The 42,778-nt window shown below is 71.3% G+C and carries 35 protein-coding genes, 1 tRNA gene and 1 pseudogene (1 of these 37 running past the window's edge); 9 read left to right on the top strand and 28 right to left on the bottom strand.

Annotation, left to right across the window (positions count from 1 at the left end; genetic code table 11):
* Positions 1-94: 94 nt before the first annotated feature.
* The 3 genes and pseudogenes from ACIBEF_RS08060 to ACIBEF_RS08050 all read right to left on the bottom strand — a co-directional run.
* Positions 95-285: pseudogene (locus ACIBEF_RS08060) on the bottom strand (hypothetical protein); the annotation flags it as partial.
* Between the two features lie 58 nt (positions 286-343).
* Positions 344-3,691 carry an SNF2-related protein gene (locus ACIBEF_RS08055; protein ID WP_396792226.1) on the bottom strand — a complete coding sequence of 1,116 codons (3,348 nt, stop codon included), beginning with the start codon at positions 3,689-3,691 and terminating at the stop codon, positions 344-346.
* Between the two features lie 265 nt (positions 3,692-3,956).
* A tRNA-Thr gene (locus ACIBEF_RS08050) sits at positions 3,957-4,030 on the bottom strand.
* A gap of 12 nt (positions 4,031-4,042) precedes the next feature.
* On the opposite strand from ACIBEF_RS08050, the gene ACIBEF_RS08045 reads away from it, so the two are divergent.
* Complete coding sequence (locus tag ACIBEF_RS08045) at positions 4,043-5,929, top strand: metallophosphoesterase family protein (RefSeq protein WP_396792224.1); 1,887 nt, start codon at positions 4,043-4,045, stop codon at positions 5,927-5,929.
* 129 nt (positions 5,930-6,058) lie between these two features.
* Here ACIBEF_RS08045 and ACIBEF_RS08040 read toward each other — a convergent pair whose 3' ends face one another.
* The 6 genes from ACIBEF_RS08040 to tmk form a co-directional block, all read right to left on the bottom strand.
* Positions 6,059-6,898, bottom strand: coding sequence for a stage 0 sporulation family protein (locus tag ACIBEF_RS08040; protein WP_396792222.1), 840 nt, complete (start codon positions 6,896-6,898; stop codon positions 6,059-6,061).
* A 376-nt stretch (positions 6,899-7,274) separates the two neighbouring features.
* Positions 7,275-7,955, bottom strand: coding sequence for a hypothetical protein (locus tag ACIBEF_RS08035; RefSeq protein ID WP_396792220.1), 681 nt, complete (start codon positions 7,953-7,955; stop codon positions 7,275-7,277).
* Positions 7,955-8,260, bottom strand: a complete 306-nt coding sequence (locus tag ACIBEF_RS08030; protein ID WP_396792218.1) for a hypothetical protein — start codon at positions 8,258-8,260, stop codon at positions 7,955-7,957. The genes ACIBEF_RS08035 and ACIBEF_RS08030 overlap by 1 nt, the downstream gene beginning before the upstream one ends.
* A 1-nt stretch (position 8,261) precedes the next feature.
* Positions 8,262-8,591 carry a YbaB/EbfC family nucleoid-associated protein gene (locus ACIBEF_RS08025; protein WP_053659404.1) on the bottom strand — a complete coding sequence of 110 codons (330 nt, stop codon included), beginning with the start codon at positions 8,589-8,591 and terminating at the stop codon, positions 8,262-8,264.
* Between the two features lie 122 nt (positions 8,592-8,713).
* The gene (locus ACIBEF_RS08020) at positions 8,714-9,973 is read right to left on the bottom strand and encodes a DNA polymerase III subunit delta' (RefSeq protein WP_396792216.1); all 1,260 of its coding nucleotides are present in this window, start codon (positions 9,971-9,973) and stop codon (positions 8,714-8,716) included.
* Positions 9,973-12,072 (bottom strand): dTMP kinase, encoded by a 2,100-nt coding sequence (tmk, locus tag ACIBEF_RS08015; RefSeq protein WP_396792248.1) that lies wholly within the window; start codon positions 12,070-12,072, stop codon positions 9,973-9,975. The genes ACIBEF_RS08020 and tmk overlap by 1 nt, the downstream gene beginning before the upstream one ends.
* A gap of 307 nt (positions 12,073-12,379) precedes the next feature.
* Between tmk and ACIBEF_RS08010 the strand changes: the two genes are divergently transcribed.
* The gene (locus ACIBEF_RS08010) at positions 12,380-13,585 is read left to right on the top strand and encodes an amino acid deaminase/aldolase (RefSeq protein WP_396792214.1); all 1,206 of its coding nucleotides are present in this window, start codon (positions 12,380-12,382) and stop codon (positions 13,583-13,585) included.
* Between the two features lie 50 nt (positions 13,586-13,635).
* Here ACIBEF_RS08010 and ACIBEF_RS08005 read toward each other — a convergent pair whose 3' ends face one another.
* Positions 13,636-14,241 carry a TetR family transcriptional regulator gene (locus tag ACIBEF_RS08005; protein WP_355004910.1) on the bottom strand — a complete coding sequence of 202 codons (606 nt, stop codon included), beginning with the start codon at positions 14,239-14,241 and terminating at the stop codon, positions 13,636-13,638.
* Between the two features lie 226 nt (positions 14,242-14,467).
* Between ACIBEF_RS08005 and ACIBEF_RS08000 the strand changes: the two genes are divergently transcribed.
* On the top strand, positions 14,468-15,784 hold the full coding sequence (locus ACIBEF_RS08000) for a D-arabinono-1,4-lactone oxidase (RefSeq protein WP_396792211.1): 1,317 nt from the start codon (positions 14,468-14,470) through the stop codon (positions 15,782-15,784).
* A 38-nt stretch (positions 15,785-15,822) separates the two neighbouring features.
* Here the strand turns inward: ACIBEF_RS08000 and ACIBEF_RS07995 are convergent, their stop codons facing one another.
* The 9 genes from ACIBEF_RS07995 to ACIBEF_RS07955 all read right to left on the bottom strand — a co-directional run bounded on the left by ACIBEF_RS07995 (position 15,823) and on the right by ACIBEF_RS07955 (position 26,129).
* Positions 15,823-16,923: a GDSL-type esterase/lipase family protein gene (locus tag ACIBEF_RS07995; RefSeq protein ID WP_396792209.1), complete on the bottom strand. Its 1,101-nt coding sequence runs from the start codon at positions 16,921-16,923 to the stop codon at positions 15,823-15,825.
* On the bottom strand, positions 16,920-17,219 hold the full coding sequence (locus tag ACIBEF_RS07990; RefSeq protein ID WP_396792207.1) for an antibiotic biosynthesis monooxygenase family protein: 300 nt from the start codon (positions 17,217-17,219) through the stop codon (positions 16,920-16,922). The genes ACIBEF_RS07995 and ACIBEF_RS07990 overlap by 4 nt, the downstream gene beginning before the upstream one ends.
* Positions 17,216-17,842 carry a TetR/AcrR family transcriptional regulator gene (locus ACIBEF_RS07985; RefSeq protein WP_396792205.1) on the bottom strand — a complete coding sequence of 209 codons (627 nt, stop codon included), beginning with the start codon at positions 17,840-17,842 and terminating at the stop codon, positions 17,216-17,218. The genes ACIBEF_RS07990 and ACIBEF_RS07985 overlap by 4 nt, the downstream gene beginning before the upstream one ends.
* Positions 17,843-18,014: 172 nt before the next feature.
* Positions 18,015-20,855, bottom strand: a complete 2,841-nt coding sequence (topA, locus tag ACIBEF_RS07980; protein ID WP_396792203.1) for a type I DNA topoisomerase — start codon at positions 20,853-20,855, stop codon at positions 18,015-18,017.
* Between the two features lie 426 nt (positions 20,856-21,281).
* Positions 21,282-22,028 carry a hypothetical protein gene (locus ACIBEF_RS07975; RefSeq protein ID WP_396792201.1) on the bottom strand — a complete coding sequence of 249 codons (747 nt, stop codon included), beginning with the start codon at positions 22,026-22,028 and terminating at the stop codon, positions 21,282-21,284.
* A complete protein-coding gene (locus ACIBEF_RS07970; protein WP_396792197.1) occupies positions 22,019-22,558 on the bottom strand; it encodes a hypothetical protein in 540 nt (179 codons plus the stop codon). Before ACIBEF_RS07970 ends, ACIBEF_RS07975 begins: the two co-directional genes overlap by 10 nt.
* 103 nt (positions 22,559-22,661) lie before the next feature.
* Positions 22,662-25,022: a sodium-translocating pyrophosphatase gene (locus ACIBEF_RS07965; RefSeq protein ID WP_396792195.1), complete on the bottom strand. Its 2,361-nt coding sequence runs from the start codon at positions 25,020-25,022 to the stop codon at positions 22,662-22,664.
* Positions 25,023-25,338: 316 nt separating this feature from the next.
* Entirely contained in the window at positions 25,339-25,776 is a 438-nt protein-coding gene (locus ACIBEF_RS07960) for an ATP-binding protein (RefSeq protein ID WP_030334228.1), read from the bottom strand.
* Complete coding sequence (locus ACIBEF_RS07955) at positions 25,773-26,129, bottom strand: STAS domain-containing protein (RefSeq protein WP_355004901.1); 357 nt, start codon at positions 26,127-26,129, stop codon at positions 25,773-25,775. The genes ACIBEF_RS07960 and ACIBEF_RS07955 overlap by 4 nt, the downstream gene beginning before the upstream one ends.
* Positions 26,130-26,317: 188 nt before the next feature.
* Between ACIBEF_RS07955 and ACIBEF_RS07950 the strand changes: the two genes are divergently transcribed.
* The 3 genes from ACIBEF_RS07950 to ACIBEF_RS07940 all read left to right on the top strand — a co-directional run bounded on the left by ACIBEF_RS07950 (position 26,318) and on the right by ACIBEF_RS07940 (position 29,742).
* Positions 26,318-28,690, top strand: a complete 2,373-nt coding sequence (locus ACIBEF_RS07950; RefSeq protein ID WP_396792246.1) for a DEAD/DEAH box helicase — start codon at positions 26,318-26,320, stop codon at positions 28,688-28,690.
* 98 nt (positions 28,691-28,788) lie between these two features.
* Complete coding sequence (locus ACIBEF_RS07945) at positions 28,789-28,998, top strand: hypothetical protein (protein WP_357198402.1); 210 nt, start codon at positions 28,789-28,791, stop codon at positions 28,996-28,998.
* A gap of 165 nt (positions 28,999-29,163) precedes the next feature.
* Positions 29,164-29,742 (top strand): hypothetical protein, encoded by a 579-nt coding sequence (locus ACIBEF_RS07940; protein ID WP_396792192.1) that lies wholly within the window; start codon positions 29,164-29,166, stop codon positions 29,740-29,742.
* Positions 29,743-30,215: 473 nt separating this feature from the next.
* Here ACIBEF_RS07940 and ACIBEF_RS07935 read toward each other — a convergent pair whose 3' ends face one another.
* From ACIBEF_RS07935 to ACIBEF_RS07900, 8 genes are all read right to left on the bottom strand, one after another.
* Positions 30,216-30,629 carry an Rv3654c family TadE-like protein gene (locus ACIBEF_RS07935; protein WP_396792190.1) on the bottom strand — a complete coding sequence of 138 codons (414 nt, stop codon included), beginning with the start codon at positions 30,627-30,629 and terminating at the stop codon, positions 30,216-30,218.
* A complete protein-coding gene (locus tag ACIBEF_RS07930) occupies positions 30,629-31,021 on the bottom strand; it encodes a TadE family type IV pilus minor pilin (protein ID WP_396792188.1) in 393 nt (130 codons plus the stop codon). The genes ACIBEF_RS07935 and ACIBEF_RS07930 overlap by 1 nt, the downstream gene beginning before the upstream one ends.
* A gap of 50 nt (positions 31,022-31,071) precedes the next feature.
* On the bottom strand, positions 31,072-31,239 hold the full coding sequence (locus ACIBEF_RS07925; protein ID WP_081883916.1) for a DUF4244 domain-containing protein: 168 nt from the start codon (positions 31,237-31,239) through the stop codon (positions 31,072-31,074).
* 22 nt (positions 31,240-31,261) lie between these two features.
* Entirely contained in the window at positions 31,262-31,882 is a 621-nt protein-coding gene (locus ACIBEF_RS07920; RefSeq protein ID WP_396792186.1) for a type II secretion system F family protein, read from the bottom strand.
* Complete coding sequence (locus ACIBEF_RS07915) at positions 31,879-33,189, bottom strand: type II secretion system F family protein (RefSeq protein ID WP_396792184.1); 1,311 nt, start codon at positions 33,187-33,189, stop codon at positions 31,879-31,881. The genes ACIBEF_RS07920 and ACIBEF_RS07915 overlap by 4 nt, the downstream gene beginning before the upstream one ends.
* Positions 33,162-34,373, bottom strand: a complete 1,212-nt coding sequence (locus ACIBEF_RS07910) for a TadA family conjugal transfer-associated ATPase (protein WP_396792182.1) — start codon at positions 34,371-34,373, stop codon at positions 33,162-33,164. The genes ACIBEF_RS07915 and ACIBEF_RS07910 overlap by 28 nt, the downstream gene beginning before the upstream one ends.
* Entirely contained in the window at positions 34,370-35,473 is a 1,104-nt protein-coding gene (gene ssd, locus ACIBEF_RS07905; protein ID WP_396792180.1) for a septum site-determining protein Ssd, read from the bottom strand. The genes ACIBEF_RS07910 and ssd overlap by 4 nt, the downstream gene beginning before the upstream one ends.
* Positions 35,474-35,737: 264 nt before the next feature.
* The gene (locus tag ACIBEF_RS07900) at positions 35,738-36,721 is read right to left on the bottom strand and encodes a serine hydrolase domain-containing protein (protein WP_396792178.1); all 984 of its coding nucleotides are present in this window, start codon (positions 36,719-36,721) and stop codon (positions 35,738-35,740) included.
* 318 nt (positions 36,722-37,039) lie between these two features.
* Here ACIBEF_RS07900 and ACIBEF_RS07895 point away from each other — a divergent pair, with 318 nt between their 5' ends.
* Complete coding sequence (locus tag ACIBEF_RS07895; RefSeq protein ID WP_355004872.1) at positions 37,040-37,843, top strand: HAD-IB family hydrolase; 804 nt, start codon at positions 37,040-37,042, stop codon at positions 37,841-37,843.
* A gap of 18 nt (positions 37,844-37,861) precedes the next feature.
* On the opposite strand, the gene ACIBEF_RS07890 is transcribed toward ACIBEF_RS07895, so the two are convergent.
* Positions 37,862-38,608: an oxidoreductase gene (locus tag ACIBEF_RS07890; RefSeq protein ID WP_396792175.1), complete on the bottom strand. Its 747-nt coding sequence runs from the start codon at positions 38,606-38,608 to the stop codon at positions 37,862-37,864.
* Between the two features lie 420 nt (positions 38,609-39,028).
* On the opposite strand from ACIBEF_RS07890, the gene acs reads away from it, so the two are divergent.
* A complete protein-coding gene (gene acs / locus ACIBEF_RS07885) occupies positions 39,029-40,993 on the top strand; it encodes an acetate--CoA ligase (protein ID WP_396792173.1) in 1,965 nt (654 codons plus the stop codon).
* A gap of 266 nt (positions 40,994-41,259) precedes the next feature.
* A protein-coding gene (locus ACIBEF_RS07880; RefSeq protein ID WP_396792171.1) for an immune inhibitor A domain-containing protein crosses the window boundary here: on the top strand, positions 41,260-42,778 show its 5' portion. It continues 1,277 nt past the right edge of the window; only the first 1,519 of its 2,796 coding nucleotides appear in the window; its start codon is at positions 41,260-41,262; its stop codon lies off the right edge, out of view.

The raw sequence follows: 42,778 nt of genomic DNA, 5'->3' as shown, positions 1-42,778 counted from the left end.
TCCCGGTTGACCCCTATCGAGTACGAGACCATCATGACCCCACCGGCCAGTCAGGCCGCGTGACTGAAACTGTCACCTATCGGTGCAGCAGACCCAATCGCAGGCTCTCACCGGGCTGCGCTCCCAGCAGCGCGCCGACCACGGTCAGCAGATCCGAACCACGCCCGGTCGCCACTCGGGCGCGGTGTACCCGGTCTCCTCGTTGACGTACGTCAGCCGCTCCAGCACCGCCTCAACGACATGCGGAGACGGGCGAGAAGAGACAGTTGTGGGCACGCAGAACATCGTGCCGTTGGTGATGCTTGGATACCAATTCCCGGCGTATGGTCGACCTCGTCGAAAGTCAGTCGAGCAGACTGCGGATGTCAGCGGCGGTCAGTTCGGCGGAGGAGAACTCTCCGCCGTCGAGGACGCTGCTGAACAGCTCGGCCTTCCTGGCTTGTAGCGCCATGACCTTCTCTTCGATGGTGTCCTTGGCAACCAGGCGGTACACCATGACCTTGCGGGTCTGACCGATGCGGTGAACACGGTCGACCGCTTGGGCTTCGGTCGCCGGGTTCCACCACGGGTCGAGCAGGATGCAGTAGTCGGCCTCGGTCAGGTTCAGCCCGAAGCCGCCCGACTTGAGGCTGACCAGGAAAGCCGGCGCCGTCCCGTTCTTGAAGTCGGCGATAACCTCCGCCCGCCGCCGTGTCTTGCCGTCGAGGTAGCAGCAGGCGACGCCGGCCTCCTCCAGGCGTTGCCGAGCGGTGGTCAAAAAGCGGGTGAACTGGCTGAAGATGAGTACCCGGTGCCCCTCGGCGGCGAGATTGGTGACCTGGTCGCAGAGCGCATCGAGTTTCGTCGACGCGATGGCGTGGTGTTTCGGGTCGATCAGGGTCAGGTCGAGGCTGGCCTGGCGCAGCAGAGTCAGTGAGCGGAAAATCTCGAAGCGGTTCTTTTGCATGTCGCCGAGCAGGCCGAGGACTTTCTGCCGCTCCCGCTGCAGATAGGTCTGGTACATCCGGCGATGCTTGGGGTTCAGATCCAGTTCGATGATCTGCTCCTGCTTTGCCGGTAGCTCGGTGACCACCTCAGCCTTGCGGCGGCGCAGCATGAGGGGACGGATCCGGCGACGTAGTTGCGCAAGCCGCGCCTCGTCGTTGTCCTTCTCGATCGGCCGCCGGTAATAGTCGGTGAAACGGTCGAGCCGAGATAGCAGGCCCGGGGCGGTGATGGAGAGCAGGGCCCAGAGCTCAGCCAGGTTGTTCTCCATCGGCGTACCGGTGATCGCGAGCTTGAAGGCGGCTGGTAGCTGTTTCGCGCATCGGTACGTCTGCGACTGAGGGTTCTTGACGAACTGCGCCTCGTCCAGAATCAGACCGGTCCACGGCAACGCGGCGTATTCGTCGTACTCAAGCCGAAACAGGGTGTAGGACGTGACCACGATGTGCGATCCGGTGACCGCTTGTTCCAGCGTTCCGGTCCGGCGCGCGCCGGTCTGGACGATGGGGGTGACGGTGAGGTGTGGAGCGAAGCGCGCCGCCTCATGCGCCCAGTTGCTGACGACGCTGGCCGGGGCGACCACCAGGAACGGTGCACCGGCGGACGCCTGTTCGACTGCGTGGCAGATCAGGGCCAGTGCCTGCAGCGTCTTGCCCAGCCCCATGTCGTCGGCCAGCACTCCGCCGAGATTATGCCGGTGCAGGGTGGCGAGCCATTGGAAGCCCTCCATCTGGTAGGGCCGGAGAGTGGCGTCCAGCCCTGTCGGTGGCGGGTCGGCGGACCCGGTCTTGACGTCGCTGAGCGCGCGCACGGGCTGCTGCCAGGCCGCGGCCTGACCGGTGACCTCGCCCAACTCGGACAGCTCCTGCCACAGCCCCGCCTGAAAGCGTCCGACCCGCACGACACCGGGAGGAGTACCCTCCAATTCACGGGACTCCGCTATCAGGTCGCGCAGCTGCCGGAACTCGGGCTGCTCAAGCCGGAAATAGCGACCGCTGGGCAGGATCATGAACTCCTGCTCGGCGGCAAGCGCGAGGAACAGCCCTTCGAAGCCGACTTCCTCACCACCCACGGTGACCCACACGGACAGGTCGAACCAATCCTGCGCGCCGGGACTGCCCTCGGTCGCGCTCGCGAATGAAACGATCGGGGCTTCCTGCGTCTCGACATACTCCGGGGCGTCGTCATGCGGCTTGACGACCACTTCGACGCCGTCCATCCCGACGAGTCGGGGGAGGACGTCCCGTACAAGCCACAGCATGGCGTCACCAGCGACGAAGGCGTGCTCCAGCAGCCGCCGTCCGGCTGGGAACGGCTCGGTCAGCCCGTACGACGGGTCCTCCATCAGAGTGGTGACGCGTTGCAATATCGCGGCCCGGTCGGGACTGTGGTGCACACCGGCGTGCAGCGGCTCCACCTGGTTTTCCAACCCGACGACGGTGACCCAATCCCAGGACAACGACATACGATGTTCCGGTAGCGGCCGCACCGACAGCGTCAGCGTCGCCTTCCCGAGCTCAGGCAGACCCACCGTCTCGTCGACCGGCACTACATCGACCTGACGGACGAGCCCCGGATAGTATTGCCGCAGGAAACGGGACTCTTCGACGGCCGGAACGACGATCGCTGGAGCAGCCAGTGCCTCCGTGACCCGCGCGCTCAACGGTCTCGCCAGGGGCGCGAGCCGCAAAGTACCCGGATCAGTCGAGGAACCTGGCCCCGTCGTACCCCACCAGGCGACGCCGTGCGCCGGCTGCCCGACCACGATCAGCTTCTCGGGATCGATCGTCTCCGTGCCGTCGACCAGCGCCGGACGTAGCCGCAGGCCCGCTGCGACTCGATCGGCCCGCACCGAAAATCGCACCGGACGTGCCGATGCCTGAACCGGTGACGCGGCCCGGCCGCTCTGCACCAGCGGCAGCCCCGCCTCCCGCGCCTCGGCCAGAACGTCCCACACCCGCCGGCCACGGAACTCATCCAGGTAGACGACGCGCTGACCCGAGCCGTAGTAGCGGTAACCGTACGGGTCGCCCCCCTCGTCGTCCGCCAGCGCGAGCAACTCCGCCAAGAGATCCACATGATGCTGCGTGTGCGGTGAATCAGGGACGTACCCGAAGCCGAGGGTCCCCCACGAGACACCGCTACGGATCCAGCCCCTCTTGCCCGGCACTACTGGCCGGAGCCCGATCCGCCACCTCCCACGGCCGTCGCCGTCTTCGAGCTCGAACTGCAACGCCAGCTCCGGGGAACCTGGCACGACGGCCGGGCTGTCGGCGCTGACCAGGTCAGTCAACGCCAACTCCCATGACGACGGCGGCTGCGGCTTGGACGCCTCGGAGGTGCAGGCGATCAACGCCAAGGCAGCCGGATGCGCGCACACCGGAGCTGCCGAGCACGTGCACGCGCCACTGACGCTCTTGAGCGCGCCGTCGACGCCGACGACGACCGACACCGTCACCCAACCAGATCTCTCGCCTTGCACGGCGGCCCGCCCACGGCCGGAACGCGGGTCCCAGCTCACCTTGACCAGAGCGCCGCTCGCCACCAGTGAACGAGCCTGCACAAACGATCTGACCCCGACGGCCTCACACACCGCCGCCTCATCAGACGTCAGCACCAGCCGCCCCACAAGGAACCTCCGCCAGATCGGTGATCGGACATCAACGCTACCGAGCGACCAGGCGCCGCCGATCCGGGCGTCGCCCATCCGAGAAACTGGGACCACAGTCCGGTCTCGGCTGGGGGGAACTTTCGGTCCGGCTGGACGACGTGACCATGGCCTACCCGTAACTGCGTCCGCACCTCACGCCTCGTCCGCGGTGCATCGTCACCGCCGGCCACCCACGCTCGCACAACGTCCCGATCTGACTCCACTCAGCCGACACCAGGGGCGTTTTCGGGGGGCGACTCAAATCTTCATCGATGAAATTGATGCCCTGACCAGCACATCCGCTGGTCAGGGCATCACCCTGAGCCGCCTGACGGAATCGAACCGTCGACCTACGCATTACGAGTGCGTCGCTCTAGCCGACTGAGCTAAGGCGGCAACGATCAGCAAGTGTACGGCACCCCGGCGGCACCGACCGAACGGGATACCCCCGCCGCGCCAGCCAGCACCAACCGGACATCGGCCGCCATCTGGCCGCTTACCGGACAGCGAATGATCGGAGCCGAGACTACGCTGCGGCGGGTGAGCGACGAACGCGACCACCCCGAAGGCCAGGACGAGCCGACCGTACGCCCTGACCGCGCGCCGGCCGGTGAACGCGCCGCCCATCGGCCGCGCAGCACCGACCCGCTGGAGTTGGGCTTCACGCCGCGCAAGCCGGTGCCCTGGCTGGCGCCGTTCCTACTGATCAGCACCGGCATCCGGACGCTGCTGGCGATGCTCTTCGGGGCGTACCTCGACAAGCGCGAGTTGCAGAACGCGTTCGGCGACGACGTCTTCCGCCAGGTCGGGCCGGACGGCGGGCTGTGGCTCGACTACGTGGCCGACCTCGGTGACGGCTTCAACGCCACCTACTCGGTGGCGTACCTGCTGGCGCAGCCCGAGCTGACCGTCGACGGGCACCGCCTGCCCCGGGCGCAGACGCTGGTGATGGGCGGCGACCAGGTGTACCCGTCGGCGGCCTACGCCGCGTACGAGGACCGGTGCAAGGGCCCCTACCAGGCTGCCCTTCCGGTGGCGCCGGCCGAGAAGCCGACGCTCTTCGCGGTGCCGGGCAACCACGACTGGTACGACGGCCTCACCGCGTTCCTGCGGTTGTTCGTCCGCTCCCGGGACCGCAACTTCGCGGGCTGGGGCACCGGGCAGTCCCGGTCGTACTTCGCTGTGGAGTTGCCGGCCGACTGGTGGTTGCTCGGCGTGGACGACCAGTCCGGCTCGTACCTGGACGACCCGCAGCTGGCCTACTTCGACGAGGTGGCCCGCCGGCTCGGGCCGGAGTCCAAGGTGATCATCGCGGCGCCGGCGCCGACCTGGGTCAAGGCCGCCGACGACCCCACGGCGTACGACTCGATCGACTACTTCATCCGCACGATCATCGACCCCACCGGGGCGCGGGTGCGGCTGTTGCTCTCCGGCGACCTGCACCACTACGCCCGCTACTCGGGGGCCGACCGGCAGCTGATCACCTGCGGTGGGGGCGGCGCGTACCTCTACCCCACGCACAAGCTGCCGGAGCGCATCGAGGTGCCACCGCGGGACACGCTGGCTCGCAAGGCCAGCACCGCCCAGCCGTACGACCTGGTGGCCCGTTATCCGGACGCCGCGCGGTCGCGCCGCTACGGCTGGGGCATCTTCCCCCGGTTGCCGTTGCGAAATCCCGGCTTCACCACGTTGCTCGGCACTCTGCACACCCTGTTGATGCTGGCCATGGCCGGTGCGACGGCGAACTGGGCCGACAGCACCGACCAGCGGCTGTTCAGCGTCCCGCTGGTGGTGATGGTGCTCGTGACGGTGATCGCGGCGGCCCTGTTCGCCAAGCCGCCGAGCGCGAGCGGCAAACGCCACGCGCGGCACTGGATCCTCGGCGTCGGCCACGGCGTGGCGCAGGTGGCCCTGGCGGCGGGCGGCACCTGGGTCTGGTTGGCGCTGCCGTTCTACGACTGGCCGTGGCCGCTGCCGGCGGTCGCCGCGGCGGTGCTCTACGGCCCGGTGATCGGCCTGGTCGCAAGCCAACTGGTGGCGGCGTACCTGCTGGTGGCGGGCTCGTTCGGAGTGAACGTCAACGAACTCTTCGCCGGCCAGGGCATCGAGGACTCGAAGTCGTTCCTGCGACTGCGCATCGACCCGGACGGCACGTTGAGCATCTACCCGCTGGGGGTGGACCGGGTCTCCCGCGACTGGCAGGTGAACCCCGACCAGTCCCCCACCCAGAGTTGGCTGACCCCCAAGTCCCCCCTGACCCCCCACCTGACCGAACCCCCCACAGTCCTGCGCTGACCAACCCCTACCCCCACCCCCACCCCTCCGTTGATCATGAAGTTATTGCCCCGCCACGCCGTTCGGGATGGCAATAACTTCATGATCAACGGAGGGGTGGGGGTGGGGGTCCGGGGGTGGGGTGGGGCGTTAGGGGGTGTATTGCTGGTTGTGGGCTTGGCGGGAGCCGCAGACGTCGGCGCGGGAGCACATGGAGCGCGAGCCGTCGGCGTCCAGGCGTACGGTCACCGCGTCACGAGGGACGCTGTGGCCGACGACCCGGCCGTCACCCTCGGGGGTGGAGACCCGACTGCCGACCGCCGGGGCGGTCTCCTGAAAGCGCTGGTACAGCGGGTGCTCGTACTTGAGGCAGCACATCAGCCGCCCGCACGCGCCGGAGATGCGCAGCGGGTTGAGCGGAAGGTCCTGGTCCTTCGCCATCCGGATGGTCACCGGCTCGAAGTCGGTGAGGAACGTGGCGCAGCACAGGTCCCGACCGCAGGAGCCGATGCCGCCCTGCACCCGCGCGGAGTCGCGGGCGGAGAGCTGACGCAGCTCCACCCGACAGTGCAGGGTCGCGCCCAGGTCGCGGACGAGGGACCGGAAGTCCACCCGGTGCGGGGCGGTGAAGTAGACGGTGCTGCGCTCACCGCCGCTCTCGGCGGAACCGAGCACATGGTCGACCGCCACCACCTTCATCGGCAGGCCGTGCGAGCGGATCAGCCGTTTCGCGGCGAACTTGGCCTCGGCCTTGCGGCGACGCAACGCCTCATCCCGGCGGAGGTCGTCGTCGCCGGCCAACCCGACCAGGCGGGGGAAGCCGTCGGTCTCCTCGGTCACCCACTGCGCGGCCCACACGCACTCCGCCACCTCGGGCCCGTCATCGGTGGGCACCAGCACCCGGTCGCCCACCTGCGGACGCAACTCGCCCGGGTCGAGGTAGTAGAGCCGCCCGTACCGGTTGAAGCTGACCGCGCAGAGCATGCCCATCCCCCCACCCTACGACGGGTCGCGGCGCAAGGCGCACCGGCCGGCTACGCCCCGCTGCCATTCATGACCGTCGACTCGACCTATTGCCTGGCGTCCCGTCGTGCCGTTGCTGCTCGCCCGGACGGTTGAATCCGGGGCCGGGCAGGAGACAAGAGGTGCCTCGGCGGCGTTGAGTGGAGGCAGAACTGCGGGGGGTGCAGGGGGAAGACCACGGCGTCGCCGTGAGCGCCGGCTTCAGGTCAGGCGCCCGCGAGCGACGCCGTGGCCTGTCCGAGGCAGAGCGGTCGCGGCCGGAGGCCGAGAGACGGGGCGACGCAGCCACGGCCGAAGACCGAACGGCGGGGCGAAGCGACCACGGCCGGAGGGCCGGGCTCAGCTACCAGCCGACCCGGGTGGGCTGGTCGTAGTGGGGACGCCCGTCCGTTGGCGGACGCCACGCGGTCTCGGCCAGGCTCGGCCCCCACTGACGCAGCAGCGTCTCCGCACCGTCGTACGCGACGCAGAGCACCGCCAGCACCCGTGCGGCGATCTCGGCGGCGTCGGCCACACCGGGCCCGACCGGCCCGGGGCGGGTCGACGCACCGGCGGCGGTGGCGGCGACCACGGCGACCGCTTCGGCCGAGCGGAGCACGTCGGCTAACGTGCGGGCCAGCGCGAGTCGGCTGCCCTCCACCCAGTCGGCGAGGGCGTCGGCGTAACAGGCGGTGGATTCGAGTCGCCCGACCAGGCTGTCCGGCCCCTCGTCGAGGTGGCGCAGCAGCGCCGCCCGCTGTTGCCCGTACGCCGTGGCGGCCGGACCGGACCAGAGCACCGGGTCGGTGAGCGCGGCGGAGACGTCGTCGTACCCCCGGACGAGCCGGCGCACCGCGTGGCCGGCGCTGGCGAGCGGCACGGGGTGCAGGTCGAGGAAGCCGCGGACCGCGTCGCCCGGCAGCACCTGCATGCGGCGCAGTAGCGGCCAGACCCGGTGCCCCTCGGGGACACCGGCCGCGATCAGTCTGTCCACCCGGCGGAGCAGGTCGAGGCCGGGCTCGGCGAGCCGGTCCAGCGCGTCCATCACGGTTCCCCGGTGAGCCGGCGGCGGGCCGCCCGGTCGACCTCGGCGTAGCGATCGGCGGCCTCCCGCACGGCAGCCGCGGCGGCGGACAGTCGACCGGCCGCTGCGCGGGCCTCCCGGGCCCGGTCGTCGGTGGCGGTGGTCCACTGCCGGTGCAGCGCCCGACCGATCTCGCCCGGGCGGCCCGGTGCGTCGGCGCCGAACGCGGCCTGGGCCGGATCGCTGGCGGTGACGGTGTGCGAAACGACGGTGAGCGTGGCGCTCGCCTCGTCCAGTCGGGCGGAGAGCGCGCGCAGTGTGTCCATCTCAGGCCCCCGCGAGCGGTCGGTAGGCGGCGAACGTCTCGTTGTGCAGCTTTTCCCGGGCCCATTCGGCGGCGTCGGCCGCCGCGGTGACCGCAGCCTGCACGGAACCGGCGACGTCGCGTGGGCTGCGGCTGTGCAGCGGCCCGAGGAACCGGACGTCGGTGATCCGTCCACCGGCGGTGACCACCACCTCGACCAGGCCGTCCGGCGAGCGGACGGTCACTTCGACGGTCGACACCGCCTGGTCGAACTCGGCCTGGAGGGACTCGATCCGGCGGTAGCGTCGCACCGCCTCCTCGATCCAGGCCTCGTCGATCTCCCCCCGCGGCATCGGCCGACTCCTCCCGGGTGATTCATCACTCAGTGTGGTGCCACCGTCACCACGGCACAGGGACCGTACCGCACCGCAATCGGGCCTGTCGATGCCTGTGGACAACGGCCGGGAAGTGCGGGTCAGCCCTTCCAGAGAGCGAGCATCATCGCCTCGACCGCGATCCGCGGCTTGACGTTCGCCTCGATCGCGGCACGGCAGGCGAGCACGGCCTCCAACCGGCGCAGCGCCCCCTCGGCGTCCCACTTCTGCGCGCCGGCACCGGCCAGCGTGGCCGTGTCGGTGTGCACCGGGGCGACGGGTGCGCTCAGCGCCATGGTGAGCGCGTCCCGGTAGAAGCCCGCGAGGTCGACCAGCGCCCGGTCCAGTGCGTCCCGCTGGGCCCGGGTGGCCCGGGACTTCTGCCGCTTCTCCAGCTCCTTGAGCTGCCCGGCAGCGCCTCGCAGGGCGCCGGCCGCGCCCCGGCCGGTGCCGCCCGCGCCGAGCGCGGTCTCCAGTGCCGCCCGCTCGGTCGTGTCGGCCTCGGTGACCGACGCCTCGGCCTCCGCCTCGGCCGCCTCGATCAGTGCGGACGCCGCGTCGAACGCCGCGCCGACACCGGTCAACCGGCGGGGCACCGCGAGCACCGCCTCGCGTCGTTTGCGGGCCTCCGGGTCGCGGGCCAGTCGGCGGGCCCGACCCACGTGACCCTGCGCGGCCGACGCCGCCCACTGCGCCACGTCGGGCGCGATGCCGTCCCGACGAACCAGCACCTCGGCCACCGCGGCGGCCGGCGGCTGCCGCAGGGGTACGACCCGGCAGCGCGACCGGATGGTCACCGAGATGTCGTCCGGGTGGGTGGACGGGGCGCAGAGCAGGAAGACCGTCCGCGGCGGTGGTTCCTCGATCGCCTTGAGCAGCGCGTTGCCGGCGGCCTCGGTGAGCCGGTCGGCGTCCTCGATGACCACCACCTGCCAACGCCCGCCGGACGGGGTGCTGGCCGCGCGGAACACCAGGGCGCGCATCTCGCCGACGCCGATGGAGAGCCCTTCCGGAACCACCATCCGCACGTCGGCGTTTGTGGCACCCATTGTGGTGTGGCAGCCGGGGCACTCACCGCAGCCGGTGCCGTGCACGCACTGGAGTGCGGCGGCGAACGCGCGCGCGGCGACCGAGCGGCCGGAACCGGGAGGCCCTGTGAAGATCCACGCGTGCGTCATCCCGGCGGACGGGTCCACGCCGGTCCCAGCCTCGTCGGCCGCGGACCCGTCACCGCCGGCCGGGCCGGCGGTGACCAACGCGGCGGCGCCAGCACGCAGGACGGCGGCGGCCGCCGCGGCGGCGCGCCGCAGCTCGACCACCGCCTCGTCCTGGCCAACCAGGTCGGCGAAGACGTCCGGCATCAGGTCTTGTGCTCCATCGTCACCAGCTCCGCGTCGGATAACTCAGGTTGCACCGAGGTGTCCGGGCCCTGCGCCGGCCGCGGGTGCACGATGCCACCCGGCTTGCCGAGCATCTCCTCGACCCGCCGGACCACCAGCCCGGTGATCTCGTCGGCCGGACGGGACGCGTCGAGCACCAGGTAGCGCTTCGGGTCGGCGGCGGCGAGGTCGAGGAACGCGTACCGGACGCGCTCGTGGAAGGCGACCGACTCCGCCTCCAGCCGGTCGGTGCCGGTGTTGCGCGAGGCCACCCGGGACAGACCGGTGCGCGGTTCGACGTCCAGCAGCACCACCAGGTCGGGCTTGAGCCCACCGGTGGCCCAGGAGGAGAGCCAGGAGACCTCGTCGACGGGCAGTGTCCGGCCGGCGCCCTGGTACGCCAGGGACGAGTCGACGTACCGGTCACTGATCACCACGCCGCCCCGAACCAGCGCGGGCCGGACGACGGTGGCCACGTGGTGCGCCCGGTCGGCGGCGTATAGCAGTGCCTCGGCCCGGGGGGAGGGCGCGTCGTCGCCGGAGGTGTCCAGCACCAGCGACCGGATTCGCCGGCCGACGCCGGTGGCCCCCGGCTCGCGGGTGACCACCACCTCTCGGCCGTGACCGCGCAGCCGCTCGGAGAGCGCGGTGAGCTGGGTGGACTTCCCCGCGCCCTCGCCGCCCTCGAAGACCACGAAGAGACCGGCGGAGACGAACGGCTCGGCGGGCATCAGCGGACGGCCCCGGATGGAGCCCCACAGGTCGGCGAGGACCGGGACGCCCTTCTTGTCGTCCATCTGGCCGAACGCGCTGATCCCGGCGAAGATGCCGGCAGCACCGGCGGCGAGCAGCAGCAGTCGGGTGGAGGAGACGGAGATGCCGAGGTCGGCGATCTCCAGCTTGCGCGAGCCACCAACGCCGACCAACACGCTGCTCAGGCCGATGGCCAGGATCAGCACCAGTCGGGTGCCGATCTGCACCACCGCGAAGACCCGGCCGCGCACCTCGTCGGCCACCTCCCCGCCCAGCAGCGTGGTGCCGGCCAGGAAGGCCATCCCGGCACCGGCGCCGACCAGCACCGCGCCGACGATCGCCATGGACAGGTGGATGGCGAAGGCGAGGGTCATCACCGCGGCGCTGGCCAGCACGATGCTCATGCCGAACCAGCGACGCCGGGACATCTCCTTGACGACCATCGGGCCGAGCCCGATGCCGAGCGCCAGGCCGACGAAGATCGCGCCGAAGAGCAGCGAGAACGCGGCGTCACCGGCACCCAGCGAGTTGGCGAAGAACTTGGCGGTACCGACCACGATGCCGCCGCCGGCGAACGCGCCGAAGATGCCCAGCACCAGGCCGCGAACGAGCGGGGTCTGGCCGATGTACTTCCAGCCCTCGGAGAACTGCCGGAACATGCTCTGCTCGGCACGCTCCGCCTCGCCGCGTTGCGCCTCGCTGATCTCCTTGATCCCGAACGCCACCACCAGCGCGGTGGCGAGCCGGGAGAAGGCGTTGAACCAGAGTGCGAGCTGGGCCGGCTCGGCCCAGGAGGGCAGGTCGCCACCGACGGCACCACGGACGCCACGGTCGAGCACGGCGAGGCCGATGGCGGCGGCGACCGGGGTGAGGCCGTAGGTGGTGATCAGGGTGAGCTGGTTGGCCGCCTCCAGCCGGGCCCGCGGGATCAGGTTCGGGACCGCGGCCTCCTTGGCCGGGATCCAGAGCAGGGTGAGCGACTCGATCAGGAAGGTGGCGATCAGCGCCCAGCCGACCACCAGGCCGCCCGCAGCCCCACTGAGGGCGTAGAGCGGAATGGACGCGAAGAGCACGAAGCGCAGCAGGTCGCAGATGACCATCGTCCAGCGCCGGTCGAACCGGTCGGCGAAGACGCCGGCAACCGGGCCGAGCACCAGCGCGGGCAGCAGCCGGATCGCGGTGACCCCGCCGAACGCGGCGCCCTGGGCGGTGCTGCCCTGCACCTGCGAGGCGGCGAAGAGGGCGGTGGCCAGCAGGCCGAGCCAGTCACCGAAGGAGGCTGCGCCGAGCACGATCCAGAGCCGGCGGAACGGCCGGATGCGCAGCACGGACCGGATAGCGGCATAACCGGACGGATCAACCTGACCGCCGTTGGGCTGCGTGGCGGCGTTGACCGACTGGCCACCCGAGCGCGACACGCCGGGCGACTCGCCGCTGTTCTGGCTTTCGATGGCCGTACCTCCACGTGCCGGCCCATCGCTGGGCACCTCCGGTGCAACACTCTAGACCCGGTGGGGGCCACCCCCCGGGCGACATTCTCCTGCTCGCTGAGCCTAGGCCGCCGGAGGTACCGACCGCAGCCCGGACGTACGCGAGGGTATTTCGCATTCTCCGTCAGACAGTTAGCGTGCACACATGGCCATCGAAAGCGACAAACTTCGCGAGCGCCTGGATCGGGCGACTGCCCACCTCGACCCCCCGTACGCGGTGGTCGACCTCACCGCCTTCGACGCCAATTCGGCCGCCCTGGCCGACCGCGCCGCGGGAAAGCCGGTCCGGATTGCCAGCAAGTCGGTCCGCAGCCGGGAATTGATCAGTCGAGCCCTCGCCCGACCCGGCTGGCAGGGCGTGATGGCCTTCACACTGCCCGAGGCGATCTGGTTGGTCCGCGTCGGCGTCAGCGACGACGTGCTGGTCGCGTACCCGAGCGCCGACCGGGCCGCCCTCGCCGAGCTGGGCGCCGACCAGACACTCGCCGCCGCGATCACCCTGATGATCGACAGCGCCGGCCAACTCGACCTCATCGACGCCATCAAGTCCCCGGGGCAGCGCGCCGAGCTACGGCTCTGCCTCGATCTGGACGCCTCCTGGCGACCGCTGCGCGGGGTGCACGTCGGCGTCCGCCGCTCACCGGTGCACAGCGCCCGGGCAGCCGGCGCGCTCGCCGCCGCCGTCGCCCGTCGGCCCGGCTTCCGGCTGGTCGGGCTGATGTCGTACGAGGCGCAGATCGCCGGCCTGGGCGACGCGCCGCCGGGCAGAACGCTGCTGGCGGGCGCGATCAGGCTGGCCCAGCGCGGGTCGTACCGGGAGTTGCTGGCCCGCCGTGGTGCGGCGGTCGCGGCGGTACGCGAGCACGCCGACCTGGAGTTCGTCAACGGCGGCGGCACCGGCAGCATGGCCGCGACCAGCGCCGATCCCGCGGTAACCGAGATCACCGCGGGATCGGGCCTGTACGGGCCGACGCTGTTCGACGCGTACCGCGCCTGGCGGCCCACCCCGGCGGCGTTCTTCGCCTGCGCGGTGGTCCGCCGACCGACGCCGGAGTTGGCGACGGTGCTCGGCGGTGGCTGGATCGCCTCCGGACCGGCCGCCGACAGTCGACTGCCCCGGCCGTGGCTACCGGCGGGGCTGAAGCTGGTCGGCACCGAGGGCGCCGGCGAGGTGCAGACTCCGCTGTCCGGAGCGGCGGCGGCCGGGCTGCGCGTCGGCGACCGGGTGTGGTTCCGGCACGCCAAGGCGGGTGAGCTGTGTGAACGGGTCAACGAGCTGCACCTGATCGAGGGCGACACGGTCGTGGCTACCGTCCCCACCTACCGGGGTGAGGGGCGGGCCTTCCTCTGAGACCGGACAACCGCCCCCACCGCCGGCCGGGGCCGGCGCCCCACGCCGACTCAGGCGGGTTGGGGCGCCTCGGCCTGCTTGCCGACTGCGGACCGGCCGTTGTCCGGGCCGTCGACCTGGCGGTGCAGGTACTCCCGGATCAACGCCTTCGCCTCCAGCAGCACCCGCTCGTCACCGTCGGACTTTCGACGGAACGCGAGCTTGATCAGCGCGTCCGCCGCCTCGACGGCGATCTCCAGCACGAAGCGCAGCTTGGGCACGTCGGTGAGCCCGAAACGCTCGGTGAGCACCCGGGCCAACTGGTCGGCGATCACGCCGTTGTTGTCCCGCTGCTCGTCGAGCAGGTGCAGGTCGACCACGTCGCCGAAGTGCAGGGTCCGGAACCCGGGGACGGTGCGGTGCATCGTGATGTACTCGTCGATGCCCGCGTCGACGCCGTCCCACCAGTGGGTCATCTCGTCGGAGGCGAACCGCTCGTCGAGGCGCTGGAGGTAGGACTCCATGGTCCGCAGGGTCAACGCCTGCACGATGGCTCGCTTGTCCGGAAAGAACTGGTAGACCGACCCGATCGCCACCTCGGCCCGCTCGGCGAGCAGGGTGGTGGTCAGCCCCTCGTACCCCACCTCGTCGACGAGTTCGGCGCAGGCATCCAACATGCGCTGTACCCGCGCGACACTTCGACCTTGCACCGGTACGCGGCGCAGCGGCCCGGTCGTGGCGGCTGGTGTGGACACTCTGCGCCACCCCCCTTCGACGGATGAACATATCTCCACGTCACGAGTCCGTGACTACCGGTACAACGAGCGGATCGCAATTGCGGTATTTACCAGCTAGAACGTTCCTGATATGAAGTCAGTTCATATTCATGAATGAGGAGCGCGCATGGTCCGCACCGCACCGCTCGGGGCTGGATGGTCCAACTGGGCCGGGAACCAGCGTGGCAGCGCCAGCGCGATCCTGCGCCCCGGCTCGCCGACCGACGTCGCAGAAGCCGTCCGATCCGCCGCCGCCGACGGTGGCCGGATCCGGGTGACGGGCAGCGGCCACTCGTTCACCGCCGTCGCGCTCGCCGACGACCGCCGGATGGACCTGTCCGACCTGGACACCACCGTCAGTGTGGACGTCGCCCATCGACTGGTCACCGTACCGGCGGGAATGACCCTGCACGCGCTCAACGGCCTGCTCGCCCGGCACGGCCTCGCGCTGCCCAACCTCGGCGACATCGACGCGCAGACCGTCGCCGGGGCGATCTCCACCGGCACCCACGGCACCGGAGCCGGCTACGGGTGCCTCTCCACCTTCGTCGAGGCGGTCACCCTGGTCACCGGCACCGGCGAGGTGCTGCGCTGCTCCGCCGACGAGCATCCCGACGTCCTCGCCGCCGCCCGGGTGTCGCTCGGCGCGCTCGGCGTCCTGGTCGAGGTAACTCTGCGTTGCGTGGACGCCTTCATCCTGCGCGCCCACGAACGACCGGCCGAACTGGCCGACGTGCTCGGCGAACTGCCCGAGCTGATCGGCCGGCACGACCATGTCGAGTTCTACTGGTTCCCGTACACGTCCCGAGTCCAGGTCAAGGCCAACGACCGGGTACCCGCCGACGACCGGCCGCTGTCCCGCTGGCGCGGCTGGGTGGACGACGACTTCCTGTCCAACCGGGTCTTCGCCGGCGCCTGCCGACTCGGCCGGGCCATGCCCGCGCTGGCCCCGGGGATCAGCGCGGTGTCCGCCCGCGCCCTCACCGAACGGCAGTACACCGGACGCTCCGACCGGGTCTTCTGCACGCCGCGCCGGGTCCGCTTCGTGGAGATGGAGTACGGCCTGCCCCGGGAGGCGTTGCCCGAGGCGCTCGCCGCGCTCCAGCGGATCGTGGACGGCCTGCCGTTCAAGGTTCTCTTTCCGGTGGAGGTGCGATTCACCGCCGCCGACGACATCTGGCTGTCGCACGGCTACGGCCGGGACAACGCCTACATCGCCGTGCACCAGTACGTCGGCATGCCGTACGAGCCGTACTTCCGGGCCTTCGAGCAGGTGGCCGCCGGGCTGGGCGGTCGCCCGCACTGGGGCAAGCTGCACTACCGCGACGCCGCCTCGCTGGCCACCGCGTACCCCCGCTTCGCGGACTTCCAGGCCGTCCGCGACCGGCTCGACCCCCACCGCGTCTTCACCAACCCCCACCTGTTGCACGTCCTCGGGGTCTGACCCACTCACGTCGGTACGCGCCGTCGCGGTGACCAGCGCTAGAGCACCAGGTCGTCCAGGTTCACCGCGTCGGCCATCGCCTCCGCGCCCCTGTCGTTCAGGTGCATGCCGTCGCCGCTGTCCAGGGCCGGGTGGATGTGGTCGGGGGCGCGCGGATCCGCGACGGCGCTCGCCACATCGAAGACGGCGTCGAAGGCGTCCGTCGTACGGATCCAGTCGTTCACCTCGCGTCGGGTGGCGAGGCCCGCCGGCGTGCTGATCTCCGGGCCGGCGCCCGCGAAGGGGCCGATGGTGGCGACGACGATCCGCAGACCGGCGCCGTGGGCGCGGTCGGCCAGCGCCCGGAAGCCCTCGACGAGAGCGTCGGCGGTGACGGCCGGCTCGCCCAGCATGACCGGGAGACCGAGGTCGTTGATTCCGAAGTGGACCAGGACGTGGGTCAGGGCGGGGATGGAGAGGACGTCAGTGTCGAAACGCGCCAGCGCGTGTTCACCGACGCCGTCGCGCAGGAGACGGTTGCCGGCGATGCCCTGGTTGACCACCCACCCACGCTTCAGACGCCGGTTGAGGACGTCGACCGAGCGACGATTCGCGCTCGTCGTGGTGCCGACGCCTTCGAACCAGGAGTCGCCGAAGGCAACGGCGACAGCGGTGTCCCGGGGGGCGAGCACGTCGACGCCCGCGAGGTGGTACCTGGCCTCGACCTGCTCGGCCCCCACCAGATCGGGAGAGGTGACGTGATTCCCGTCGACTATCCGGGCGACCTCGGCCGGCTTGTGCGAATGGGTGGCCAGACCGGTCCGCTCCGGAAGGTAGAGGCTCAGCACCAGATCCGTGCCGGCCGCGACGGGGATGCCCACCGGGTCGGTGACCGCCTCCTCACCCGCCGGGATGACGTGACGCTCCGCGCCGTCGACGGTGAGAGCGACCCACTGGCCGCCAACGGCGACAGTGGCAGCCCCGATGGTCAACGGGGTGCGGCCGTAGCGGTTCGTCAGCCGTACCCGGAAGGCCTCCCCGCCGCCGGCCAGGTGCAGCACCTGACGGACGGTCTGGTCGGCGAAGCCACGGGGTTCGCTGAACTGGAGCTGCCCGTACGGGCTGAGCAACCCGGTACGGAGCCCGGCGGTCCAGATCATGGCTGGTCCAGGTCGGTGGTGGTGCCCTCCTCCATGCTGATCACTGATTCGATCAGCGAGAAGAAGGTCTGGATGCCGGGCAGGTTGGCGCCCCGGCGGCGGGATTCGGCGTAGTCCTCGGACGAGGCCCAGAAGACGATGTCCAGCCACTCGTCGGCCGCCAGCCGGATCAGTCGCGCACCGAGGAAGCCGTCACGGTCGGCCTGGAAGTCACGCAGCATCGCCGGCCGCGCGGCCAGCAGGGCGTCCGCGTGCTCGGCGGGGACGCGGAAACGGGTGATTTCGACGGTGGTCATCGTGCCTCGATCCGTTCGGGTTGGGAGCCGTCGACGCCCAGCATCAGCCTGAGCTGGGTCAGGAGGACATCGCGGAAGTCCGCCGGTGCCGGCGTGGGGTGGTGCTGGACGCGAGAGATGATCAGACCGGCCAGCGCCGAGAGCAGGAGGTCCGTCACCCCCTCGGCGTCGTGGGCCAGCGTGAACACACCCCGGGCAGCGCCTTCCCGGACGGCGGCCAGGAAGGGTGCCCGGTACCGCTCCTGCACGGTGGCGCTGTAGTCGCGCAGCTCGTCGTCGCGCATCGCGGAACGCCCGAACTCGACCAGAACCTGCCGGGTCTGCTCCGAGTTGTGCAGGCTCCGGTCGACCAACGCGACAAGTCGTCGCCACGGATCGTCCTCGGCGGTGGAGACGGCTCGTAGGGCCTCCACCTCCCGGTCGGTGAACACCTGCATCGCCTCGATGATCATGTCTTCGCGGGAGCCGAAGTAGGTCTGGAGGGTGCTGATCGCCACCCCACCGGCAGCCGACACGTCCGCGAAGCGGGTGTTCTCGTAACCGCGGGTGGCCAGGACGCCGGCAACGGCGTCGAGAACGGCATCCCGCTTCTCTCCGCCCGCGCGCCTCTTCCGTGTCGGCATGACAATACGGTACGACGGTACCGGCAAGACCGCGAAGGCCCGGCCGCTCGCGTGACCCGAAACACCACAAATAAATCTTGGACAGTTTCCGTCTTGTCTGAACGGAAACTGTCCAAGATCTGGAGCGTCGGAACGAACGGCGCCACCCGAAGGATCAGACGGCGCGGCGGGGCTACTCCGTGTTGGAGGCGGCCTTGCGCGGGGCGGCCTTCTTCGCCGGAGCCTTCTTCGCCGCCGTCGCCTTGGCAGTGGTGGTCTTCTTCGCGGCCGTGGACTTGCTGGCGGCAGCCGTCCTCTTGGTGGCCGTCGCCTTCTTCGCGGGCGCCTTCTTCGCCGCCGCCTTCTTCCGCGGCGCCGGACCCTTGGCCCGCTTCTCGGCCAGCATCTCGGACGCTTCCTCGATGGTCAGCGCCTCCGGCGTCTGCCCACGCCGCAGCGACGCGTTGAACTCCCCGTCGGTCACGTACGGACCGAAACGGCCGTCCTTGATCACCATCGGCTTTTCGGTCGCCGGGTCCACGCCCATCTCGCGCAGCGGCGGTGCCGCGGCTCGCCGTCCACGGGCCTTCGGAGCGGCCAGCAGAGCCAGCGCCTCGTCCAGACCGACGGTGAACATCTGGTCCTCGGACTCCAGCGAACGGAACTCCTCGCCCCGCTTGACGTACGGGCCGTAGCGACCGTTGTTCGCGAAGATCTCGACGCCGTCCGGCGCCACACCGATCAGCCGGGGAAGGCTGAGCAGCTTGAGCGCCTCCTCCAGGGTCAGCGAGTCCGGGGTCTGCGTGCGCAGCAACGACGACTTCCGCTCGCCGCTGGACACGTACGGGCCGAACCGGCCGGACTTGAGCACGATCGGCTCGCCGGTGCCGGGGTCGTCGCCGAGCTTGCGCTCGCCGCTGCCGCCCAGGAACAGCTCGTGCACCTTCTCCGGGGTCAGCTCGTCCGGCGCCAGGCCCTCGGGGATCGGCGCCCGGTCACCCTGGGTGCCGCCCTCCTCGCCCTCACCGGAAGCCGCGGCCCGTGCCGGCTGCTCGCCGCCGGGCAGCTCCCGTTGCAGGTACGGCCCGTAGCGGCCGACCCGCACGACGACCTCGCGGCCGTCGTCGTCGGTGAAGAGCGGGATGGAGTTGACGCTGCGGGCGTCGATGTCGTTGAGGTTCTCGGTGACCAGCTTCTTGAGCCCGCCGGAACGAGCGATGTCCTGGTCGCCGGCACCGTTGGAGCTGCCGAAGTAGAACGCCGTGAGGAAGTCGACCGCCGCGTGGTCACCGCCGGCGATCTCGTCCAGCTCGTTCTCCATGGTGGCGGTGAAGTCGTAGTCGATCAGGCGGGGGTAGTGCCGCTCCATCAGCCCGATCACCGCGAAGGCCAGGAAGGTCGGGATCATCGCCTGGCCGCGCTTGGTGACGTACCCCCGGTCCTGGATCGTCTGCATGATCGACGCGTAGGTGGACGGGCGGCCGATGCCCAGCTCTTCCAGGGCCTTGACCAGCGACGCTTCGGTGTAGCGCGACGGCGGCTGGGTGTGGTGGCCCTGCGCGGCCAGCTCGTCGGCGGTCAGCCGCTGGTCCTTGACCAGGGTTGGCAGCCGGCGCTCGGCGTCCTCGGCCTCGGCGTTCTCGTCGTCGCTCGACTCGACGTAGGCGCGCAGGAAGCCCGGGTCGGTGATGGTCTTGCCGGTCGCGCCGAAGTCGGCTTCCTCCTGGGAGGTGGAGACCGCCCGGATGCGCACCGACACGCTGGAGCCGACCGCGTCGGTCATCTGCGAGGCGATGGTGCGCCGCCAGATCAGCTCGTAGAGCTTGAACTCCTCGGCGGACAGCTCCTTGGCCACCTCACCCGGGGTACGGAAGTTGTCCCCCGCCGGGCGGATCGCCTCGTGCGCCTCCTGCGCGTTCTTCACCTTGCCGGTGTAGCGGCGCGGCTCCGGCGGAACGCTGCGCTCGCCGTAGAGCTCGACGATCTGTCGGCGGGCCGCCGAGATGGCGGTCTCCGACAGGTTGACCGAGTCGGTACGCATATAGGTGATGTAGCCGTTCTCGTACAGGCGCTGCGCGGTGCGCATCGTCTGCTGCGAGGACAGGCGCAGCTTGCGGGCCGCCTCCTGCTGGAGGGTAGAGGTGATGAACGGCGCGTACGGGCGACGGCGGTAGGGCTTCTCCTCCACCCGGGTGACGGTGAACGGCCGCCCCTCCAGTCGGGCCGCGAGACCCCGGGCGCCACTCTCGTCGAGGTGCACGACGCCAGCGCCGGCCCGGACGCGACCGGTGGTCGGCTCGAAGTCCTTACCGGTGGCGATCCGGTCGCCGTTGAGAGCGATCAGGGTGGCGTTGAACGCACGCGGGCCCTCACCGGCGTCGGCCACCGCGAGGCTGGCCAGGATGTCCCAGTATTCGGCGGTGCGGAAGGCCATCCGCTGCCGCTCCCGCTCGACCACGATGCGGGTCGCCACGGACTGCACCCGGCCCGCCGAGAGCCGCGGCATGACCTTCTTCCACAGCACCGGGGAGACCTCGTAGCCGTACAGGCGGTCGAGAATCCGGCGCGCCTCCTGGGCGTCGACCAGATCGCGGTCGATCTCCCGGGGGTTGGCCACCGCCGCCTGGATCGCCGGCTTGGTGATCTCGTGGAAGACCATCCGCTTGACCGGGACCTTGGGCTTGAGCGTCTCGACCAGGTGCCAGGCGATGGCCTCGCCCTCACGGTCCTCATCCGTCGCCAGGAAGATCTCGTCGACTTCCTTGGCCAGCTTCACCAGCTTGCTGATCTGCTGCTTACGGTCGGCGGAGACGACGTAGAGCGCCTGGAAGCCGTTGTCGACGTCCACCCCGAGCCGGGCCCAGGGCTCCTTCTTGTGCTTGGCCGGCACGTCGGCGGCGTTGCGGGGCAGGTCGCGGACATGACCGAAGCTGGCCTCCACGACGTACCCCGGGCCGAGGTAGCCCGAGATCGTCTTGGCCTTCGCCGGTGACTCGACGATGACCAGACGGGTGGTTCCAGCGTTGCTCGGCACGTCTCTCCCCGACCTCACTCCTGCTCGTGGCCCGCCGGCGCCCGGACAGCGACCGCTTTCGACCCCGCCGTCGCACCGGCGGTCCGGATGTCCAACGTAACGCGCCGCCCGCGTTTCGGGTTTCGCGGGCCGCAAACCGCTTCGACGCGGCTGTCGACGCCACTCCGCCGCGCTCGGCACTGCCGGACGGCGCCACCGTACACCGTGGGTAGGGCTCGAAGCGGGTCACTGTGACGATGGCGGGCCCACGACCCGCCCGTTTTCCGCCTGGATCGACCCGCCGTCTGTCCGGCACCAGACACCCGGCCGCACCGTCTCAAGCCGCCACCCAACCGGGTCGATCATGCACTTATGGTGGGCGTTTTAGCTCCGGACGGGCAATACGTCCCCCAGCACAACTCCATGATCGACGCGATGAGGGGTGGGTCAGGTTGGCCAGGCTTCGGGTGGTGTCGCGGGCGGCGGCCCGCCGACCAGCTCGGCGAGCCGCGCCAACCGGCGGCGGCCGGTGATCCGGTACGCCGGCCCGCCCTCACCCGGGCCGAGCAGCGCCCCGGCCAGCCCCGCCGAGGCGAGCGCCACGCCGATCGGCTCCCAACACTCCTGGTCGTCGACGCCCAGGCGCAACAGGAAGCAGTCCGGAGGCTCCGGCGTCCCGGCGGCGGCGAGCCACAGCCGCAACCGCCGACCGGTCAGGTGGAACGCGGCCGGCGGACGCTTCGTCGTGCCGTGCAGCCAGGCCGCCGCCAGCGGCTTCAAGATCCGGGTGTACGACGTACGAACAGCGTGTCGCCCGCCCTCGGTCGGCTCCCAGCTCGCCGCCAGCCCACGCGACGCCAGCTCCGCGACGAGCACGTGCACCCGCCAGGCGGCGTCCACCTGCACCGAGAGCCGGGCTGTGCCGCCCATCCGGACCACCTCGGCCGGCCCGGCGAGCAGCCCGGCCAGGTCGGCGACGGTCGGTTCGGCCGCATCCGCGCCGAAGAAGACAAGTTGCCGGCCCGCGTCGTCCGTGTGGGGCGGGCCGTTCCGAACCGGGCCGTCCGGCGACGAGCGGTCCTGCGGCGCGCCGCCACGGCGTCGCCCGGGAGTGGGCGTGTCGGACTCGGGTGCGGGAAACAGCGCCGGGGGCGGCTGTGCCTTCCCGGTGTCACCGAGCCCGCTCAGCGACACTCCGGCACCTCGTCGAATGCCTGTTTCAACTCCTCGGAGTTGAGCTTGCTGGTGTCCAGCGCGCCGGCGTCGTACTCCTTGTTGAGGGTCTCCACGGCGGCCCGCACGCCGTCGTAGAAGGCCGTCGGCTCGCCGGTGCCCAGGCCGTCGATGGTGTCCCGGGCACGGCCGTACGCGTCCCGCATCTTCCCCAGGGAGCTGCGGAAACCCGCGGAGATGGCCTCGCCGTTCTCCGCCTCCGGGATGCCCGCCTTCTCCACCTTGCGGCGCGCGGCCTCGCTGGCCTGCTCCGCCCCGTCGAAGAGCCGCACCAGGTTCTCCTTGGCCTGCGCCGGCGTGGTCTGCGCGGTCATCTGCTCGTCGGTGCTGCTGGTCAGCTTGTTGATCTCGGAGCGCCACGGGGTGAGGGCGCCACAGACCGAGGCCGCCCAGGCCCGTGGGCTGGGGCCGCCGCCGCAGCCGGCCAGAACGACGATCGTGGCCAGGACCACCGTGAGCTTTCCGGCGGCAGACGCCCGGCACGTACGCATGCGTTGCAGCGTACGGCCTTTGGCCAGGTGTGGCATCGGGCCGGACGGCCGGGGTCCCCGGTCGACAAGCCACGTCGACCGGGGACCCCGGGCCGTTCCTGGATCAGGCGTTGACCGTCTCCGGGCGGTGGTCGGTGCTGCCCGCGCCGGTGTTGCCGTCGGCGTCCGAGTCGGACATCGCGATGCCCTTACGCTTGCTGAACACCACCGACGCCACGATGATCAGCGTCGCGACCAGCGCGATGCCGACCCGCAGGCCGACGTTGCGGTCGTCGCCGACGCTCCAGGCCACCACGGCGGGCGCGATCAGCAGCGAGACCAGGTTCATCACCTTGATCAGCGGGTTGATCGCCGGGCCGGCGGTGTCCTTGAACGGGTCGCCGACGGTGTCGCCGATGACCGTGGCGGAGTGCGCCTCGGAGCCCTTGCCCCCGTACGCGCCGTCCTCGACCAGCTTCTTGGCGTTGTCCCAGGCCCCACCGGAGTTGGACAGGAACACCGCCATCAGGGTGCCGGCACCGATCGCGCCGGCCAGGTACGCCGCGAGCGCGCCGGGCCCGAGGCCGAAGCCGACAGCGATCGGCGCCAGGATGGCGAGCAGGCCGGGGGTCATCAGCTCGCGCTGCGCGTCCCGGGTGCAGATGTCGACGACCTTGCCGTACTCCGGGCGCTGGGTGCCGTCCATGATGCCGGGCAGCTCACGGAACTGCCGGCGGACCTCCATCACCACGGCACCGGCCGAGCGGGACACCGCGTTGATGGCCAGCCCGGAGAAGAGGAAGACCACCGCCGCACCGATGATCAGGCCGACCAGGTTGCGCGGGTTCGCCACGTTCAGCGAGTTGAGGATCTCCGTACCGACGTCACCCACGCCGGCGTCCGCGTACGCGCTGCGGAGCGAGTCGGTGTAGGAGCCGAACAGCGCGGTCGCCGCGAGGACCGCCGTGGCGATCGCGATGCCCTTGGTGATCGCCTTGGTGGTGTTGCCGACGGCGTCCAGCTCGGTGAGCGTGCGAGCGCCGTGCTCGTCGAGGTCACCGGACATCTCGGCGATGCCCTGGGCGTTGTCGGAGATCGGCCCGAAGGTGTCCATCGCGACGATCACGCCGACAGTGGTGAGCAGGCCGGTGCCGGCCAGCGCCACCGCGAACAGCGACAGCGTGATGGAGCTGCCGCCGAGGAGGAACGCCCCGAAGACGCCGGCGCCGATCAGGAGCGCCGAGTAGACCGCCGACTCCAGACCGATGCTGATGCCCGCCAGGATGACGGTTGCGGCACCGGTCTGCGAGCTCTTGCCGATGTCCTGCACCGGTCGCCGGTTGGTCTCGGTGAAGTAGCCGGTCAGCGCCTGGATCGCGGCGGCCAGCACGATGCCGATCACGACCGCGCCGATGGCGACCAGCCGGGGGTTGCCAGGCGCGTCGGTGAGCCCGCTGTCGAACTCGCCGAACGTCGCCGGGAGGTACGCGAAGGCGGCGACAGCCACCAGCACCGCGGAGAGCACAGCCGACAGGTAGAAGGCCCGGTTGATAGCGGTCAGGGCGTTGCGGTCGGTCGCACGCAGCCGGGTGATGAAGACGCCGACGATCGCGATCAGCACGCCGATGGTGGAGATGATCAGCGGGAAGACCAGGCCCTCCTCGCCGAACGCGGCGCGGCCGAGGATCAGCGCGGCGACCAGCGTGACCGCGTACGACTCGAACAGGTCGGCAGCCATGCCGGCGCAGTCACCGACGTTGTCGCCCACGTTGTCGGCGATGGTGGCGGCGTTGCGCGGGTCGTCCTCGGGGATGCCCTGCTCGACCTTGCCGACCAGGTCGGCGCCGACGTCGGCGGCCTTGGTGAAGATGCCGCCACCGACCCGCATGAACATCGCGAGCAGGGCGGCGCCGAAGCCGAAGCCCTCCAGCACTGTCGGCGCGTCACCCCGGTAGAGCAGAACGACGAGCGCGGCACCGAAGAGGCCGAGGCCGACGGTGAAGAAGCCGACGACACCGCCGGTCCGGAACGCGATCTTCATGGCTGCCTCGCGGCCGCCGGCCCGCTCCCTCGCGGCGGCGGCCACCCGCAGGTTGGCTCTGGTGGCCAGCCACATGCCGGCACCGCCGATGAACGCGCTGAACAGGGCGCCCACCACGAAGAAGAGTGACCGGCCGAGCTTCACCGCGAGCTCGCTGCCGTCGGTGTCGTGCACCGGAAGCAGGAAGAGCAGCACGACGGCGATGACCACGAAGATCGCCAGGGTGCGGAACTGTCGGAGCAGGTAGGCCGAGGCGCCCTCCTGGACGGCCCCCGAGATCTCCTGCATTTTCTCGGTGCCCTTACCAGCGGCCAGCACCGTTTTCGTCAGGGCGGCAGCGAAACCAAGTGCCACCAGCGCGACAACCGCGGCGATGACGACGTAGGTGACATTGCTTCCGGTAAGGGAAAGCCCGCCGCCGTCGGCGGCCAAGGTCTCGGACATCTGTGTCCTCCTGTTACCGAACAATCGCGCCGGTGAGTGGAGACGCACTGACCGACGCCTGGATGCGGACTCGCAAGCGCGCGCCAACCCACCAGCGGACCAGCGATGAACACCCATACCCGCTGGCTGCGGGATAGGTCACTTGCTGACAACCCGGGTACTGTAGCCCTCCACAGTGTTGGAGGTCACACCCAGGTGGCACCGTGTCGCGATGATCTTCGTCGCTGTGTTATGAAACGAAATCTGATATAGGGCCCGATCCATGCAAAGAAGGCCGCATCCCCAGCAGGGGACGCGGCCTACGCAGCGGAAGTGGTCAGCGGCCGACCGGCCACACCATCCGCACCTCGGTGCCGATGCCCTCGTCGACCGGGCGCACCTGGAGGTCCTCGACGAAACCGGCCAGCAGCGCGAAGCCGACGCCGGTGGTGAGCGCCTCATCGGTCAGCGACTCGTTGGCCAGCTCGTCCGGCGGCAGCGCGGTCAGACCGATACCCGCCTCGATCGGCGCCCGGTCCACCACCCGCACGGCGTACGAGCCACCGTCGGACATCTCGACCAGCACCGGGTCGGCCAGGCCGTACTGCCGATGCAGGGCCACCGCGCGGGTGCACGCCTCACCGATGGCCAGGCGCACCTCGTCCAGCAGGTCCTCCCGCACCCCGGCCCGCCGGGCGACGGCGACGCCGACCAGGCGGGCAGTGCGCACGTGCACCGGAGCGGGCGAGAAGGAGAGCTTGACTGTCGCCATCACGCGTCGGCGCCCGCCGAGTCGGCGCTGACCGCCGCGTCGACCGTCGGGTGCAGCGGAAACACCTGGTCCAGCGCGGTGATCCGGAAGATCTTGAGCAGCGGCTCCTTGTCGCAGACCAGCGCGAACGAACCGCTGGCCGAGCGGAGCCGCTTGAGCGCGCCGACCAGCACGCCCAGCCCGGTGGAGTCGAGGAAGTCCACCCGACCGAGGTCCACCACCACGTGACGGGCGCCACCGTCGATCAGTTCGAGGAGTCGCTCACGGAGCCGGGGCGCGGTGTAGACGTCCACCTCACCACCGACCTCGAGCACCGTGTGCTCGCCCACGGTGCGGGTCGCCAGTGACAGCTCCATCGGTCCTCCTCGCCAGAGCCGTAAACTCTCGTGGGCATCTAACCACTACCGCCTGGGCGGCCTGCGGACGCCAGCGGAGGCTTCCCCTTACCCCGGTGTCCGACTTTTCATCTCCGAACACCAGTGCGAGAGTGCAGGGCGTGACCTCCAACGACTTCAGCTCCGCGCGCGGCACGCCGCGCCACGACCTGGAGTCGTCGTCCGCGGCCACCGTATCCGCTGGTCCCGGCACCGGGCCAGCGCCCGCCGACCTGCTGCGCCGGCTACGCGCCCGAGGCGCCGCCGACCCGGTCACCCACGTCGAGCGGGTCCCGGCCCGCGCCGGGGTGCCCGCGCCGTGGCCGTCGTGGGCACCGGCGGAGTTGCGCGCGGCGTTCACCCGACGCGGCGTGGTCGCGCCGTGGCAGCACCAGGCCGAGGCCGCCAACCTGGCGTACGAGGGCCAACACGTGGTCGTCGCCACCGGCACCGCGTCCGGCAAGTCGCTGGCGTACCAACTGCCCGCCCTGGCCACCCTGCTCGCCGACCCCCGGGCCACGGTGCTCTACCTGGCACCGACCAAGGCCCTCGCTGCGGACCAGTTGCGCGCCGTCTCCGCGCTGGAGCTGGAAGGGGTACGCCCCGCCTGCTACGACGGGGACACTCCGCGCACCGAGCGGGAGTGGATCCGGCGGCACTCCCGGTTCGTGCTGACCAACCCGGACATGCTGCACCACGGCATCCTGCCCGGGCACGCCCAGTGGTCCGGCTTCCTGCGCCGACTCGCGTACGTGGTGATCGACGAGTGCCACACGTACCGGGGCGTGTTCGGCTCGCACGTCGCGCACGTGCTGCGTCGGCTGCGCCGGCAGTGCGCCCGGTTCGGGGCCACCCCGGTGTTCGTGCTCGCCTCGGCGACGTCCGGTGACCCGGCCACCGCGGCCGGGCGGCTGACCGGGCTGTCGGTGACGGCGGTCACCGAGGACGCCTCCCCCCGCGGCGGGGTCACCTTCGCGCTCTGGGAACCGCCGCTGCTGCCACCCGACTCGTCGGCCTCGACCCCGGTGCCGCCGCAGGCGACGGGCGAACACGACGAGCTCCACCAGGTCCGCCGGTCGGCGCTGCGCGAGACCGCGGACCTGCTCGCCGACACGGTCGCCGAGGGGGTACGCACCCTCGCCTTCGTCCGCTCCCGCAAGGGCGCCGAGGTGGTGGCCACCAACGCGCGTCGAGCGCTGGACGACGCGGTTCCGGGGCTCGGCGACCGGGTGGCCGCCTACCGGGGCGGCTACCTGCGGGAGGAGCGGCGCGAGCTGGAACGGGCGCTGCTGCACGGCGACCTGCTCGGCCTGGCTTCCACCAACGCGCTGGAGCTGGGCGTGGACCTGGTCGGGCTCGACGCGGTGCTGATCTGCGGCTACCCGGGCACCCGGGCGTCGCTGTGGCAGCAGGCGGGCCGTGCCGGGCGTTCCGGGCAGGAGGCCCTCGCGGTGCTGGTGGCCCGGGACGACCCCCTGGACACCTACCTGGCGCACCACCCGGAGGCGATCTTCGGCGCGCCGGTGGAGGCGACGGTGCTCGACCCGGCCAACCCGTACGTGCTGGCACCGCAGCTGGCCTGCGCCGCGGTGGAGGCGCCGCTCACACCGGCCGACCTGGCGCTCTTCGGCGAGGGGGCGAAGGAGGCGGTCGACGAGCTGGTCGCGGCGGGGGCGCTGCGGCAGCGGCCCACCGGTTGGTACTGGCGGCATCGCGAGCGGCCAGAGGTGGACCTGCGCGGCGAGGGCGGCGCCCCGGTCGCGGTGGTGGAGTCGTCGACCGGCCGGCTGCTCGGCACTGTCGACGGCGGCTCGTCGCACTTCCTGCTGCATTCCGGCGCGGTCTACCTGCACCAGGGCGTCTCGTACGTGGTCGACCAGCTGGACCTTGCCGACGGTTGCGCGCTGGTACGCGCCGAGGAACCGGACTGGTCCACCCACGCCCGCGACGTCACCGACCTGTCGGTGGTGTCGGTGCGCTCCTACGTGGACGCCGGCCCGGTGGGCATGTTCCTCGGTGAGGTGGATGTGACCAGTCAGGTGGTGTCGTACCAGCGGCGGCGGATCGCCACCGGCGAGGTGATCGACACCCGGCCGCTCGACCTGCCCACCCGGGAGCTTCGCACGGTGGCGGTCTGGTTCACCCTGTCACCGCAGTCGTTGGCCCTGGCCGGGGTCCAGCCGGCCGACGTGCCGGGTGCGCTGCACGCCGCCGAACACGCCGCGATCGGCCTGCTGCCGCTGATGGCCACGTGCGACCGGTGGGACATCGGCGGGCTCTCCACCGCCCTGCACCCCGACACCGAGGCGCCGACCGTCTTCGTCTACGACGGGCATCCGGGTGGCGCCGGGTTCGCCGAGCGGGCGTACGGGACGGCGGCGGCGTGGCTGCGGGCCACCCGGGACGCGATCGCGGAGTGCGGCTGCGAGGCCGGTTGCCCGTCCTGCGTGCAGTCACCGAAATGCGGCAACGGCAACAATCCCCTCTCCAAGCCGGACGCCATCCGGGTGCTCGACGTGGTGTTGGCGAACCTGCCGGACTGAGCGGCTTGCATGAATCGGCATGGCACGGGGCACAATGGTGTGGGAGCGCTTCCATCGATGCCCATGTTGCCGACCGCCCCCGTGCCCGAGGAGAAGCCGTGGCCGACACCATCGCCGAAACCGTCGACCTGCTCTACACCATCGACCAGGACAATCTCACCCTCGACCAGCAGATCGCGCTGGGGTCGGCACTCGCCGCCCTGGCCCAGGCGGAACGGCTGGAACAGATCAACGAGCGGCTGCGCGGCATCCACCAGGTGCTGAACACCGCGGCGCTGCGGGCCGCGAACTCCGTCGACAGTCGCTGACGTCCTCCGGAGTGGTCCTGCCCGGGCACCAGTGACCACTCCGTGCTGGGTAGCCGTCCGGCGACCTCGACGGCTACCCAGCAGCAGCTGATCATGGGCGGCAGGGGACGCGACGGTTGTCGGGCTGTGCGAGACTCCGGCGCACCAACCCCCGGAGGAGTACCCATGCAGCTCGACAACGTGCAGGGCCAGCACCAGTTCCACATCCGCCAGCGACTGCGCATGATGGTCAACCAGTACGAGGTCCGGGCGGTCGCCCCCGACGGCACCGAGGGTGAGCTGCTGGCGTTCGCGCAGCAGAAGCGGCTCGCCTTCAAGGAGCAGGTGACCATCTACACGGATGATTCCAAGCAGCAACCTCTGCTCGGCTTCAAGGCCCGCCAGCGCATCGACCTCGGTGCCACGTACGACGTCACCGACGCGGCCGGCAACCCGATCGGGCTGTTCCGCAAGGACTTCGCCCAGTCGCTGCTGCGCTCCACCTGGCACGTCGAGCAGGCCGGTCTGCCGCAGGTGACGGGCCAGGAGCGGAGCATGCCGGTGGCACTGCTGCGTCGATTCGTCGACTCGCTGTCCTGGCTGCCGTACCACTTCGACTTCACCGCGGGCGGTCAGCCGGTCTTCACGGTGGTCAAGAAGTGGGGCCTGCGCGACAAGTACGTCGTCGAGGTGCAGAACCCACAGATCGACCGTCGCCTGGTCATCGCGATGGCCGTCGCCCTCGACGCGCTCCAGGCCCGCTGACACACCCGGCCCGGGCCACGGCAGCGCGGCGACCCTCCACGATCGCCGTAGCGGCCACTCAATCCTCGGCTGCCGGCCGGGACCTGGACCTCAACCAGTCCCGGCCGGCGGGCCGCAGGCACCCTGGCTCCCGGGCGATGGACCGTTGAACGGCACTGCCAGGCGGTAGGCCGTTGCACCGCGCCGCCGGGCGGCAGGCCGTTGGTGACCCGGCACCCTGCCCCCGGATGTGGTCCGCTCCCCCTTTGGAGCTGATGTCGTAAACGCATCACGCCTGGTGGCGTCGTAACCGATTCAGCTCCGCAGCGCCCACCAATCCCCGAGTGGCCTTAGGGCTGTTCCATGAGAGCCGTCGAGCCGAGGCGGAGTCCGGGCGGCGATCCGGCAAGCCACAGGCCATACCCTCCTCGCGCTACGTCTGGCACTGCGGCGATGGTGAGCAGAGACGCCCCCGTGTGGCTGAGCCACGCGGCTCAACCACGTACCGGGCCGGCGCGGGCGCTCGCCGTAGCCACCCGGGTCAGGCCGGGTAGTGGCGTGAACGCCACCTCGACCGTCACCAGCACGTCCATCCCGTCGAGGTGACAGCCGACCAGCCGGCCATCGTTGCGAACGGCGAGGTCGGATGCGGACGCGCAGGCCGCAGCCTCGCCGTCGAGCGCCCGCGCGGCCCCGGCCAGCGCGCCGAGGTCGGCTGCTACCGCCGCCCGCTGGCTCGCCATTCCGGCGGCGACGACGGCGGCGCCGAACGTCCCGAACACCACGAAGACGAGCCCCGTCGCCAGCAGGAGAACCGTAGCGCCACCTCGCTGCCGGTCCAGCCGGCCATCAATGTGCTCCCCGGAAGCCGGTGGGTGACCGGCGCGGGGTGACGGATCTCTTCGCACTACCAACTCCCCTCGTGCGCGCCCGGTTCGACGGCGGCGACTGCGGTGGCGACCACGGTGATCCGAGGTAGCCGGCCACCCAACGTCCGGACGGGTGCCCGTACCGTCGCCCGCACCCGGTCGCCGTCGACGGACACGGAAACCGCCGCACCCGGCGGCGCCGCGCTGACACCCTCCGCGCCGCCGTCCGCGCCCCGGGCGGCGGCGAGCGCAGCCTCCCGGGCCGCGTGCAGGCAACCCGCCTGTGCGCTGACGGCGTTGACAGCGGTCAGGCCGGCCAGCAGGAGCAGAAGCAGCGCCGGCAGGCCGGCCGCCAGTTCGGCGGTGAAGGACCCCCGGTCCCCGCCAACGGTCCGCGGGAGGACGCGAAGTCTCCGCCCGTCGCGTGCCACCAGCCCGGGAACACTCGAACCTGGATCGCGGCCGGCCTGCCGGCGCTCGATCACTTCAGTGCCCGGTCGATGACTGCGGTCAGTGCCGACTGGACGTTGCCGGAGGTCAGCACCTTCAACAGGATCCCGGCGAAGGCGACCGCGGCGAGGGTGCCCACGGCGTACTCGGCCGTGTTCATCCCGGCATCGCCGCGCAGGCGGGCGATGAGTTTGCGCATGACTGTTTCCCTTCTCGATGGGTCAGAGCACGTCGCCGAGAACGGCGACGATCACCGGCACGAGTCCGGCGAGAATGAAGGCCGGCAGGAAGCAGAGCCCCAGCGGCAGGACGATGAGCACACCCGCCCGGCGGGCCGATGCCTCGGCAGCGGTGGCCCGGTCGGCGCGCAGGTCGTCGGCGAGCCGGGTCAGCGCGCCGGCCAGGGCGGCACCACTGTTCGCCGACCGCAACGCCGCTGCGGTCAGGCGCTCCGCGCCGGGCACCCCGTCCAGCGCGGACCATGCCTCTGCTGGGCCACCACCGAGCAGCAGCGTGCGGCCGACCCGGGCCAACCGGCCGGCGAGCGGCCCGTCCAGTGCCTCGGCGACGGCCAGTACCGAGCGATCAACCGGGGCGCCCGCCCGCATCGCCGCGGCCAGCAGGTCGGCGGCGAGCGGTAGGTCGGCGGCCTCCTGCTGCCGCCGCCGACGCACGGCGGGCGACTCGATCCGCCGCAACAGGATGTCGAGCAGGAACGCGGCCGGGATAGCGCCGAGCAGCCCGAGCCAGCCCTCGACGACGATGGCAACGGCGAGCCCAGCCAGCACCGCCACGAGCCGGATCACGTCCGGTCGCCGCCCGGCTGGGCCTTGGGCGGTCATCCGGCCCGCCCCGGTGCCGCGCCCAGCCGTTCCGCCCAGAGGAGGCCCCCTACCTGAAGGGCGACCGCGACAACCGCGCTGGCGCCACCGACCGAGCTGTGCAGGAGCACCGCCATGGGGTCGACGCCGATGCCGTACCCCAGCCCGATCCCGCCAACCGGCAGGGCCGCCAGTAGCCAGGCCGTGGCCCTGGCACCGGCCGCCTGGGCTGCCGCTGCGGCCAGACCCCGGTCGGTCGCCCGAGCGTCCGCCTCGATCCGCTCCAAGAGCTCCGCCAGCGGAGCACCGGTCCGGTCGGCCAAGCGCACCGCCGCCGCGGTCAGCTGACGTAGGCGGCTCCCCCCGTCACTCCCGACGGCCGTGACGTCGAGCACGTGTGGGACGGGCAGGCCGGCTCGTAGGTCCGCCGCGAGGCCGCAGAGCTGGTCCAGCCCTCGTCGTCTGTCCCGCTCGGCGCTGCGGTTCACTCGCCAGCGCAGCGCGGCGCGCACGGCCAGCGTGCCGTACCCGGCCATCGCGACCGCAGCCACCGGACCGCCGACCACAGCACCCACCCCGCCGCAGAGCAGACCGACCACCGGCAGCACGCGGGTCGTCGATCGCGAGATGCGCACCGACGGAGGCGTACCCGACCTTCTCCCGGTCGCGCCGACGCGCCCGTGGGCGCGGCAGTCGTCGATCGCGCACCCGTCGGATGGGCCGCCTCGACAGCCGGTGTCCAGGTCGCCGTGCCCGTCTGCGGTTGCCGGGCCGGAGACGTCGTTCCGACCGGCCGTGTCCACGCCGCTGACACCGATCGTGATCGTGGCCGCCGACACGCCCGGCTGCCGTTCGGCATCGAGCATCGTGGGGGCCACCACCCCCGGGCGGGTGGTGCCGGTCGGGCGTCGGGGATCCCGCCGGGCCGGTGGGCGCGTCGGCCCCTCCGGACGTGTGAACCCGTCCGCCGCTCCCGGCCAACTCGGGCTGCGGGTGACGTCCCGGTCGGGCCAGCCGAGTGCCGTCCGTCTGTCGTTGGCACCCACGGTGGCACCCGACTCGCCCGCGATGCCGACCGGATGACCCTTGGTCGGGGCAGCTCCGGTGCCGTCGACCGGCCCGTCCGCCGTGCGACCTAGTTCCCTGATCCACTGCACCAGGGCGTCATCTGGATCAACACGGCCGGCCATCCGCTCCGGTGCCAGCACGCGACGGCGACGGGACCGGATGCTCCGCACGGGCCACGCCACCAGGGCGGCGGCGACAAGGAGCAGCGTCGCAACCAGCATCGTCTCGGCGGTCATGCCGGACCCGCCGACCCGGGCCATGGTTCGCTGAGGATGGGTGGCACCGCCACACCGCGCTCCCGCAGCAGCGCCCCGAGGGCACGGGCGGCAAGCCCGAGCCCGCTGCCGCGCACCCAGGCGGGCACCACCGTCACCATGCGTTCGGGTCCCTCGGGCAGCAGCAGGCAGACCGATTCCAGGACGCGACCTCGGTCGCTGCGTCGTACCTGGAACAGCACCTGCAACGCGGCGGCCACCTGGGCGTGCAGCGCGGCGCGAGGCAGCCCACCCAACATGCCGAGGGCCTCCAACCGGGCCGGCACGTCCGACGGTGTGTTGGCGTGCAGGGTGCCCGCACCCCCGTCGTGGCCGGTGTTGAGCGCGGCCAGCAGGTCGACCACCTCGCCGCCCCGGCACTCCCCGACCACCAGCCGGTCCGGGCGCATCCGCAACGCCTGCCGGACCAGGTCCGCCAGGCTGACCACGCCCGTCCCCTCCACATTGGCGGTACGTGCCTGGAGCCCCACCACGTGCGGATGCCCCGGACGCAGCTCGGCGGCGTCCTCCACCAGCACGATCCGTTCGGTGGCCGGCACCATCCCCAGCAGGGTGTTGAGCAGGGTCGTCTTGCCCGACCCGGTGCCCCCGGTCACCAGGTACGCCAGCCGGGCCGCCACAACGGCGGCGAGCAGTGGTGCCAGCGGTCGCGGCACGGTCCCCTGGCGCACCAGCTCGTCGAGGGTGAACGGCCGGTGCCGGAAGGTCCGCAGCGAGAGGTAGGGACCTTCGGTCGCCACCGGCGGCAGCACGGCGTGCAGTCGGGTGCCGTCGGGAAGCCGCGCGTCCGCGTACGGGGAGCCGTCGTCGAGCCGCCGTCCCGCACTGGCGATCAGCCGCTGCGACAATCGACGGACGTCCTCCACCGAGCCCACCGGGACGGCGACCTGGTGCAGCCCCGACCCGCGGTCGACCCAGACCCGGACGCCGTTGACGAGGACGTCGGTGACCTCCGGGTCGGCGAGCAGCGGCGCCAATGGCCCGGCGCCGACGAGGTCGTCGCGCACCCGGTCGGCGATCCGCAGCATGGCGGTGTCACCGAGCACTGCGGCGGCGGGTTCGGCCCGTACCGCGGAGACGATGGCCGCCGCGGTGACCGGGGTGGCGGCGGCGGCGATCCGCTGCCGTACGCGGGCGGCGAGCGTGCCGTCCTCCGGCCCGGCGGTCACGCCGCACCCGTGACCGGCGCGCCGGTGAGGTCGGTGACGATCCGTTGGCAGAGCACGGCCAGTGGGCCCCTGCCCCCGGCGGCCGGAGCCTCGCCCCGTTCCAGCCGACGGCAGAGCTCCGGCTCGGGGCGCAACGTGCCGGCCAAGGGGAGGCCCAGCGCCCGTGCCACCTCGGACGCCCGCAACCGCCCGGGTGCGGGCCCGCGCACCACCACCGAGAGTGCAGCGCAGTGCGGGGCGGCCGCGGCCACCACCCGAGTGGCCGCCGCGGTGGCACGCAACTCGGCCGGCACGACGACGAACGCCTGGTCGGCGGCTTGCAGCGCCACCACAGCCGCATCGTCCAACTGTCGGGGCAGGTCGATCACCACGAAATCCCGCCCACGCCGGGCCGCGTCGACCGTCGCCGCCATCGCCGTCACCGGCAGCGGCAGCATCTCGCCGCGGTCCCAGGAGAGCACCACGAGGTCACCCCGGCTGGGCAGGGCCTGCACCAGCGCCGGGGCGTCCACCCGTCCGTCTGCGCTGGTGAGCGACGGCCAGCGCAGGCCCTCCAACTGCTCCCAGCCCAGCACGAGGTCGAGGCCACCACCGAGCGGGTCGGCGTCGACCAGGAGGGTGCGCAACCGGGCTCGGGCGGCGGTCACCGCCAGACCACCGGCGAACACACTCGCCCCCGCACCTCCCCGACCACCGAGGACCGCGACCACACGGGCGCCGACGCCGGCCGGACGATCCGGATGATGTTCGGCGAACCGATCCACCAACCACGGCTCCGCGGCCGGCAGCGTGGCGACGTGCTCGGCCCCGATCAGCTCGGCGATCTGCCAGCCAGGGTCGAGCTGACCAGCCCGGCCGAGCAGCACCAGCCGAGGGCGCTGCGGCAACCGCGCGCGCAGGCAGGCCTGCGCCTGGTCGGCGCCGAGCAGCACCAGGGGCGCGGGAAGCCACCGGGTGCGGGCGGCCGCTGGGTCGCGGGCGAGTTCCACCTCCGTGCCGCCGACAGCGGCGAGCCGGAGCACATCGTCGAGCAGGTCGTCGTCGCCGGTGACGACCAGCGGGAGCCGGCGGATCGGCGGAACCGTGGTACGGGGTGGCATCGCGGCCTCCAGCGGTCGGGCTCTGGTATGCCGCCGACCCTGCTCGGAATCCACCCCACGAGCCGTCCCAATCCCGTCGCCTGTGGACAACCTGGCGGCCTGTGGAAAACCGCCGCCGAGACAGTTGATCTGCTACGGATGCGGGCATCGCCGCAGCTACGGGCGCTGCGGGAAAACCGCGAGGCCGCTCCCGAAAGGAGCGGCCTCGCCGGGATTACCGCGGGGCCTCGGGCGGGTGCCGCTACCGGGCAACGAACGCTGTGGTCAGTCGTCGATCGCCTGGTAGACGGTGGTCCAGAAGTCGTGCCACATCGGCAGCCGCTGGTCGCCCGCGTGCGCCCGCTGCATGAACACGACCGCCGTCAGGTCCTCGGCGGGGTCGTTGTACCAGGCCGTGCCGTAGAAGCCAGGCCATCCGTAGCTGCCGACCGAGGGCCCCAGGTGTGTGCGGCGGGTCCGGACCGACATTCCGAAACCCCAGCCGATGGCGTCGAAGTAGCCGGGCCAGAACCCGGAGACGGCCTTCTGGGTCGCGGTCAGGTGGTCGCTCGTCATCAGCGTCACCGCGGGCCGCGACAGCACCCGCTCGCCGCCGTGGACACCGCCGCCAAGCAGCGCCGAGGCGAAGGCGAGATAGTCCTGAGGGGTCGAGACGAGCCCGCCGCCACCGGACTCGAACAGGCGCGGTCGACTGAACCGCCCGTCGGGACCGTCCTCGACAACCGGCGCGCCGGTGGCGGCGTTGTCCTGCTCGTACGCCGTGGCGAGCCGGTCGATGCTCTCGCTACCCACGTTGAAGGCGGTGTCGATCATCCCCAGTGGCTTGCAGAGCCGCTCACGGATCGCATCCCCGAGGGACATGCCGGTGGCCCGGGCGATGAGCACGCCGGTCACGTTGGCGGCGGTGTCGTACATCCAGCGCTCGCCCGGCTGGTGGACGAGCGGAAGGTCACCGAGCTGGCGGATCCACGCGTCCGGCGACTGATATTCGAGTGCGCCCAGCGCGTCGGCGATCGGCACCGTGCCCGGCTCGGCGGGGACCATGCCGGTGCCGAGGGTGCCGTCCAGGACGTCCCGCAGCGTTATCGGTCGTTCCGCCGGGACGGTGTCGTCCAGCGGGCCGTGCGGATCGGCGAGCACTGTCATGCCCGCCAACTCCGGGAGAAGATCGTCCACCGGGTCGTCGAGGCGGAGGGTGCAGTCCTCGACGAGGGTCATCGCACACGCGGCGACGATCGGCTTCGACATCGAAAAGGGACGACCCCCGTCGGGGGGAGACGGGGGTCGTCGGAGGTTCGGCTCCGGGGGGGTCGAGCCGAACCACTCAGCGGTCACGGGGGGTGCAACCGCTGAGGGTCTGCCTGTTTCGGGGATGTGAAAGCTCGTCGTACGGACAAGTCTGCCTGAGCGGGCCCGTCACGTCGAGTGGTGCTGCCTCCACTCACTGCGAAAATCTCCTCGCAGAGTGTGAGCGTGATCACGCGGAGCGGAGAGCCCGCAGGTCTGAGGGGTGGCATGACCCCGGGCACCCGCCGACGATAGACCATCCGGCTAGACTTTCGCGCCGTGGGCCGAAGTGCCGCTTTCTTCGATCTGGACAAGACCGTCATCGCCAAGTCGAGCGCCCTGGCGTTCGGTCGGCCGTTCTACCGGGACGGGCTGATCACCCGGCGTGACGTGGTCAAGTCGGCGTACGCGCAGCTGATGTTCCGGCTGGGCGGCACCGACGAGCAGACCATGGCCCGAACACGGGACTACCTGGCTGCGCTCTGCAAGGGCTGGCAGGTGGAGCAGGTCCGTCAGATCGTCGCGGAGACGCTGCACGAGCTGATCAACCCCTACGTGTACGCCGAGGCCGCCGCCCTGATCGTGGAGCACCAGGCGGCTGGGCGGGACGTGGTGCTGGTGTCGGCGTCCGGCGAGGAGATGGTCCGGCCGATCGGTGAGCTGCTCGGGGTGACCGACGTGATCGCGACCCGGATGACGGTGGAGGACGGCCGGTACAGCGGCGAGGTCGAGTTCTACGCGGCGGGCCCGAGCAAGGTCGAGGCGGTCACCGAGTTGGCCGCCGCCCGGGACTACGACCTGGCTGATTCGTACGCCTATTCCGACTCGTACAGCGACCGCCCGTTGTTGGAGTGCGTGGGCCACCCGAGTGTGGTCAACCCGGACCGGCAGCTGCGCAAGCTGGCCTCGGAGAACGCGTGGCCGGTGCTGGAGTTCCGGCATCCGATCCCGCTGGGCCGGCGGCTGCGGGAACGGCCCGCCGTCCCGGTGGCCGCGGCGGCTCTGGGGGTCGGGGTGGGTGTGGCCATCGGCATCGCCTGGTACGGCCGGCACCGCCGAACCCGAGCCGCCACCACCGCCTGACGCCACCCGTCCAACCGCTCAGGCGGCGGCGAGGATCTCGTCTCCGATGACGGTGAGCTGGTCGGTGGCGACCTCGACGGCGGCCATGTAGTGCCGTAGCCAGGAACGCAGCCCGTCCGGGGTGCCGGTGGCGAAGGCACCGGCCGCGCCGACGTACTCGGGCTCCCGCTCGCGGTGCCCGACGTCGACGGCGAGCAGGCCACGCGGGTCGAGGCCACTGGCGAGCAGCACCAGCCGGGCGGCCCCCCGGGCCACCACGCCGGACGGCCCGGCGAACGGGCGCAGGTTCAACAACTCCCCGTGTACGACAGCGGCGAGCACCAACGGGGAGACCTTCGTGCCGCCGGCGACGAGGCCGGCCAGCCCGTCCAGTCGGGTGGCGACCACCGGGTCGGCGACCGGGCGGCCCAGTTCGGCCTCCGGCACCAGGTCCCGTGCGGCGAGCACGTGCAGTTTCGCGAGCGCCTGGCGGGGCGCCTTCGGCCACAGCTCGCTCAGGCCCGGCAGCGCTCCGGCGACCCGCAGCGCCCCCTGGAGCACCGGGTCGGTGACGGTGCCGGCCCGGACCGCCTCACGCTCGTGCCCGGCCCCTTCGAGGGCCGCGCTGGCGACGGCGGAGCGCAGGCTGACCTCGGCGGCGACCTGTCCGCCGTGCCGGCGCAGCGCCCGGTGCCCGAGCGCCTGGTCGAACCGCGCGCGGGCCTGCTCGACGGCGGCGGCGATGTCGGCGAGCGCGAGCAACGGGGCAAGCGGGTCGGTGGTCACCCCGCCACGCTAACGACCCGGCCCAGCGCGGCGGGCCGCACCCGCCCGTAACGCGACCCGGACCACCCGCCCCCGGCACGGCGCCTCACCCGTGCCGGCGCGGTCGCACCCGCCCGCAACACGAACCCGGACCACCCACCCGGCGCGCCAGGGCCGGCGCTGTCGCACGGCCGAACCACAGCGGCAGTTCCCGCACGGGTTTCTTGAAGTCGGTGTGTCCGCCTGGCCTGGACACCCCGATTTCCATGCAACCGTGTTGATCAAGGCACCCCGCGCGGCGGGGACAGGTGGAACGGGCCGCCGGGCGCGCCCCGGGGGCCGCTCGGCGCGAGGCGGTGGGCAGCCGTGGCCGGTCACCGGCCCCGCGACTACCCTCGTGCCATCGAGACCCAGGTCACCCCGAGGATGAGGAGTCACGGCATGAGCGAGGCATTGGCCAATCTGCTGAACGAGACGCGCCAGTTCCCCCCGCCGGCCGAACTCGCCGCGCACGCCAACGTCACCATCGACGCGTACGCCGAGGCTGAGGCCGACCGGCTGGCCTTCTGGGCGAAGCAGGCCGATCGGCTGGCCTGGTCGAAGAAGTGGGATGAGGTGCTCGACTGGTCGAACCCGCCGTTCGCGAAGTGGTTCGTGGGTGGGCAGCTCAACGTCGCGTACAACTGCCTGGACCGGCACGTCGAGGCGGGCCGGGGCGACAAGGTCGCGATCCACTGGGAGGGCGAGCCGGGCGACACCCGCACCATCACGTACGCGGACCTGCACGAGCTGACCTGCCGGGCGGCGAACGCGCTCACCGACCTGGGGGTGACCGCCGGCGACCGGGTGGCGATCTACCTGCCGATGATCCCGGAGGCGGCGGTGGCGATGTTGGCGTGCGCCCGGATCGGCGCCGCGCACAGTGTGGTCTTCGGTGGCTTCTCCGCCGACTCGTTGAGCAACCGGATCCAGGACGCCAGCGCCAAGGTGGTGATCACCGCGGACGGTGGTTACCGGCGGGGCAAGCCGTCGGCGTTGAAGCCCACCGTGGACGAGGCGGTGGCGAACTCCCCGTCGGTGGAGCACGTGCTCGTGGTCCGCCGCACCGGCGAGGACGTGGCGTGGACGGAGAAGGACCACTGGTGGCACGAGACGGTGGAGACCGCCTCGGCCGAGCACACCGCGCAGCCGTTCGACGCCGAGCACCCGCTGTTCATCCTCTACACCAGTGGCACAACGGCCCGCCCGAAGGGCATCCTGCACACCACCGGCGGCTACCTCACCCAGGCGTCGTACACCACGCACGCGGTGTTCGACCTGAAGCCGGAGACGGACGTCTACTGGTGCACGGCCGACATCGGCTGGGTCACCGGGCACTCCTACATCGTGTACGGCCCGCTCTCCAACGGCGCCACCCAGGTGATGTACGAGGGGACCCCGGACACCCCGCACAAGGGCCGGTTCTGGGAGATCGTCGACAAGTACGGGGTGAGCATCCTCTACACCGCTCCCACCCTGATCCGGACGATGATGAAGTGGGGCGACGACCTCCCGGCGGGCTTCGACCTGTCGTCGCTGCGCCTGTTGGGCAGCGTCGGCGAGCCGATCAACCCGGAGGCCTGGATGTGGTACCGGGAGCACATCGGCCGGGGCGAGCTGCCGGTGGTGGACACCTGGTGGCAGACCGAGACGGGCGCCATCATGATCTCGCCGTTGCCGGGGGTCACCGCGGCCAAGCCGGGTTCGGCGATGACGCCGCTGCCGGGCATCGTTGCCGACGTGGTGGACGACCAGGGCCAGTCGGTGCCGAACGGCGGTGGCGGCTACCTGGTGCTGCGTGAGCCGTGGCCGTCGATGCTGCGCACCATCTGGGGCGACGACGACCGGTTCATCGAGACGTACTGGTCGCGTTTCCAGGGCATGTACTTCGCCGGCGACGGTGCGAAGAAGGACGACGACGGGCACATCTGGCTGCTCGGCCGGGTGGACGACGTGATGTTGGTGTCCGGGCACAACATCTCGACGACCGAGGTGGAGTCGGCGTTGGTGTCGCACCCGTCGGTGGCCGAGGCGGCGGTCGTCGGTGCGACCGACCCGACCACCGGTCAGGCGATCGTCGCGTTCGCCATCCCGCGGGGCAGCACGGACATCGCCGGCGAGGCGGGTGAGCAGCTCATCGCCGACCTGCGTAACCACGTGTCGAAGACGCTCGGCCCGATCGCCAAGCCGCGGCAGATCATGCTGGTGCCGGAGCTGCCGAAGACCCGTTCCGGCAAGATCATGCGACGGTTGCTGCGGGACGTGGCGGAGAACCGCTCGCTGGGCGACGTGACGACGTTGCAGGACTCCTCGGTGATGGACCTGATCTCCTCGGGGATGAGCGGCACGAAGTCCGACGAGGACTGACGGTAGGCGTACTCAATGGAGGGTGGCGGTCCGTCCGGGCCGCCACCCTCCGTCATGTCTTACGGGTGCGGCTCGCGCCGCTCTGCCGGTGTCACATCGGTCGGTCGGGGGAGCCGGGGAAAGCTGAACGGGCACAGGCGTCGGCCACCACTGTCCTTTCGGCCGGTTGTGCTTTAGGTTCACGCAGGTTGGAAGAGTTCGACACACATCGTTTCGATGGCCGACCACGCCAACGTCCTCCTCCCATGCCCGAGAAACGGAGCGGCATGAACCACAAACCGCAGTCCAGGGCGCGGCGACGACTACTCGTCGCGCTGCCCGTCATCGCCCTCGCGGCCACGTCACTGACCGTGAGTGGCAGTGCGGCGGCCCAGCCGCGGTCCGCCACCCCCCAGGCGGTGATCGGGGCCGACGAGCACTACATCAACTACGCCGAGCCCGAGGTGCAGCCGGACACCACCGGCCGTGAGGTGAAGGGCAAGGGTGGCGTCTACACCCCTGCCGCGGAGGCCGCGCGCGCGTTCGATCAGAAGCACGCCCGGGGCAACCCGGTGACCGCACGGCAACTGGCCAAGGACGAGGCCAAGTCGCTGAAGACGGGTCAGAACCCCCGGAAGTTCAAGAAGGCCCCGACCACCCAGACCGCGAAGCTGCTGACGCTGCTGGTGGAGTTCAACGACAAGGCCAACGACGACTTCACGAACGTCATGGTCCCCAAGACGGTGTTCGAGGACCGCACCTGCGTCCCCGGCACGGTCCAGAACGGCCCGAAGCACAACAAGATCGCGGACCCGGCGCGCCTGCCCCACGAGGACAACAACTCGATGTGGGTGCCGGACTTCTCGCCGCAGCACTACAACAAGATGCTCTACAGCAAGAAGGGCATCACCGAGCGGGTCCGCACGGACCTGAAGGGCCCGGACGGCAAGAAGGGCATCGACCTGTCCGGTCGCACCATGCACAACATGTACCTGGAGATGTCCAAGAACGCGTACACGGTGGACGGGCAGGCCAGCCCGTGGATCACCGTGCCGCACTCGGAGGGCTGGTACGCGGCCAACCGCTGCTTCCAGGACGAGACCGGCGCGTGGGTTCCCGGCCGTGAGCAGTCGATGAACGGCCACCCGGACAACCCGGCCGGCGCGGGCCGCCTGGCGACCGACGCGATCGACGCGCTCGTCGCGAAGGACCCGAACTTCCCGTGGGCCGACTACGACATCGAGGATCAGGCCGACCGCGACGGTGACGGCAACGTCTTCGAGCCGGACGGCGTGATCGACCACCTCGTGCTGGTGCACGCCGGCCAGGGCAAGTCCCGTGGCGGCGGCGACCAGGGCGTGTACGCGGTGTGGGCGCACTCCTCCACGGTCGCCGGTGGCTACACCATCCCGGGCACCAACCTGAAGGCGTCGAACTACATCGTGCAGCCGGAAGACGCCGGCGTCGGTGTCTTCGCCCACGAGTTCGGCCACGACCTGGGCCTGCCGGACCTCTACGACACGTCCGGCAACGCCGACTCCGACGTGGACTTCTGGGACCTGATGGCCTCGGGCTCGCACTCCGGTGAGATCTTCCAGGCGCTGCCGACGCACATGGGCATCTGGGACAAGTGGGTGCTCGGTTGGGCCGACCCGCTGACCATCCGCCCCGGGTCGAACCCGCGCGAGGTGAAGCTCGGCCAGACGTCGCGCACCCCGATCGACTCCGAGGACGGCATCAAGGTCGACCTGCCGGACAAGGTGACGACGCTGGCGACCCCGCACAGCGGCACGAAGATGTGGCACA

This window comes from Micromonospora sp. NPDC050795 (assembly GCF_044456785.1).
Taxonomy (GTDB): domain Bacteria; phylum Actinomycetota; class Actinomycetes; order Mycobacteriales; family Micromonosporaceae; genus Micromonospora.
Note: the sequence above shows the minus strand (reverse complement) of the source record. Positions and strands in the feature narration are given on the sequence as shown.

Bases quoted from the DNA above. Each gene is read 5' to 3' on its own strand.
- ACIBEF_RS08055 (WP_396792226.1), bottom strand. From the start codon at position 3,691: ATGGGCGACGCCCGGATCGGCGGCGCCTGGTCGCTCGGTAGCGTTGAT.
- ACIBEF_RS08040 (WP_396792222.1), bottom strand. From the start codon at position 6,898: ATGGGCATGCTCTGCGCGGTCAGCTTCAACCGGTACGGGCGGCTCTAC.
- ACIBEF_RS08035 (WP_396792220.1), bottom strand. From the start codon at position 7,955: ATGGACGCGCTGGACCGGCTCGCCGAGCCCGGCCTCGACCTGCTCCGC.
- ACIBEF_RS08030 (WP_396792218.1), bottom strand. From the start codon at position 8,260: ATGGACACACTGCGCGCGCTCTCCGCCCGACTGGACGAGGCGAGCGCC.
- ACIBEF_RS08025 (WP_053659404.1), bottom strand. From the start codon at position 8,591: ATGCCGCGGGGGGAGATCGACGAGGCCTGGATCGAGGAGGCGGTGCGA.
- ACIBEF_RS08020 (WP_396792216.1), bottom strand. From the start codon at position 9,973: ATGCCGGACGTCTTCGCCGACCTGGTTGGCCAGGACGAGGCGGTGGTC.
- ACIBEF_RS08010 (WP_396792214.1), top strand. From the start codon at position 12,380: ATGGCCATCGAAAGCGACAAACTTCGCGAGCGCCTGGATCGGGCGACT.
- ACIBEF_RS08005 (WP_355004910.1), bottom strand. From the start codon at position 14,241: ATGTTGGATGCCTGCGCCGAACTCGTCGACGAGGTGGGGTACGAGGGG.
- ACIBEF_RS08000 (WP_396792211.1), top strand. From the start codon at position 14,468: ATGGTCCGCACCGCACCGCTCGGGGCTGGATGGTCCAACTGGGCCGGG.
- ACIBEF_RS07995 (WP_396792209.1), bottom strand. From the start codon at position 16,923: ATGATCTGGACCGCCGGGCTCCGTACCGGGTTGCTCAGCCCGTACGGG.
- ACIBEF_RS07990 (WP_396792207.1), bottom strand. From the start codon at position 17,219: ATGACCACCGTCGAAATCACCCGTTTCCGCGTCCCCGCCGAGCACGCG.
- ACIBEF_RS07985 (WP_396792205.1), bottom strand. From the start codon at position 17,842: ATGCCGACACGGAAGAGGCGCGCGGGCGGAGAGAAGCGGGATGCCGTT.
- ACIBEF_RS07970 (WP_396792197.1), bottom strand. From the start codon at position 22,558: ATGCGTACGTGCCGGGCGTCTGCCGCCGGAAAGCTCACGGTGGTCCTG.
- ACIBEF_RS07965 (WP_396792195.1), bottom strand. From the start codon at position 25,022: ATGTCCGAGACCTTGGCCGCCGACGGCGGCGGGCTTTCCCTTACCGGA.
- ACIBEF_RS07955 (WP_355004901.1), bottom strand. From the start codon at position 26,129: ATGGAGCTGTCACTGGCGACCCGCACCGTGGGCGAGCACACGGTGCTC.
- ACIBEF_RS07940 (WP_396792192.1), top strand. From the start codon at position 29,164: ATGCAGCTCGACAACGTGCAGGGCCAGCACCAGTTCCACATCCGCCAG.
- ACIBEF_RS07925 (WP_081883916.1), bottom strand. From the start codon at position 31,239: ATGCGCAAACTCATCGCCCGCCTGCGCGGCGATGCCGGGATGAACACG.
- ACIBEF_RS07920 (WP_396792186.1), bottom strand. From the start codon at position 31,882: ATGACCGCCCAAGGCCCAGCCGGGCGGCGACCGGACGTGATCCGGCTC.
- ACIBEF_RS07915 (WP_396792184.1), bottom strand. From the start codon at position 33,189: ATGGCCCGGGTCGGCGGGTCCGGCATGACCGCCGAGACGATGCTGGTT.
- ssd (WP_396792180.1), bottom strand. From the start codon at position 35,473: ATGCCACCCCGTACCACGGTTCCGCCGATCCGCCGGCTCCCGCTGGTC.
- ACIBEF_RS07900 (WP_396792178.1), bottom strand. From the start codon at position 36,721: ATGTCGAAGCCGATCGTCGCCGCGTGTGCGATGACCCTCGTCGAGGAC.
- acs (WP_396792173.1), top strand. From the start codon at position 39,029: ATGAGCGAGGCATTGGCCAATCTGCTGAACGAGACGCGCCAGTTCCCC.